The 56,311-nt window shown below is 66.6% G+C and carries 52 protein-coding genes and 1 tRNA gene; 24 read left to right on the top strand and 29 right to left on the bottom strand.

Translation table 11 applies throughout. The features are described 5' to 3' along the window. Window positions 1–37 precede the first annotated feature (37 nt). The 3 genes from AAC050_RS06845 to AAC050_RS06835 all read right to left on the bottom strand — a co-directional run bounded on the left by AAC050_RS06845 (window position 38) and on the right by AAC050_RS06835 (window position 2,419). The gene (locus tag AAC050_RS06845) at window positions 38–883 is read right to left on the bottom strand and encodes a DUF2971 domain-containing protein (RefSeq protein ID WP_339914325.1); all 846 of its coding nucleotides are present in this window, start codon (window positions 881–883) and stop codon (window positions 38–40) included. A 583-nt stretch (window positions 884–1,466) separates the two neighbouring features. After that, window positions 1,467–2,078 (bottom strand): DUF3800 domain-containing protein, encoded by a 612-nt coding sequence (locus AAC050_RS06840; RefSeq protein ID WP_339914324.1) that lies wholly within the window; start codon window positions 2,076–2,078, stop codon window positions 1,467–1,469. Between the two features lie 155 nt (window positions 2,079–2,233). Continuing rightward, entirely contained in the window at window positions 2,234–2,419 is a 186-nt protein-coding gene (locus AAC050_RS06835; protein WP_339914323.1) for a hypothetical protein, read from the bottom strand. Between the two features lie 618 nt (window positions 2,420–3,037). Here AAC050_RS06835 and AAC050_RS06830 point away from each other — a divergent pair. Continuing rightward, window positions 3,038–4,288 carry an NAD(P)/FAD-dependent oxidoreductase gene (locus AAC050_RS06830; RefSeq protein WP_339914322.1) on the top strand — a complete coding sequence of 417 codons (1,251 nt, stop codon included), beginning with the start codon at window positions 3,038–3,040 and terminating at the stop codon, window positions 4,286–4,288. A 63-nt stretch (window positions 4,289–4,351) separates the two neighbouring features. On the opposite strand, the gene AAC050_RS06825 is transcribed toward AAC050_RS06830, so the two are convergent. Then, window positions 4,352–6,064 carry a hypothetical protein gene (locus AAC050_RS06825; protein ID WP_339914321.1) on the bottom strand — a complete coding sequence of 571 codons (1,713 nt, stop codon included), beginning with the start codon at window positions 6,062–6,064 and terminating at the stop codon, window positions 4,352–4,354. 196 nt (window positions 6,065–6,260) lie between these two features. Between AAC050_RS06825 and AAC050_RS06820 the strand changes: the two genes are divergently transcribed. The 5 genes from AAC050_RS06820 (at window position 6,261) to AAC050_RS06800 (ending at window position 9,804) form a co-directional block, all read left to right on the top strand. Beyond that, on the top strand, window positions 6,261–6,965 hold the full coding sequence (locus AAC050_RS06820; RefSeq protein WP_339914320.1) for a response regulator transcription factor: 705 nt from the start codon (window positions 6,261–6,263) through the stop codon (window positions 6,963–6,965). Beyond that, window positions 6,934–8,580: a HAMP domain-containing sensor histidine kinase gene (locus tag AAC050_RS06815; RefSeq protein ID WP_339914318.1), complete on the top strand. Its 1,647-nt coding sequence runs from the start codon at window positions 6,934–6,936 to the stop codon at window positions 8,578–8,580. Before AAC050_RS06820 ends, AAC050_RS06815 begins: the two co-directional genes overlap by 32 nt. Beyond that, window positions 8,580–9,011, top strand: coding sequence for a serine kinase (locus AAC050_RS06810; protein WP_339914317.1), 432 nt, complete (start codon window positions 8,580–8,582; stop codon window positions 9,009–9,011). The genes AAC050_RS06815 and AAC050_RS06810 overlap by 1 nt, the downstream gene beginning before the upstream one ends. 101 nt (window positions 9,012–9,112) lie before the next feature. Continuing rightward, a complete protein-coding gene (locus tag AAC050_RS06805; RefSeq protein WP_339914316.1) occupies window positions 9,113–9,517 on the top strand; it encodes a PTS sugar transporter subunit IIA in 405 nt (134 codons plus the stop codon). After that, window positions 9,514–9,804, top strand: a complete 291-nt coding sequence (locus AAC050_RS06800; RefSeq protein WP_339914315.1) for an HPr family phosphocarrier protein — start codon at window positions 9,514–9,516, stop codon at window positions 9,802–9,804. The genes AAC050_RS06805 and AAC050_RS06800 overlap by 4 nt, the downstream gene beginning before the upstream one ends. Window positions 9,805–9,866: 62 nt before the next feature. Here the strand turns inward: AAC050_RS06800 and AAC050_RS06795 are convergent, their stop codons facing one another. Further along, window positions 9,867–10,337, bottom strand: coding sequence for a peptidase S1 (locus AAC050_RS06795; protein ID WP_339914314.1), 471 nt, complete (start codon window positions 10,335–10,337; stop codon window positions 9,867–9,869). 108 nt (window positions 10,338–10,445) lie between these two features. Next, window positions 10,446–10,521 (bottom strand) — tRNA-Ala (locus AAC050_RS06790). Window positions 10,522–10,657: 136 nt separating this feature from the next. Here AAC050_RS06790 and AAC050_RS06785 point away from each other — a divergent pair. From AAC050_RS06785 to hisS, 5 genes are all read left to right on the top strand, one after another. Next, window positions 10,658–10,963, top strand: a complete 306-nt coding sequence (locus AAC050_RS06785; protein ID WP_339914313.1) for a YggT family protein — start codon at window positions 10,658–10,660, stop codon at window positions 10,961–10,963. 86 nt (window positions 10,964–11,049) lie between these two features. After that, on the top strand, window positions 11,050–11,928 hold the full coding sequence (locus AAC050_RS06780; protein ID WP_339914312.1) for a 3-hydroxybutyryl-CoA dehydrogenase: 879 nt from the start codon (window positions 11,050–11,052) through the stop codon (window positions 11,926–11,928). Next, entirely contained in the window at window positions 11,928–12,500 is a 573-nt protein-coding gene (locus AAC050_RS06775; protein WP_339914311.1) for a phthalate transporter, read from the top strand. The genes AAC050_RS06780 and AAC050_RS06775 overlap by 1 nt, the downstream gene beginning before the upstream one ends. 79 nt (window positions 12,501–12,579) lie before the next feature. Beyond that, window positions 12,580–13,842, top strand: a complete 1,263-nt coding sequence (locus AAC050_RS06770; RefSeq protein WP_339914310.1) for a DUF418 domain-containing protein — start codon at window positions 12,580–12,582, stop codon at window positions 13,840–13,842. A 51-nt stretch (window positions 13,843–13,893) separates the two neighbouring features. After that, complete coding sequence (gene hisS / locus AAC050_RS06765; protein ID WP_339914309.1) at window positions 13,894–15,381, top strand: histidine--tRNA ligase; 1,488 nt, start codon at window positions 13,894–13,896, stop codon at window positions 15,379–15,381. Window positions 15,382–15,692: 311 nt separating this feature from the next. Here hisS and AAC050_RS06760 read toward each other — a convergent pair whose 3' ends face one another. After that, window positions 15,693–17,813 (bottom strand): M13-type metalloendopeptidase, encoded by a 2,121-nt coding sequence (locus AAC050_RS06760; RefSeq protein WP_339914308.1) that lies wholly within the window; start codon window positions 17,811–17,813, stop codon window positions 15,693–15,695. A gap of 172 nt (window positions 17,814–17,985) precedes the next feature. On the opposite strand from AAC050_RS06760, the gene AAC050_RS06755 reads away from it, so the two are divergent. Continuing rightward, entirely contained in the window at window positions 17,986–19,833 is a 1,848-nt protein-coding gene (locus AAC050_RS06755; RefSeq protein ID WP_339914307.1) for a cation:proton antiporter, read from the top strand. A gap of 205 nt (window positions 19,834–20,038) precedes the next feature. After that, window positions 20,039–20,698, top strand: coding sequence for a TetR/AcrR family transcriptional regulator (locus AAC050_RS06750; RefSeq protein WP_339914306.1), 660 nt, complete (start codon window positions 20,039–20,041; stop codon window positions 20,696–20,698). Between the two features lie 16 nt (window positions 20,699–20,714). Here AAC050_RS06750 and AAC050_RS06745 read toward each other — a convergent pair whose 3' ends face one another. Then, entirely contained in the window at window positions 20,715–21,839 is a 1,125-nt protein-coding gene (locus tag AAC050_RS06745) for an aromatic ring-hydroxylating dioxygenase subunit alpha (protein WP_339914305.1), read from the bottom strand. A 118-nt stretch (window positions 21,840–21,957) separates the two neighbouring features. On the opposite strand from AAC050_RS06745, the gene AAC050_RS06740 reads away from it, so the two are divergent. Together AAC050_RS06740 and AAC050_RS06735 are read left to right on the top strand one after the other, a co-directional pair. After that, on the top strand, window positions 21,958–22,887 hold the full coding sequence (locus AAC050_RS06740; protein ID WP_339914304.1) for an alpha/beta hydrolase: 930 nt from the start codon (window positions 21,958–21,960) through the stop codon (window positions 22,885–22,887). A 116-nt stretch (window positions 22,888–23,003) separates the two neighbouring features. Beyond that, window positions 23,004–25,085: a PBP1A family penicillin-binding protein gene (locus AAC050_RS06735; protein ID WP_339914303.1), complete on the top strand. Its 2,082-nt coding sequence runs from the start codon at window positions 23,004–23,006 to the stop codon at window positions 25,083–25,085. Window positions 25,086–25,220: 135 nt separating this feature from the next. On the opposite strand, the gene AAC050_RS06730 is transcribed toward AAC050_RS06735, so the two are convergent. The 3 genes from AAC050_RS06730 to AAC050_RS06720 form a co-directional block, all read right to left on the bottom strand. Then, complete coding sequence (locus AAC050_RS06730; protein WP_339914302.1) at window positions 25,221–25,937, bottom strand: SprT family zinc-dependent metalloprotease; 717 nt, start codon at window positions 25,935–25,937, stop codon at window positions 25,221–25,223. Then, entirely contained in the window at window positions 25,903–27,183 is a 1,281-nt protein-coding gene (phaZ, locus tag AAC050_RS06725; RefSeq protein ID WP_339914301.1) for a polyhydroxyalkanoate depolymerase, read from the bottom strand. The genes AAC050_RS06730 and phaZ overlap by 35 nt, the downstream gene beginning before the upstream one ends. A 184-nt stretch (window positions 27,184–27,367) precedes the next feature. Further along, window positions 27,368–27,994 (bottom strand): SCO family protein, encoded by a 627-nt coding sequence (locus AAC050_RS06720; protein ID WP_339914300.1) that lies wholly within the window; start codon window positions 27,992–27,994, stop codon window positions 27,368–27,370. Window positions 27,995–28,049: 55 nt separating this feature from the next. On the opposite strand from AAC050_RS06720, the gene AAC050_RS06715 reads away from it, so the two are divergent. Beyond that, a complete protein-coding gene (locus AAC050_RS06715) occupies window positions 28,050–29,555 on the top strand; it encodes an ActS/PrrB/RegB family redox-sensitive histidine kinase (RefSeq protein ID WP_339914299.1) in 1,506 nt (501 codons plus the stop codon). A gap of 18 nt (window positions 29,556–29,573) precedes the next feature. Beyond that, window positions 29,574–30,128, top strand: coding sequence for an ActR/PrrA/RegA family redox response regulator transcription factor (locus tag AAC050_RS06710; protein WP_339914298.1), 555 nt, complete (start codon window positions 29,574–29,576; stop codon window positions 30,126–30,128). A gap of 35 nt (window positions 30,129–30,163) precedes the next feature. On the opposite strand, the gene AAC050_RS06705 is transcribed toward AAC050_RS06710, so the two are convergent. Beyond that, the gene (locus AAC050_RS06705; protein WP_339914297.1) at window positions 30,164–30,724 is read right to left on the bottom strand and encodes a GNAT family N-acetyltransferase; all 561 of its coding nucleotides are present in this window, start codon (window positions 30,722–30,724) and stop codon (window positions 30,164–30,166) included. Continuing rightward, window positions 30,721–31,260, bottom strand: coding sequence for an RNA 2',3'-cyclic phosphodiesterase (gene thpR / locus AAC050_RS06700; RefSeq protein WP_339914422.1), 540 nt, complete (start codon window positions 31,258–31,260; stop codon window positions 30,721–30,723). Before thpR ends, AAC050_RS06705 begins: the two co-directional genes overlap by 4 nt. 126 nt (window positions 31,261–31,386) lie before the next feature. Between thpR and AAC050_RS06695 the strand changes: the two genes are divergently transcribed. Next, complete coding sequence (locus AAC050_RS06695) at window positions 31,387–32,136, top strand: Bax inhibitor-1/YccA family protein (protein ID WP_339914296.1); 750 nt, start codon at window positions 31,387–31,389, stop codon at window positions 32,134–32,136. An 83-nt stretch (window positions 32,137–32,219) separates the two neighbouring features. Here the strand turns inward: AAC050_RS06695 and AAC050_RS06690 are convergent, their stop codons facing one another. From AAC050_RS06690 to AAC050_RS06680, 3 genes are all read right to left on the bottom strand, one after another. Then, window positions 32,220–32,564 (bottom strand): DUF2794 domain-containing protein, encoded by a 345-nt coding sequence (locus AAC050_RS06690; protein WP_339914295.1) that lies wholly within the window; start codon window positions 32,562–32,564, stop codon window positions 32,220–32,222. A 332-nt stretch (window positions 32,565–32,896) separates the two neighbouring features. After that, window positions 32,897–34,309 (bottom strand): trypsin-like peptidase domain-containing protein, encoded by a 1,413-nt coding sequence (locus AAC050_RS06685; protein WP_339914294.1) that lies wholly within the window; start codon window positions 34,307–34,309, stop codon window positions 32,897–32,899. A 70-nt stretch (window positions 34,310–34,379) separates the two neighbouring features. After that, window positions 34,380–35,570, bottom strand: coding sequence for an acyl-CoA dehydrogenase (locus tag AAC050_RS06680; protein WP_339914293.1), 1,191 nt, complete (start codon window positions 35,568–35,570; stop codon window positions 34,380–34,382). Window positions 35,571–35,710: 140 nt separating this feature from the next. Here AAC050_RS06680 and AAC050_RS06675 point away from each other — a divergent pair, with 140 nt between their 5' ends. Further along, complete coding sequence (locus tag AAC050_RS06675) at window positions 35,711–35,977, top strand: DUF6356 family protein (protein ID WP_339914292.1); 267 nt, start codon at window positions 35,711–35,713, stop codon at window positions 35,975–35,977. Between the two features lie 43 nt (window positions 35,978–36,020). Continuing rightward, window positions 36,021–37,223 carry a CaiB/BaiF CoA-transferase family protein gene (locus tag AAC050_RS06670; protein WP_339914291.1) on the top strand — a complete coding sequence of 401 codons (1,203 nt, stop codon included), beginning with the start codon at window positions 36,021–36,023 and terminating at the stop codon, window positions 37,221–37,223. 94 nt (window positions 37,224–37,317) lie between these two features. Here the strand turns inward: AAC050_RS06670 and AAC050_RS06665 are convergent, their stop codons facing one another. The 11 genes from AAC050_RS06665 to AAC050_RS06615 all read right to left on the bottom strand — a co-directional run bounded on the left by AAC050_RS06665 (window position 37,318) and on the right by AAC050_RS06615 (window position 49,949). Next, window positions 37,318–37,656: a hypothetical protein gene (locus AAC050_RS06665; protein ID WP_339914290.1), complete on the bottom strand. Its 339-nt coding sequence runs from the start codon at window positions 37,654–37,656 to the stop codon at window positions 37,318–37,320. A 53-nt stretch (window positions 37,657–37,709) separates the two neighbouring features. Further along, a complete protein-coding gene (locus tag AAC050_RS06660; protein WP_339914289.1) occupies window positions 37,710–38,099 on the bottom strand; it encodes a VOC family protein in 390 nt (129 codons plus the stop codon). 3 nt (window positions 38,100–38,102) lie between these two features. Beyond that, window positions 38,103–39,632 (bottom strand): 2-oxoglutarate dehydrogenase complex dihydrolipoyllysine-residue succinyltransferase, encoded by a 1,530-nt coding sequence (gene odhB, locus AAC050_RS06655; RefSeq protein ID WP_339914288.1) that lies wholly within the window; start codon window positions 39,630–39,632, stop codon window positions 38,103–38,105. Window positions 39,633–39,667: 35 nt separating this feature from the next. Next, window positions 39,668–42,670 (bottom strand): 2-oxoglutarate dehydrogenase E1 component, encoded by a 3,003-nt coding sequence (locus tag AAC050_RS06650; RefSeq protein WP_339914287.1) that lies wholly within the window; start codon window positions 42,668–42,670, stop codon window positions 39,668–39,670. Window positions 42,671–42,834: 164 nt separating this feature from the next. After that, window positions 42,835–43,737, bottom strand: coding sequence for a succinate--CoA ligase subunit alpha (sucD, locus tag AAC050_RS06645; protein WP_339914286.1), 903 nt, complete (start codon window positions 43,735–43,737; stop codon window positions 42,835–42,837). Between the two features lie 18 nt (window positions 43,738–43,755). Next, on the bottom strand, window positions 43,756–44,181 hold the full coding sequence (locus AAC050_RS06640) for a PIN domain-containing protein (RefSeq protein WP_339914285.1): 426 nt from the start codon (window positions 44,179–44,181) through the stop codon (window positions 43,756–43,758). After that, on the bottom strand, window positions 44,165–44,425 hold the full coding sequence (locus tag AAC050_RS06635; protein WP_339914284.1) for a DUF6364 family protein: 261 nt from the start codon (window positions 44,423–44,425) through the stop codon (window positions 44,165–44,167). The genes AAC050_RS06640 and AAC050_RS06635 overlap by 17 nt, the downstream gene beginning before the upstream one ends. A gap of 92 nt (window positions 44,426–44,517) precedes the next feature. Beyond that, complete coding sequence (locus tag AAC050_RS06630) at window positions 44,518–45,027, bottom strand: hypothetical protein (protein WP_339914283.1); 510 nt, start codon at window positions 45,025–45,027, stop codon at window positions 44,518–44,520. After that, window positions 45,027–46,217 carry an ADP-forming succinate--CoA ligase subunit beta gene (gene sucC, locus AAC050_RS06625; protein WP_339914282.1) on the bottom strand — a complete coding sequence of 397 codons (1,191 nt, stop codon included), beginning with the start codon at window positions 46,215–46,217 and terminating at the stop codon, window positions 45,027–45,029. The genes AAC050_RS06630 and sucC overlap by 1 nt, the downstream gene beginning before the upstream one ends. A 75-nt stretch (window positions 46,218–46,292) precedes the next feature. Further along, on the bottom strand, window positions 46,293–47,591 hold the full coding sequence (locus AAC050_RS06620; protein ID WP_339914281.1) for an MFS transporter: 1,299 nt from the start codon (window positions 47,589–47,591) through the stop codon (window positions 46,293–46,295). 135 nt (window positions 47,592–47,726) lie between these two features. Then, window positions 47,727–49,949 (bottom strand): TonB-dependent receptor, encoded by a 2,223-nt coding sequence (locus AAC050_RS06615; RefSeq protein ID WP_339914280.1) that lies wholly within the window; start codon window positions 49,947–49,949, stop codon window positions 47,727–47,729. A 176-nt stretch (window positions 49,950–50,125) separates the two neighbouring features. Between AAC050_RS06615 and AAC050_RS06610 the strand changes: the two genes are divergently transcribed. Continuing rightward, window positions 50,126–50,854, top strand: coding sequence for a TetR/AcrR family transcriptional regulator (locus AAC050_RS06610; RefSeq protein WP_339914279.1), 729 nt, complete (start codon window positions 50,126–50,128; stop codon window positions 50,852–50,854). On the opposite strand, the gene AAC050_RS06605 is transcribed toward AAC050_RS06610, so the two are convergent. Next, window positions 50,851–51,420, bottom strand: coding sequence for a DUF2306 domain-containing protein (locus tag AAC050_RS06605; RefSeq protein WP_339914278.1), 570 nt, complete (start codon window positions 51,418–51,420; stop codon window positions 50,851–50,853). The two genes, AAC050_RS06610 and AAC050_RS06605, sit on opposite strands and share 4 nt — an antisense overlap. 186 nt (window positions 51,421–51,606) lie before the next feature. Here AAC050_RS06605 and AAC050_RS06600 point away from each other — a divergent pair, with 186 nt between their 5' ends. Next, the gene (locus AAC050_RS06600) at window positions 51,607–52,365 is read left to right on the top strand and encodes a LytTR family DNA-binding domain-containing protein (protein WP_339914277.1); all 759 of its coding nucleotides are present in this window, start codon (window positions 51,607–51,609) and stop codon (window positions 52,363–52,365) included. A 14-nt stretch (window positions 52,366–52,379) separates the two neighbouring features. On the opposite strand, the gene AAC050_RS06595 is transcribed toward AAC050_RS06600, so the two are convergent. Further along, window positions 52,380–52,790 carry a metallopeptidase family protein gene (locus AAC050_RS06595; RefSeq protein WP_339914276.1) on the bottom strand — a complete coding sequence of 137 codons (411 nt, stop codon included), beginning with the start codon at window positions 52,788–52,790 and terminating at the stop codon, window positions 52,380–52,382. A 120-nt stretch (window positions 52,791–52,910) separates the two neighbouring features. Here AAC050_RS06595 and AAC050_RS06590 point away from each other — a divergent pair, with 120 nt between their 5' ends. After that, the gene (locus AAC050_RS06590; RefSeq protein ID WP_339914275.1) at window positions 52,911–55,226 is read left to right on the top strand and encodes an ATP-binding protein; all 2,316 of its coding nucleotides are present in this window, start codon (window positions 52,911–52,913) and stop codon (window positions 55,224–55,226) included. A gap of 78 nt (window positions 55,227–55,304) precedes the next feature. After that, window positions 55,305–56,150, top strand: a complete 846-nt coding sequence (locus AAC050_RS06585; protein WP_339914274.1) for a haloacid dehalogenase-like hydrolase — start codon at window positions 55,305–55,307, stop codon at window positions 56,148–56,150. The last annotated feature ends 161 nt before the right edge of the window (window positions 56,151–56,311 follow it).

Genomic DNA, 56,311 nt, shown 5'->3' with positions numbered 1-56,311 from the left:
CCCGTAGGCTTCCTGACCGCCGTTATTGGGAGGCACCCTAGTCGATCTCCACCGAGAACGAGTTGGTTGAAAGTCTAGCCCGGCGGATCGGCAGGGCCCTGAGCGGGGAAGCGGCGACCAAGCGTTTGACCCTGTCAATATCCTCTGAGGCCATCCGAGGACCAACGATCACCGAGATTAGGCCGAGCGGATTGAAGCTGGCGCTGCTTTGGCTGTTAGCGTTGTAGACAGATCGAATTTCGTTCTCGTAAGCCCATTCGCGCGCCTTAGAAAAGTAGATCAGTTTGTCACTTTCTGCTTCGGCCACGACCCAGCTGTCGTCGCGATGCGGATTGGAAAGTCTCAGCGCCAGGCTCAACGGATAGGTCGGTCTCTGCTCGGAATATGTGACGAAACCAGTTTTGCCCGATTTATGGCTGAAGGCCCGTCCGACGAAGTGCAGGCAGGCACCTTGGTAGCTGTGTGCATAGTGCGACCATAGCAGGGGCGAATCCGAGCGCTCGCAGAACGACACGACCCGCGAATAGCGCGTGATCCTTGCCAGATACTCCTCCGCCACCTGCCTATGCGGAGCCATGTCGGGAAAATTTTCCTCCACGCCTGCGGGGAGCTTCTGGAGTTTCAGCAAGAGTCCGTTGAATCCAGTGGCCGCGGCAACTGTGTCGGCGCGAAGGTCATCAAAGATAAACGGTGACAGCTCGAACGGATCGTTGAGGGCGTTGGCCGTAGCACCGACCAACTCGTGCTGGTTCAGCGTGCGCTCGAAATAGTCCCATGAAGTCTTGGTATTCAGGCCGACATATTTGAAGGCTGAGTGATGGTCACCCGGCCTCGTCAGGCGGCTTATGGGCACCGCGTCGTGTAGATTGTCAGCAGTCGACAAAGACGAATCCCGGCTTCCTCACGTTCACTCTACTGCTCACTGGAGAGTTGGCAATCCGTGAGATTTGAACAGTCTCGAGCATCCGAGAGCGATCCTCAAAACGCGGCACCTTAAGTCAGCAGCAGTCGCTTAAGCGACCCCTCACGCCATCGCCACATCCCCGCTCGCCCCATATGACCGCGTCCAGAAGGTCACCCGCTCCGGGCAGCCCATGCGCCGACATGTCGTGCTGCGCCCCACAGCACTCCGCACGGGCCGCGTTCGCGGGCGACTCCAAGGAAATTTGCGTCACTCCTTTTGGCCGGTGCGGCAGCTAGCGCCCCTCCACCGCTTCGCGGTCCCCCTCCCCATGGAATGGGGAGGAGACGGGGCGGCGATCATATCGGTGACGCCGCCGAAATGATGGATGTTGCCCCCGTCAGGCGACGCGGATCGCCGGTGAAAAACAGGCCCGATTGTTGAAATTTTCACCGATCGGGGGCATATAGGCGGGGCAAAGTCCTTCCTGTGTCCCGAACTGTCGCCGTATGGCGCGCGTGCCCCGGTTCCGCCGGGGATAGGGGCCGGGAAGGCACCTCTTCTTTCATTGAAAGCGCCAGACGTCGTCCAGACGCGGGCGAAGCATGTCGCGCCAGCGATGGGCGTCGCGGCGGTCGGTTCGAAAGGACCGCGCGATGGCACCGGCGCACATATCGGCAAGCTGGATCAGCGGATCGGTCTTTGAATCCGAGAAGCGACAATCCCGAACCGCGCCGTCGCGAACCTTGCGACGAATGGCCACCGACAGCTTCTGACGGAACGCCCGGTCGCCGGAGCCGTCGATGATGACCCTGGCGTTGGTCAGGCGGCCGTTGTCGTGGCGCAGCATCTGTTTGACGAAGAATTCGTAGAAGCTCTCCTTTTCCGATCGCAGCACGGCAGAGTGAATCCGCGCCTTTTCAACCACGATGGCGCGGACACGGAAGGGGCCTGCGGCGACGGCGCGAAAAAAGCGGTCCCGAACCTCATCCCGGCTCTTGCTGAATTTGAACTCGCCCTTGTGCAGCAGGCGCGCGGCCGACCCCTTGATCAGGTCGCGCGTCAGGGCCGCATCGTCGGCGTCCTGAAAAATGACCATCGCGGCGACGAACACGGGCGAACTGCCGCGTTCGACCCTGAATCCCGCATCGCCACTCTCGTCGATATAGACAAGCATGACGCGATCTTCTCCCCGTTCAGGCGGTCGTGGAAGGGGTCGGTGGCGGATTCACCGCCCTGATCGTTCTATTTATGAGGGAACGGCGGCTGCGACGCGGCCTCACCTGCGTCAGACGCATTTTTGCTGAGCGCTAGCGCTCGCGACGCGGTCGCTCACTGCTTGAGCGCCCACCCCACCCGCCTCAGATCAATCCCCGCCGCCTTTTGCAGGATGGCGTCGGGGGAGAGGCGTTCGATCTCGGCCAGCACGGTGCCGAGGCCGGCGCGGCCGTCGGCGCTGGTCAGGTCGAGGCCGCGCAGGGCCTGGACCAGGCGGGCGGTGGGGTCGGTTTCCGGCATGATAAACTCCTGAACTGAAACGACCGACCCGGGGCCATCCAGAGCATCCGCGGCGCGGCCCGGCAAGCGGAATGTTCCGGCTTTGTTCCGATTTCCCACAGGGACGGCCCCGTTCTCAAAAACCGCTCATCCCCGCGCAAGCGGGGACCCGGTGTTTTGGGCGCTCCGGTCTGGAGGTCGGGGCGCGCCCGGCAATCCCCCGCACCCTGCCTTACGAAAGGACTGGGTCCCGGCTTGCGCCGGGATGAGCGGAAATGGGGGATACGGGCACGGTCCCGGGGTTTTTCCGGTGCGAGGTCAATCGGCAAAACCCGCGCCCTTTTTCACGCCCCCACAGGGTTTGCGGGATTCGACCCACCCCTGGTCCCGGGCCGTGCCAGACTGTGCGCCTCCGGACCCGGCCCAGCCGGACCCGGGGCGGTCGATCCGGACGCTTCGGACTATCCGGACTATCCGGACTATCCGGACTCTTCGGACGGTGTTTTTTGGGAGTTAGCCCGCGGCGAAGCCGCCTGGCCGCGTCGGGTCGAGAAGGCGGAGCCTTCTGACCGCGGCCCAACAGGAATGATCGGCGTCCCCCCGCTCGCGGGATCGGCCCGCCGCTGCTAGACGACGCCGATGACCACCAACACCTATGACACCCTGATCGTCGGGGCCGGGGCGGCCGGGATGATGTGCGCGATCGAGGCGGGGCGACGCGGGCGGCGGGTGCTGGTGGTCGACCATGCGCGGGCGCCGGGCGAGAAGATCCGCATCTCGGGCGGGGGGCGCTGTAATTTCACCAATACGGGGACGGGGCCGGGGAATTTCCTCGGTGAGAACCCGCGCTTCGCCACCTCGGCGCTGAAGCGGTTTTCGCAGCATGATTTCATCAAGCGCGTCGATCAGGCGGGCATCGCCTGGCACGAGAAGACCCAAAATGGACGTTCATTGGGCCAGCTGTTCTGTGATGACTCGGCCAAGCTGATCGTCCGTATGCTGACCGATGCGATGGCCGGGGCCGGGGTGGTGCTGCGCACCGGGACCGGGGTGACCTCGGTGGCGCGGGCCGGAGACGGGTTCGCGGCGGTACTGTCGGACGGCACGGCGGTGACGGCAAGCGCGCTGGTGCTGGCCAGCGGCGGCCGCTCGATCCCCAAGATGGGCGCCACCGGCTGGGCCTATGACACCGCGCGGGCGTTCGGGCTGCGGGTGACGGAGACGCGCCCGGCGCTGGTGCCCCTGACCTTCGAGACCGGCCTGCTGGAGACCCTGCTGCCGCTGGCGGGGGTGGCGGTGGATGTCAGTGTCACCAACCAGCCCTCCAAAGACCCTGACGGGGCCTCAAGTAGCGCGAAGCGCGATAGGCCCACATTCAAGGAAGCCATGCTGTTCACCCATCGCGGGCTGTCGGGACCGGCGATATTGCAGATCAGCTCCTACTGGCGCGAGGGCGAGGCGATCACGCTCAGCATGGCCCCGGGCGTCGACGTGCTGGCGCGGCTGAAGGCGGCGCGCGAGGAGAACGGCGGCAAGGCGGCGGTGCATACGGCGCTGGGGCATATCGTACCGCGGCGGCTGGCCGAGAGCCTGTGCGCCCGCGAGGAGATTTCGGGCAAGCTGGCCGAGGTCGGGGGCAAGGCGCTGATCCGGCTGGACGCGGCGGTCAACGCCTGGACGGTCAAGCCGGTCGGGTCCGAGGGCTATCGCACGGCCGAGGTCACCCTGGGCGGGGTGGCCACCGACCAGCTGGACCAGCAGACCATGGCCGCCAAGACCGTGCCCGGCCTGTATGTGATCGGCGAGGCGGTCGACGTCACCGGCTGGCTGGGCGGCTATAATTTCCAGTGGGCCTGGTCGTCGGGCTGGGCCGCCGGACAGGTCTGCTAGACGGCCCCGTTTCCGGGGCGAAGATCTGAGCTTGGACGCAAGGGCGTCCAGACCGATTTCGCCCTAGGCCGCGAGGCCGGCGGCCTTCATCAGATCGCGCAACGGGGCCAGGGCGGCGGGGTCGGCGGCCAGGGTGGCGCGCGAATCCGGGGCCCGCAGCAGCCGCAGAACCTCGGCCTTGCCGCGTTCGGTGGCCGGGCCGAAGGGCGCGGTCTCGCCGGCGGCGACGTGCAGCAGCAGCGACAATTTCCGCTGCAACGGCACCGGCGCGCGGGCGATCTTGGACAGGACCTTGCTCTCGACCTCGACCGCACTGCCGACGTTGCCGATGATGTCGGACAGGACCTCGGTGTCCCGCTCGGACAGCGCCGCCCCGCGCACTGACCGCTGCAGCCGGCCGAGCACCGCCAGGCGCTGGGCCCCCGAGAGTCCCGGGGCCCGCATCTCGCCCTCAAAGCGTAGCGAGCGGAGGCAGGCCGAGAGCCAGCGCGCGGCCGCGCGCTTGTTGGCCAGGCCGGTGACGTTCTCGCACAGGCGGGTCAGTTGCTCGGCCTCACACAGCGCCGTGGAGCAGCTCTTGACGAAGGCGGCGACGAAATCGGCGGTGACCAGATTCTTGGAGCGTTCACAGAAGGCGGCCTGGACCTCGTCCAGCGTCAGCAGACGATCGGCGGACGCAGTCAGGGCCATGGCCAGGGCGCGCATGATGTCGATCTCGCCCTGGGCGTCATTGGGACGGAGCCGGCGGGGCGACATCAACTCCCGCACCACCAACCGGGCGAGGGCCGCGGACAGATGCGGAAAGGCACCGGCCGCCAGATGTTTGCCCAGGCGGGCCGCAGACCCGTCGACCACAGGAATCTGCAGGGCGATTTTGGCGTCGTGGGCAGCGAGCGCATCCAGTTCACGCGGCGCCACCATACGGACGACCGCCGCGAGGCTGGCCCCCTGGTCCAGTGCCGGACCCAGCACATCGGCCAGATTGGTGCGACGGGCCATCATCTCGCACAGCAGCTGCTCGATGGCACTCATGATGAGGGTTCGCGGCGGCCCCTCGGTCGGGGCGCTGTCGGCGAAGTCCATCAGCCGGTCGAGACGGGCGCGAGCCCCCTTCAGCCCGGACAGGGCCCCGGTAATGACGCCGCCGACGATGAAGTCCCGGTCCGCGACGCCGGTCAGGCGGCGCGCGAACTCGGCCAGGGCATTGGGTTCCAGCTCCGGAAACAAATCGCGCCGTCCGGCACTGATCAACCGCTCGATGGTCTGGTCAGCCAGTCGCTGATAATGGCGCATCAGCTCATGCACCGTCTCCGCGGTGATCTGGCTCTGGGGAACGGCGACCTTCTGGATCGCATGCTGCAGTTCCACGCCGGTGGCGTCGAGCCGCTCGGCCAGTCGCGGGCTGTGCAGCAGCTCGTAGGCCGTCACGCCCTCGCGATTCAGCCAGACCTCAAGCGTTTCGGTGAGAACTTCGCGGGCAATCGGATTGTAGAGATCATGCGGACCGTTGCAGCGGGGGGGCGGCTCTTTCTGCTCGGCCGGCCGCCGGCCCCTCATCTCGGGCACCCCCTTGGTCATCAGGGTGACGCTGCTGTATTCCTGCGTCTCGGGATCAAGCGTTTCCTTGGTCACCCGGACCGCGACCGCGCATTTGTCCTTCAGCAGGTCCTCGGCCGTCTGTATCGCCTGGGTTCTGTCCTCCGTTGCCATCTGGAGTGACCAGGGGTCGGGCGCGTTCTTGCGGAGGTAGACTTCGTAGTGAATTGGACCGGCCATTCGACACTCTGACAGAAACTGGATGATCAGGATGACATCAAGGGTTTAAGGCGAGGTTTGCATCGTCATGGGTGGCGGTCGGGCCGGCGTGGCCGTAAAGTCACCTCGTTTGCATAGAACGGTTACGCTTGTGGCGCGTTACCCGGGTCAGGCCGCGAGCGTCGCGTCCCGCAGGCCGCGTTTTAAGGAGAAGCCCTTGGCGAATATCACCCTGGTCGATGATGACGAGAACATCGTCGCGTCCGTATCGCTGGCGCTGGAAAGCCATGGCCACAAGATCACGGCCTTCCATGACGGGGTCGCCGGGCTGGAGGGGCTGGAAGCCAGTCCGCCGGATCTGGTCATCCTGGACGTCAAAATGCCGCGCATGGACGGGATGGAGGTGCTGCGCCGGTTGCGCCAGACCTCCCAGGTGCCGGTGATCATGTTGACCTCCAAGGACGAGGAGATCGACGAAATCCTCGGATTCAACCTCGGAGCCGACGACTATATCCACAAGCCGTTCAGCCAGAGACTGCTGATCGAGCGGGTCAAGGCGCTGCTGCGTCGCACCGGCGCGGACGGTCAGGAGGCCGAGGTCGCGGCAGAGGGCTCGTCCCGTGCCATCAAGCGCGGCTCCCTGAGCATGGACCCCGCGCGCCACGAATGTACCTGGGAGGGCCGTCCGGTAAAGCTGACGGTCACGGAGTTCCTGCTGCTGCAGGCCCTGGCCCAGCGTCCCGGCTTCGTGAAGAGCCGCGACAACCTGATGGACGCCGCCTACGACGATCAGGTCTATGTCGATGACCGCACCATCGACAGCCACGTCAAGCGGATGCGAAAGAAGTTCCGGGTGGTCGATCCCGAATTCGACGCGATCGAGACCCTGTATGGCGTCGGATACCGCTATCGCGAAAGCTGACCGGTTGCGCCGGTCCGGCGACCCCGCCGGACCGGAGCCGAGTCTGCGTCGTCGCCTGATCCGTTTCGGTGGCTCCCGCCTCGGCGCGCTGATTCTGGCGCTCAACCTGCTGAGTCTGCTGATCCTGTTCGGCGGGGCCCTGGCCCTGAATGAATGGCAGCGGGGACTGGTCGAGGCGCGCCAGGAATCGCTGACGGCCCAAGCCGAGATTCTGGTCAAGGTTCTGGGCGACCTCGGCATCACCAGCGGGGAGTCCGAACCGGCGCTGGATCGCTTTCAGGCCGGTAAATGGCTGCGCGACAATTTCATTCCGGCCGGTCAGCGGGCCCGTATCCATGACGTCGACGGCCTGCTGATCGCCGACAGCTATGAGGTGACCGAGGCCATTCCGGGTGCCCCCCTGCCCCCGGCCCTGCCCGCAGGCACGCCGCCGCCCCGCCCGGACCTTAAGGCCGAATCGCGCAATCTGGCGCGTCTGGAACGCTCCCGTGCGGAGCTGGCCTCCGAGGTTGAGCGGGCCCTGACCCTGGGGCCCCAGGCGGACGTCCGGCTGTCGGAAAGCGGCGACCGGGTGGTGTCGGTTTCGCTTCCGGTGCGTCACGTCGAACAGGTCCTGGGCGTCCTGACCCTGGAGGCCGGGGACGCGGACGAAATTCTGGCGGCCCAGCGGTGGGCCCTGATGCCCTTTGCCCTGGTGGCGCTGGTGGTGTCGCTGTTGTCGTCCCTGTTGCTGCATCTGTTCGTGGCCCGGCCGGTGCTGCGGCTGGCAGCGGCGGCGGATCAGGTCAGACTGCAACGGGCCCGGGCCATCTCCCTGCCCGAGCTTGAGGGACGTCGCGACGAGATCGGCGATCTGGCCCGGTCGCTGGAGACCATGACCGACGCTCTGTCGACGCGGATGGACGCCATCGAGCGATTCGCCGCCGATGTGGCCCATGAGATCAAGAATCCGCTGACCTCGATCCGTTCGGCGCTGGAAACCCTGCCGTTGGTCAGGACCGAGGCCCAACGCGAAAAATTGACGCTCCTGCTGCAACAGGACGTGCGGCGACTGGACCGGTTGGTCACCGACATCTCCAACGCCTCACGGCTGGATGCCGAACTGTCGCGGGACCGGCCGCGGCCGGTCGATATCGCCCGCCTGCTGGGCGAGATCGTCAATGTCTATGAAGCTGGCACCCGGCCGGGCCAGGCCCATGTCCGGTTGCTCACACCGATTCCGGCCTATGCGATCGTCAACGGTCGCGACGGCCCCCTGGGCCAGATATTCCGCAACCTGATCGACAATGCCCGCTCGTTCAGCCCGGCCGGGGGCGAGGTTCGCGTCAGTCTGGTCAGTGAGGCCGAAGGTCCACGCCGCCACCTGATCGTCCGGGTCGAGGACGACGGACCCGGTATCCCGCCCGACAATCTCGAAACGGTGTTCGAGCGATTCTACACCTCGCGCCCCAAGGGGGCGGCCTTCGGGTCCAACTCGGGTCTGGGCCTGTCGATCGTACGCCAGATTGTCGAGGCGCACGGCGGACGGGTCCGGGCCGAAAACCGCATCGCCGCCGACGGTCAAATTCTGGGAGCCCGGTTCGAGATCGTCCTCCCGGAACCGGGGCACCCCTGATGCAGGACCGGTCCCCGGTCCACGGCACCACCGTGGCGCGGTGGTTCCCCGCGACCGGCTGGCGCGGCGTCTTGCTGTGCGGGCCGTCCGGAGTCGGAAAGAGCGATCTGGGTCTGCGGCTGATCGGGGCCGGCTGGCGGCTGGTGGCCGATGACTACAGCCATGTGTTCGCCTCGGACGGGCATCTATACGCCACGGCCCCGGCCACGATCGCCGGCCGGATCGAGGTTCGCGGCCTGGGTATCGTCACGGTGCCGGCGCTTGGCCTGACGCGCGTGGCCCTGACGGTCGACTGTGTCCTGGAACCGCCCGAGCGCTTGCCCGAGACGGAAACCGTGCCGATGTGCGGCCTTGCCCTCCCCCGGTTAAAACTGGTCGCCCGGCATCCCTCCGCGGTTGAAATTGTCGTCGCAGCGACGGCTGCGCTTTAATCCTGTGCGGGATTGGGCTATCTCGCGCGGCTTGCGGTTCGGTCGGGCAGGTTCCGGCGAGACGAACGCGACGCCGGGGGCGGTAAGTTGGTGAAGCCTTCATGATCGGTCTGGTGATCGTCACCCACGGTGGGCTGGCGGCTGAATTTCTCTCAGCCATGGAACATGTGGTCGGGCCGCAGCGCGGCGTCGCGGCCATCTGCATCGGGCCCGAGGACGATATGGAGCGGCGGCGCCGCGACATCGTCGACGCGTGCGGGGCGGTGGACGACGGCGACGGCGTTATCCTGTTGACCGACATGTTCGGCGGCACACCCTCGAACCTGGCCATTTCGGTGATGGCCGAGACCCATGCCGAGGTTATCGCCGGGCTGAACCTGCCGATGTTGATCAAGCTGGCCAGTGTCAGGGGCCGTGAACCGCTGGAAGCCTGCGTCGCCCACGCCCAGGACGCCGGACGCAAATATATCTCCGTCGCCTCCTGGGTGCTCTCGGGAGAGAAATGAGCGTGTCCGACCCGACCCGGGCCCAGGCCACCGTCGACATCTGCAACGCCCGCGGCCTGCACGCCCGGGCCTCGGCCAAATTCGTCAAGCTGGCCTCAACCTTCGAGGCCGAAATCACCGTCACCCGCGACGGCGTCACCGTGAACGCCCTGTCGATCATGGGCCTGCTGATGCTGGGCGCGGGAATCGGTTGCGCCATCGAGATCGCCGCGACCGGTCAGGATGCGACGACCGCCGTCACCGACCTGTCCGAACTGGTGACGCGCCGGTTCGACGAGGATCAATAACCCCAACGAAAACGCCCCGGAGCAAGCTCCGGGGCGTCAGATCGCTTAACCGATCGAATCGCTCAGGGCGTCTCGGTGATCAGCAGGGTCGCCGGGGCCGTGCCGCCGCCGAAGGTGCCGACCCAGATGTCATAGGTGCCGCTCTGCGGACGATTGTAGCGAACCTCGGCATCGCCGTCGCCGAAGCTGTCATCATCGCAGGACCAGCGGCCGTCGGGGCCGTTGATGACCAGGGTCGTGTCCCGCGAGGATACGGTGCGGAACACCAGCGGCAGACTGCCGGCCGAATAGGTGACCTCGAAATCCGGAGCCTGGCTGATATTGCCGACGCAGGCCGCCGGCAGCGGTGTGTCGGTATAGGCGTCGAGGGAGCCACCGGCCGTCAGGGAAACCCGGTACGGATCAGGGGTGAACCCTGCGCGCAGGTTGATTTCCCCGAAATTGGCGGTGAGGCCGGGATCCTGGGCCACGGCGGCCCCGGTCGGTACGAGCAGGGCGGCGGCCAGAGCCAGTCCGCAGGTGATGTTTTTCATCGTCAGTCCCCAATTTTCGCCGTCGCGGCGAGCCCCCGTAACACAGGTTTCCCACTGCGGGAGGGAACGGTCAAGCTGGGGGTGACGATTGAAAACCGGGATGACGCCTGGTGGAGCCGAGGGGAATCGAACCCCTGACCTCGTCATTGCGAACGACGCGCTCTACCAACTGAGCTACGGCCCCGATCCGGGACAGGCGAGCGCGGGACATAGGCGGGGGGCCAGACCGGTGTCAACCGGGAGGTAGTGATGCCGGGAATCATTGGCCTTCTGCGCCCGGCGGGCTAGAAGCGGCCGGTACTTCAAGGGAGACAGGATACATGGGCACCGCCATCGTCTGGCTGGTAGATGCGATCGTGACGCTGATGATCTATCTGATCATCGCCTCGGCGATCCTGAGCTGGCTGTTCGCCTTCGACGTGATCAACCACCGCAACCGGTTCGTGAACCAGCTGGCGAGCTTTCTCGATGCGGTGACCTCACCGCTGCTGGACCCGTTCCGCCGCATCATTCCGCCGCTGGGCGGCATGGACATCAGCCCGATCGTGGTGCTGCTGCTGCTCAATTTCGGCCGTATCCTGTTCATGCAGCTCCTGGCCGGCCCCCTGATCGCCCTGCTCGGCTAGATGACTCCACCGGCCCTTGCACCGGAGCCGCAGGCTCCTAAGCTGACCGGGTCGCCCCCTTCCAGACGCAACAGACCGCTTAATTCATGACCATGATCCGAACAGTCGCCATTGTCGGGGCCGGCCAGATGGGGGCCGGAATTGCCCAGGCCGTCGCCGGCGGCGGCTATGAGGTGCGGCTGTACGACGCCTCGTCCGACCGCCTGCCCCAGGCCGTGGCCACAGTCGCCGCCAGCCTGGCCCGGCTGGTGGAACGCACAGTGATGACCCAGGCCGAGGCCGACGCGGTGCTGGGCCGGATCCACACCGTATCGACGATCGCCGAGGTCGGGGCCGCCGATCTGGTGATCGAGGCCGCGGTCGAGAACGAGGCGGTCAAGAAGGCCATCTTCGTGGCGCTGACGCCGCATCTGCAGCCGCATACGCTGCTGGCCTCCAACACCTCGTCAATCTCGATCACCCGGCTGGCCTCGGCCACGGACCGGCCGGAACGGTTCATCGGCCTGCATTTCATGAAGCCGGCTCCGGTGATGAAGCTGGTCGAGATCATCCGCGGCATCGCCACCTCGGCCGACACCTATGCCGTCGCCGTCGCCTTCGCCGAGAGCCTGGGCAAGACCACCACCAATGCCGAAGACTTCCCGGCCTTCATCGTCAACCGCATCCTGGTGCCGATGATCAACGAAGCGATCTACACCCTGTACGAGGGCGTCGGGAACGTGGCCTCGATCGACACGGCGCTGAAGCTGGGGGCCAACCACCCGATGGGGCCGCTGGAGCTGGCCGACTTCATGGGTCTGGACGTGGTCCTGGCCATCATGAACGTGCTGTATGAGGGTCTGGGCGACAGCAAATACCGGCCCTGCCCGCTGCTGGTGAAATATGTCGAGGCCGGCTGGCTGGGCCGGAAGAGCGGGCGCGGCTTCTATGACTATGCCGGGGACACCCCGGTGCCAACGCGGTGATGCGGTCCTTCGAAACCCCGGCTGACCTGCCCGGTCAGACCCCGGTCTCCTGGCACAAATCGCCCGGCCGGATCGTGGCCGCCGCCGTCCTCGGGGCCGCCTGGCCGCCGCTGATCCTGACCCTGATCCCGTGGCCGCCGCAGAACTGGCAGCCCGGCAGCGACATCGACTGGCGACTGCTGGTGCTGGCCATCGGCGCGGTCGCCGTGCCCAGCGGCCTGTGGTTCCTGGCCCGGGAACGCGAACGCACCGGCCGGCCGGGCTCGCGACTGGGCGTGGTGTGGCGCTTCATGTTCTACGGCGGCCTGCTGGCGGCGGCGCTGCAGGGCCTGCTGGCCCTGAGCATCTCCATCTTCGGCTGGTTCGAGGCCGGGGGGGCAGTTCAGGCGGCCGGGGCCACGGAAACCACCCTGCTGATCTATGGGGTGGCGGGTCTGCCGGTCGCCATTCTGGTGGGCGTCAGCTACGCCCTGTGGGCCGGACTGTGCGTCGCCTTCGTCGCCTTCCGCTCGCGTCCACCGGTGCGCGACCGGCTGGGCGTGATGGGCACCGGGGCCGAACCCGAAGCCTGAACCCGTCACCGGGTTTTGCCGCCTGACTTGCCGCAGTGAACGGATACGGCCACGCTGACCCCCGCCGGGGAGGGCAGACATGAGCACCATCGACACTAAAGCGAAGCCGGACGTCCGGAGGGACTCCGTCCTGGCCCCGGTCGCGCCGGGCGACCGGATCTTCAATCTCGACATGCTGCGCGGCTGGGCCATCCTGGGCATACTGGCGGTCAACGTCATGGCCTTCGCCTGGCCGATCGCGGTGGAGCTTCCGGGCGCGGTCCACCCGTTCGCAATGACCACGGCCAATCTGACGGCCGACTGGGTCACCGGTGTCTTCTTCCAGGACAAGTTCCGCACCCTGTTCACCATGCTGTTCGGGGTGTCGGTCTTCCTCGTCGGCGGCGAGCGCGACCATGCGGCGCGGGGACAGTTGCTGCGTCGCCGGCTGCTGTGGCTGGGGGTGTTCGGCCTGATCCACGGCCTCGCCTTCTGGTTCGGTGACATCCTGCTGCACTATGCCTATTGCGGCCTGCTGATGATGCTGATGCGGTCGTGGCCGGCGCGACGGTTGCTGTGGGTCGGTGGCGGGGTCACCGCCGTCTGGACCGCCCTGACGGTGGGCAGCGCCCTGCTGGGGCCGGCACTGATGACGGTCCTGGGACCGGAATTCGCCGCCAAGACCGCCTCGGGCGCTCCGCAGGTCAGTGCGGGCGACGTGATGGCGATCGTCGAGCGCGTGCGTGGCGGCTATGGGGCGGCCCTGCTGCAGAACCTTAAGTCCTGGGTCATGATCCAGGGCTTCAGCCTGTTCCTGATCCCGGTTTCGGTACCGTTGATGATGATCGGCCTGGGCCTGTTCAAGTCCGGCTATCTGAGCGGGCGCGCGCCGGTCTGGCTGTATGGGCTGATGACGCTGATCGGCGCGGCCAACCTGGCCGTGCTCGGCTATGCCGAAGGGATCGAGCTGACCGGTGGTGCCCTGCCGGTCGAGGGTCTGGCCGCCGCCGCCGCCGGGGCCGCCACGCTGATCACCCTGGGCTATGCCAGCCTGCTGATCCTGATGACCCGGTTCGGTCTCAAGGCCCTGACCGCCGTGCTGGTGCCGGTGGGACAGATGGCCTTCAGCAACTATCTGACCCAGACCCTGATCATGACCAGCCTGTTCTACATGCCGTGGGGGCCGCTGTGGTACGGGACCATGGGGCCCGGGGCCCTGTGGGGCGTGGTCGGGGCCGTGTGGCTGGCCCAGCTGGTCTGGTCGCCGCTGTGGCTGTCGCGCTTCCAGATGGGGCCGCTGGAGTGGCTGTGGCGCTGTCTGAGCTATGGCCGACGCGTGCCGTTGCTGCGACGCCCGGTCTGAAGGGGCGTTGCCGACATTGCTCCGCCGGGACCGATGGCGTAAGCGCGCGCCATGACCGACGACACCCTGATCCCCCGCCCCGAAGCCCGTAACCCGCGCGGATTCGCCGACCGGCGCGGCCGTGATCTGGTGGCCGAGCGTCGCCTCGTGGCCCGGGTGTCCGAGGTCTATGAGCGCTGGGGCTTCGAGCCGCTGGAAACCGGGGCCTTCGAATATGCCGACGCCCTGGGCAAATTCCTGCCTGACGCTGATCGTCCCAACGAAGGGGTCTTCGCGCTGCAGGACGACGACGAACAGTGGATGGCCCTGCGCTACGATCTGACCGCGCCGCTGGCCCGGTTCGCAGCCCAGAGCTGGGAGACCCTGCCCAAGCCGTTCCGCCGTTATGCCTTCGGCCCGGTGTGGCGCAACGAGAAGCCGGGCCCGGGCCGGTTCCGCGAATTCGTCCAGTGTGATGCCGATACGGTCGGTTCCGACCGGCCCGAGGCCGACGCCGAAATCATCGCCATGGCCTGTGAGGGTCTGCGGGCCGCCGGCCTGGCCCCGGATCAGGCGGTGATCCGCGTCTCGAACCGCAAACTGTTCGACGGGCTGTTCGCGGCCGGCGGGATCACCGATGCGGGTCAGAAACTGACCGCCCTGCGCGCCATCGATAAATTCGACCGTCTGGGCTGGGAGGGCGTCGTCGCCCTGCTGGGCGAGGGGCGACTGGACGAGTCGGGCGACTATACCAAGGGCGCGCGCCTGCCAGCCAGGGTGATCGGGGCCATCGAGGGCTTCCTGGCCTCAGCCAACAGCCCGGACCTGTCACGAGCCGAAACGCTGAACGCCGTCGCCCTGTCGGGCAATCTGGGCGAGATCGGCGAGGCCGCCCTGGCTGAACTGGCGGCGATCGACCGGGCGCTGAACGCCATGAAGGTCGACGAGACCGCCGTGCGCTTCGACCCGACCATCGTGCGCGGGCTGGAATATTACACCGGGGCCGTGTTCGAGGCCGAATTGCTGCTGGAAACCGTCGACGACAAGGGTCGGGCCGTGCGCTTCGGCTCGATCGGCGGCGGCGGGCGCTATGACGATCTGGTGGCGCGCTTCACCGGCCAGTCCCTGCCGGCCACCGGCTTTTCGTTCGGGGTCTCGCGTCTGGCCTCGGCCCTGCGCGCCGCCGGTCACGAGGCCGGTGAGGCCGTGCGCGGACCGGTCGTGGTCATCGTCTTTTCCGAGGCCGACATGGGCCATTATCTCGATGCCGTGGCCGAGCTGCGCAACGCCGGAATCGCCGCCGAACTCTATCTCGGCCGGGCCGGAATGAAGGCGCAGATGAAATACGCCGACCGGCGCGGGTCGCCCGCCGCCATCATGCTGGGCGGCGACGAGATCGCGGCCGGCCAGGTGACGATCAAGGACCTTGACGCCGGGCGCGCCCTGGCCGCCGGGGTCGCCGACAATGAAGCGTGGAAGGCCGCCCGTCCGGGCCAGTGCGTCGTAGCACGTACCGAGCTGGTGGCGACGGTACGGGGAATTCTCGCCGAATCCTGCTGAGAACCTCACACAGACGACTGTGTTGCCCTTGATAAGTCAGGAAAATCGGTCATTTCAGTCGCTCCCAGATTGACTCCGGCGACGCTCTGTCGTCAAGCTGACACCCTCAGGCAGCGCAGCGTTTCGACGCCGCCGCCGCCTGAAGACGTTTCGGGGAGGAAACGTCCGCTCGTCAAAGAGCGAGAAGGAGCCCGCTGCGACATCAATCCTCGCAGCGGGCTTTTTCATGCCTGACGACCGCCCCGTCACGAGCGAAAAAAAAGGGGCCGCAGCGGATGCTGCGGCCCCTTTCATTTCGATCCTGAACGGACCTACCAGATGCGAACCCGGTCGGCCGGAGCCAGGTAGTATTTCGAGTCCGACCCGACGCCGAAGGCGTCGTACCAGGCGTCGAGGTTGCGCAGCGGGCCGATGACGCGGAACTCGGCCGGGCTGTGCGGATCGGTGGCGACCTGCTGCTTGAGGGCCTCGTCACGGATCTTCTGCTGCCAGACCTGGGCCCAGCCGTAGAAGAAGCGCTGGTCACCGGTGGTGCCATCCAGCACCGGAGCCGGCTGACCGTTCAGCGACAGGTGGTAGGCCTCGAGGCCGACGGCCACGCCGGCGGCGTCACCGATGTTCTCGCCCATCGTGAGCCCGCCCTGCACATGATAGCCGGGCAGCGGCTCATAGGTGTCGTACTGGGCGCCGAGACGGGTGGTCAGGGCCTCGAAATTGGTCTTGTCCTCCGGCGTCCACCAGTTGCGTAACACGCCGTCACCGTCGGACTTGGAGCCCTGGTCGTCGAAGCCATGGCCGATCTCGTGGCCGATGACGCCACCGATGCCACCATAGTTGACGGCCGGATCAGCGGTCGGATCGAAGAAGGGCGGCTGCAGGATGGCGGCCGGGAAGACGATCTCGTTGTTGGCCGAGTTGTAATAGGCATTCACCGTCTGGGGAGTCATGCCCCACTCATCCTTGTCGACCGGGCCGTTCATGCGGTTCAGCTGGAACTGCCAGTTGAAGGTGCCGGCGCGCTCGGTGTTGCCGAACAGGTCGTCGGGACGGACCTCGAGGGCCGAATAGTCACGCCATTTGTTCGGGTAGCCGATCTTGACCGTGAATTTAGCCAGCTTCTCCTGGGCCGCGGCCCGGGTTTCCGGCCCCATCCAGCTGAGGTGGTCGATGCGGTGGCTGAGCGCGATGCGCAGGTTGGCGACCAGCTCTTCCATCTGGGCCTTGGACGAGGCGGGGAAATAGTCGGCGACATACTGGCGGCCGACGGCCTCGCCCAGAGTGCGTTCGGCGAAGCTGATGCCGCGCTTGTCGCGCGTGCGCTGCTCGGGCTGGCCCGACAGGTCGCGCGAGTTGAACTCCCATGCGGCGTCGGCGAACCGGCGTGACAGGCGAGGGGCGGAATCGTCGGTCGTGTGGAAGGCCTGCCAGGCCTGCAGGGTCTCGACAGGGGCCTCGGCGAAGATGGCGGCGATCTTCGGCAGGGCTGTATCCTGACGCACGATCAGACGATCGATACTTCCCAGGCCGGCAGCGCTGAAATAATCGGCCCAATCGAAGCCGGGCGCGTCCGCGATCAGCGAGGCCGGAGTATATTCATTGTAGGTCTCGTCGCGGTTGCGGTTCTGGATCGGGGTCCAGTGCGCCTCGGCGATGCGGGTCTCCATGGCGACGATGGCGTCGGCGTTGGCGGCCGGATTGTCCCAGCCGATCATCGTCAACATGCGTTCGACATAGGCCCGGTACAGGACCAATTTATCGGCGTAGCGAGCGTCCAGATAATAGTCGCGGTTGGGCAGACCCAGGCCCGACTGTCCGACCGAGGTGACGTAACGGTCGGGGTGTTTCTGGTCGATGGAGATGCCGGTCCCAAACATGGACCCGCCCGGAAGCCCCTGGGTCGCGCCCATATAGGCAGCGATCTTGTCATGGGTGTCGGCAGCACGAATGGCGGCGAGGTAGGGCTGCAGCGGCTGGTCGTCCAGCGCCTGAATGCGATCCTCGTCCATATAGCTGCGGTACAGATCGGCAATCTTCTGTTCGTCGGAGCCGGGGGTCAGGTCCGTGCGGGTCACCAGACCGGCGATCATCGCCTTCATCCGGTTGTCCGACAGTTCGCGCAGCAAATCGAACGAGCCGTAGCGGGTGCGGTCGGACGGAATCTCGAGCGCGTCGAGGGCTGTGCCGTTGGCAAAGCGGAAGAAGCTCTCACCCGGGGCGACCGAGGTGTCGCGTCCGTCGAGACCGAAACCCCAGGCACCGTAGCTGGGGGCCTCGGTGCCCTGGTAGCCGGTCGCTCCTTCGGGGTCGCCGAACAGGGCGAGGACAGTGCAGGCCTCGTCGACGCAGGCGTGGCCGTGGTCGTCGGCAGCCAGGGCGGCGGAGGCGGGCAGGAGCAGGGCGGCGACAGCGGCACCGATGAGCAGTTTTTTCATGGAGGGTCCTACGCTTTTGGTCCGTTACAAACAGGGTGGCGGCGACCCTAAGCCGGTGACACCGGCTGTCGCCTAAAATATTTGTCATGAAACAGCTTCCCCGTCTCGCCATCGGTACGGCTTCCGGGCGACAAGGGGAGGGAGATGGGGTGCTGATGACGAATCGAAGCCGATGACACCGGCGCACGGCGGTGGTGAATTCAAGGATCTGGTGGTCTTCCTGGCCGCAGCGGGCGTCGTCGTGCCCCTGTTCAACCGGTTGAAGATCAGCCCCGTGCTGGGCTTTCTGGCCGCCGGCGTCCTGCTGGGTCCGGACGGACTGGGCCGACTGGCGGTCGATGCGCGCTGGCTGACCTGGCTGACCATCAGCGACCCGACCCAGATCCGGCAACTGGCCGAGCTGGGGGTGTCCTTCCTGCTGTTCATGATCGGCCTGGAATTGTCGTGGGAACGACTGAAGTCCATGCGCCGACTGGTGTTCGGTTTCGGCCTGTCCCAGGTGGCGGCCTGTACGGTCGCCCTGGCCGCCCTGTTCATGATCATGGGTCAGACCCTGGTCTCGGCGGCGGTGCTGGGCATGGGCCTGGCCCTGTCCTCGACCGCCGTGGTCATGCCGGTGATGGCCGAACGCGGCCGCCTGAAGGCCGTGGCCGGACGCGCGACCTTTTCGGTCCTTCTGGCCCAGGACCTGGCCGTCGCCCCGATCCTGATCACCGTCACCGTCCTGGCCGCCCTGGCCCAGAGCGGCGGCGACATGAGTCCTGCCCTGCTGGGGTCGGCCCTGTTCACCCTGATCCCGGCCGCCATCGGCCTGGGGTTGCTGGTGCTGCTGGGACGGCTGGTGCTGCGGCCGATGTTCCGCTCGGTGGCCCGCGCCCGCGGGCGCGGCCAGGGCCAGGAAATGTTCATCGCCACCTGTCTGCTGGTCGTGGTCGGGGCCGGGGTCGCCGCCCAGGCTGCGGGCCTGTCGATGAGTCTGGGGGCCCTGATCGCCGGCCTGCTGCTGGCCGAGACCGAGTTCCGGCGCGAGATCGAGGTCTCGATCGAGCCGTTCAAGGGGCTGCTGCTGGGCGTGTTCTTCGTCGGCGTCGGCATTTCGCTGGACCTGGATGCCGTGGCCGCCGACCCGTTGGGGGTCTTCGCCCTGGCCGCCGGCCTGATCGCGATCAAGGTCGGCATCATCTTCGGCCTGGCCCGGATGTGGGGACTGGGCGCGCGGACGGCGATCGAGACCGCCATGGTGCTGGGTCCGGCCGGTGAGTTCGCCTTCGTCATCCTCGGAGCCGGCATGGTCGAGGGGGTCGCCTCGCCGGCCTTCACCCGCACCCTGATGCTGGCGGCGACGATCAGTATCTTCACCGTGCCGCTGATGGCCATGCTGGGCCAGAAACTGGTCAAGGAGGCCGCCCGGGCCATCCCCGACCTGGTGCCGCCCGAGGCACTCTCGATCCCCAAGGCCGAGGGTCAGGTGCTGATCGTCGGCTTCGGCCGGGTCGGACGACTGGTCGGGGAACTGCTGATCAAGCACGGTCAGCCGTTCATCGCGGTGGACGCCGATGCGTCGATCGTGGCGGCGGGACGACGCGAGGGGTTCGAGGTCTTCTACGGCGATGCCGGTCGCCGCGAGATGCTGGTGCGCTGCGGGCTCGACGAGGTCCGGGCCCTGGTCGTGACCATGGACGCGCCAGGCAAGGTTGACGAGGTCGTGATCGCGGCCAAGGCCCTGCGCCCGGATCTGGTGCTGATCGCCCGCGCCCGCGACGACCGGCATGCGGTGCGTCTGTACAAGCTCGGCGTGACCGACGCCGTACCCGAGACCACCGAAGCCAGTTTGCAGCTGGCCGAAAACACCCTGGTCGATATCGGCGTGCCGATGGGGCTGGTGCTGGCCTCGATCCATGAGCGGCGCGACGAATTTCGAAAACTGTTCCAGGCCGCCATGCCCGAGGGGGTCGAACGCCGCCCGGCACGGGCCCTGCGCGCGGCGACCCGGACCGGGTCACTGCGACCGGGAGGCTGAATACCGGGGCAAAGTGCCGCAGGACGGTAGCGGCTCGTTAATCTCCACACCCCAATTTGGTCATCGTTACGTGATGAAAGCCGCGCCTCCGGCCGTCGCTCTGACGCGACGCTCCTCCTCCCCCGTTCCAGGTTCGGACGGATCCATTTTCCGGTACCGGCCTCTCGCAAAGTCGCGAGCGCCACCCAGTCGAGTAATTGATTTCATGAGTGATACCGCCCTGACCTTCGCCATCCCCGACACCCTGGCCCCCGAGCCCCGCCTCAACCGCCGCCAGGCCGCCAAGGTCCGGACCCGCCAGAAGGTGCTCGACGCGGCCCGCGGTCTGTTCGCCGAGCGCGGCTATGATGCGGCCACGATCCGCGACATCGCCAAGGGTGCCGGAATGTCGACCGGGGCGGTGTTCGCCAATTTCCAGGACAAGGCCGAGCTGTTCGAGGCGGTGCTGGACCAGGACATGATCCGTATGACCGGGGTGATGAAGGCGGTCGACACCAGCGATGCTCCGCTGCGCGCGCGCCTGACCGGAGCCCTGGAAGCCGTCTATCGCGCCAGCCTCGACCATTTGCCGCTGGTGCAGGCGGTGGTGGCCCGCTCGTGGTTCCAGCCGCATGACGCCGAACTGCGCACCCGGGTCGCGGTCAAGGGCCTGGTAATGACGGTCAGCGACATCCTGCAATCGGCCGTGCGTACCGGCGAACTGAAACAGGACGCCGATGTGCGGCTGATCAGTGAACTGGTGTGGGACGCCTTCCTGTCGAACTACCGGCGCGCGGCCTATGACGGCTGGTCGCTGACGCAGCTGTCGGCCCACGTCGGCAAGCAGATCGACCTGATCCTGGCCGGGGTCCTGATCCGGCAATAGGCCGGGCCGGAACCGGTCAGCTCTTCCAGCGCAGAACGGCCGGCTTGACCGGATTGACGAAAGGGCGGCCCCCGGCCCGGCTCTTCGTCCATTCGCGCTTGAGCTGCTGGTACCATTTGGCCTGTTTATCGGCGTCGTCGATCCAGATCAGGGCCGGATCGTAGCGCAGGCCCTGGTTTTGCAGGTTCACCATACCGCCGTCCTGCTGCAGGAAGGCGCGCACGCCCGGACGCAGGAAGGGCCGGGCCAGGGCGAAGACCCAGTGGTCGGACCAGAAGATCTGGGTAATGCGGGTGCGGGTTTCGTCCAGCGGCGTCAGGCAGGTCAGGGCCAGCACCTGTTTCGGACCCACCTGGATATGTTCCCAGCGATAGCCCGGCAGGCGGAAGGTGATCTCGGTCGCCGGCGCTCCGCCGAGAATGCGATAGGCGCGGCTGTTCGACGACGGGGCATGACGCACCATGGCGAAGCCGAGCTCGCGCGGCTCGAAGGCCTTGGCCTTTTCATGCATCGACCGGGTCGAGCGCCACCACCATTGCTGATGCACATAGGGGCCGTGGGCCGGGTCCATCAGCCCGACCACCGCGTGGTCGATATGGGCGTCGAAATCCATCGACTCGACCAGTTTGGCCCCACCGCCGACGACACCGGGGAAGACCGGTGGCTCATGATCGGGCTCGGCCGGGACGCGCGGGTCGGCGGCCATCCAGACGAACACCATGCCCTGGCTCTCACGCACCGGATAGGACCGCACGCGGATGCGGTCGGCCTCATAGGGCTGGCCCTCGACCAGCGAGGGGATGGCGGCGCAGACCCCGTCGGGGCGGAAGCGCCAGCCGTGGTAGCAGCACTGGACCGTCTCGCCCTCGCCCGGGTGCTCAACCAGTTTTCCGGCCGACAGCGGGGCGGCGCGGTGCGGGCAGATGTCGCGCAGCGCATAGACCTGACCGGCGCGGGTGCGGCCGACCAGCACCGGCTCGCCCAGCAGTTCATGGCGCGTCAGCGAGGCCGGGCCGACGTCACGCGACAGGGCGACAAAATACCAGGTATCGAGGACGTAGCCCTGACCGAACGCGGTCGGGGTGACGGGTGCCCCGGAGGGACCTGGGGGCTGGACCGGACCGGCGGCTGGTGTCTTCATGCCCCTGTGTATCAAGCTGCACCGCCGTCGCCGAGAGGAGGATCGGCCAGATTTCAATAAAGAGCTTTACGTTTTAAAGTATATGAAACACTATGGCATCACAGTCAGGGAAACCGTCATGATCCGCACCGTCCTTCTCGCCTCCGTCTACCTCGCAATATCGGGTCCAGCCGCCCTGGCCCAGAGCCATGGGACCGACCACGCTGCGGCGGTCCCGGCCGGACACGGCCACCACCACGCCGATTTCGAGTCCGGCCGGTTTCATGTCCGGGTTGAGGGCGAGGGGCCGGACGTGATCCTGATCCCCGGCCTGAGCTCCTCACCCGAGGTCTGGGACGGCACGGTCGAGGCCCTGGGCGGCCACTACCGGGTGCACCGGATTCATATCCAGGGCTTTGCCGGCGCGCCGGCCATGGACAATGCCGAGGGCCCGGTCTCGGCTCCCGTCGCCGAAGAGCTGGCGCGCTACATCCGCGAACAGGGACTGGAACGGCCCGCCGTGATCGGCCATTCGATGGGCGGAACCATCGCCATGATGCTGGCCGCGCGTCATCCCGAACTGGTCGGCAAGCTGATGATCGTCGACATGGTCCCCTTCATGGGGGCGATGTTCGGAGCGACGGCCACCCCGGAGTCCGTGACCCCGGTCGCCGACCAGATCGAGGCCGGCATGACCAACGGCCCGGACGAGGCCTACCGGACCCAGCTGAAAGCCACCATCGACAGCATGATCCAAACCGAGAGTCGGCGCGCCGGGCCCCTGGAGGACGGGTTCACCTCCGACCGACGGGTCTCGGCCCACGCCTATCGCGAACTCATCGTCACCGACATGGGTCCGGAGCTGTCGCGCATCACCGCCCCGACCGAAGTGATCTACGCCAAATTCAACGTCCCGGGGGTGACCCCGGAGATCACCGACGGCATCTATGCCGCCGCCTTCGCCCGCCTGCCCAGCGTCAAGCTGAAGCGCATCGACGACAGCGCCCATTTCATCATGCTGGACCAGCCCGCCCGGTTCGCCGCTGAAGTGAACGCATTTTTAGAATAGACGCGTCCAGTGTCATGCTTTCGGCGGAATGCGCCTTCACGGTCGATGATCGTGGGGGCGTTTCCGTAACGGGTCGAATGGTCTAGGACCGGACGACGGCTGGCGAGAGGGTACATATGGCGGGTCCAGGGTCTGGGCGATGGTTCGGGCTCGGTCCCGACGCCGGCGGCGGTGCGCAGCGCACGCCGCTACAACGGCTATTGTACTGGAGCATGGTGCTGGCTGTCTGGGGGGCCATCTTCCTGGTGGTGTTCTTCGCCGTATTCGCGCGCGACCTGCCGGACACCTCGACCCTGTACGACATTGATCGTCAGCCCTCGATCACCTACCTGGACCGCAACGGAGCCCTGATCGCGGTGCGCGGCACCCAGCAGGCCCCGCCGGCCGATCTCGACGCCCTGCCCGACTATGTCCCGGCCGCCTTCATCGCCATCGAGGACCGTCGCTTCTATATGCACCCGGGCTTCGACCCGATCGGCATGTCACGGGCCATGGCCGCCAATATGCGCGCCGGCCGGGTGGTGCAGGGCGGCTCGACCTTGACCCAGCAACTGGCCAAGAACCTGTTCCTGACCCCGGACCAGAACCTGAAGCGCAAGGTCCAGGAATTGATGCTGGCCGTCTGGCTGGAGCTGAAATTCAGCAAGAAGGAAATTCTCGCCCTCTATCTGAACCGGGTCTATTTCGGAGCCGGTGCCTATGGCATCGAATCCGCCTCGCAACGCTATTTCGACAAGAGCGCCAAGGATCTGACCGTCGGCGAGGCGGCCCTGTTGGCCGGACTGCTGAAGGCCCCGTCACGCTATTCACCGGTGTCCGAAGGCGAACGCGCCGCCGCCCGCGCCACCGTAGTGCTGGACGAGATGACCGATGCCGGGGTCATCACCCCCGAGCAACGCGCCGCCGCCGTGCTGGAACCGGTCCGGGTTTCGCGGACCCTGGCCAGTCAGCACGCCCAGTATTTCATCGACTGGCTGGACAAACAGATCCGCGGCCTGGTCGGCGAGCCGACCGAGGACATGATCGTCGAGACCACCCTGGACCTGACGCTGCAGACCGCGGCCGAGCGTTCAGTGCGCCGCATTCTCGATCGCGACGCCTCGCGCGGCGTCGAACAGGCCGCCCTCGTGGCCCTGGACGGCGACGGACGGGTGCGGGCCATGATCGGCGGGGCCTCCTATGCCGACAGTCAGTTCAATCGCGCCGTCGACGCCCGTCGCCAGGCCGGGTCGGCATGGAAACCGTTCGTCTATCTGGCTGCGGTCGAGGCCGGCTATATGCCGGAAAGCCGGGTCGTCGACGAGCCGCTCCGCATCGGCAACTGGTCGCCGCGCAACTATTCCGGCAATTTCATCGGTGAAACCAGCCTGGCCAATGCCGTGGCCCAGTCGACCAACACCATCGCCGCCCGCATCGCCGACGAGATCGGTCGCGACAATGTCGCCCGCGCGGCTCACCGCCTGGGTATCAGCACACGGATCGGTCTGGAGCCGGCCATGGCGCTCGGGGCCGTCGAGGTGGCCCCGCTTGAAATGGCCCAGGCCTTCGACGCCTTCGCCAACGGTGGCAAACGGGCCACAGCCTATGGCATCAGCCGCATCCGCACGCCCCAGGGGCGGGTGATCTATCAACGCGGTGCCCGCGAAGGCCGCACGCTGCAGGTCATCAACAATCCGCCACTCTACTATATGAACCAGATGCTGCGCGGCGTGGTCACTTCCGGCACCGGCCGTTCGGCCGCGATTTCCGGGCATGACATCGCCGGCAAGACCGGCACGACCTCGGACTACAGGGATGCCTGGTTTGTCGGCTACACCGGCGGCTTCGTCACAGCCGTCTGGGTCGGCAAGGACGACAACAGTCCCATGCGCGGCGTGACCGGAGGGGCCGCGCCCGCAGCCATCTGGAAGAGCTTCATGTCGGCGGCCCTGCCGCGCCTGAACACCTCCGCCATTCCCAACGGCCCACCCATGCCCGAAGGCTGGCAACCGCCCAACCCGGTTCAGGATCTGATCAGTTCGGTCGGCGACCCGTACGGCGATGCCGCCATTCCCGCCGAAACGCCCCTCGACGCGCCCCAGCCGGTCCCGGCGCGCCCGTCCCCGACCCTGCCCATGGTGCGCCCGACCGCGCCGCAACCGGAACAACGTCCCGAGCCGCTGCCGCCCGAAAAGAAGACCGACCCGCTGTTCTTCTAGGGCGTTTTCACGTCCGGCCGGCCTAGACCATTTTTGTTTCAGGTCGAATCGACCTGAAACCAAAAAATGCTCCAGATTCAAACTGGAGCGAAATCTGAGCCGAGTTGGACTGCGCCCAACTCAACCGATTTCGCTCTAGCGACCGACAGCGTGCAGACTCGCGCCGTGGTCGCGCAGCCAGCGCCGATGCGACGAAGGGTCACCGATCAGATCACGGACCACAGCCCAGTAGGCCGGGCTGTGGTTGGCGTGGACCAGATGGGCCACCTCATGGGCGGCCAGATAGTCCAGCACCGCCGGCGGGGCCATGATCACCCGCCAGGAATAGCGGATGGTGCGGTTGTGCGGGCTGCACGACCCCCAGCGCGAGCGGCCATCAGCGATCGAGACCTGAACCGGCTTCTGGCCCAGGGCCTGAAGATGGATGTCGGTACGGGCGACCAGGGCCCGGCGGGCCTCGCGCTTCAGCAGGTTCCGGACGCGGCGGGAAAAGGCCTCGCCCTCGCCGCCGGAAATGATGATCGGTCCCGTTTCGTCCGTAGACAGGCGCGCCGCCCCGGCCCCGCCCCCGGCCACCAGCCGCACCGGGTGGCCTGACAGGGTGACGGTGCCGCCAGGCTGCAGCGGCGTGCCGACCGGGCGGGCGGTCAGCCGTTCGAGGATCCAGGCGTTGCGGCTGCGGGCAAAGGTTACGGCCTCGGCCAGACGACGCTCGTTCGGGGCCACGGCCACGGCCTCGCCCGCCCGGACATCGATACGGATCGAGATGCGGCGGGCCCGGGAATTGACCGAGAGACGGAGGGTTCCCTCCCCGCCGTCAAGCGGCAGTCTTTGCCCGTTCCGGTACTGCACAGAGCGTCTCGTTGGCGGTGATGAAGTCGCGCACCCGGGGGTAGATCTCGTCCCGGAAACGACGACCGTTGAACACACCATAGTGGCCGACGTCCGGCTGCACATAGAGAATGCGACGGTCCTCGGGAATGTTCGGGGTCAGGCCGTGCGCCGCCTGTGTCTGGCCGACGCCGGAGATGTCGTCCTTCTCGCCCTCGACCGTCATCAGGCCGATGTCGGTGATCTTCGTCAGGTCGACCTTGCGTCCGCGGTGTTCCAGCAGGCCGCGCGGCAACAGATGCTGCTGGAAGACGATGTCGATGGTCTGCAGATAGAATTCCTCGGTCAGGTCCAGAACCGACAGATATTCGTCGTAGAATTCCTCGTGCCGGGTGGTCTCGTCACCATCGCCGTTGACCAGATTTTCGAAATACTGGCGGTGAGCGTCGATGTGGCGTTCCTCGTTCATCGACATGAAGCTGAACAGCTGGACGAAGCCCGGATAGACGCGCCGTCCGAAGCCCGGATAGGGCCATGGCACGGTATGGATCATGTTCGACTTGAACCAGGCAAAGGGCTTGGCCTCGGCCAGCTGGTTGGTTTCGGTCGGCGACAGGCGTGCATCGATCGGCGAGCCCATGAAGGTCATCGAGGCCGGACGGTTGGGATCCTCGTCCTCGGCCATCAGGGCACAGGCAGCCAGCACCGGCGGGCCGGGCTGGCAAACACCGACCACATGGGCGCGCGGGCCGATCACGGCCAGCATGTCGCGCACGTGGTCGATATAGTCGGAGAAGTCGAAGCGACCTTCCAGCATCGGTACCTGACGGGCATTGACCCAGTCAGCGACATAGACGTCGTGATCCTGCAGGAAGGTCTCGACCGTGCCGCGCAGCAGGGTGGCATAGTGACCCGACAACGGGGCCACGATCAGCACGGCCGGTGCCGCCGTCGGCTTTCCGGCCCGTTTCAGATCCCCGATATGACGCGCGAATCGAACCAGCCGCACCCAGGGCGAGGACCAGACCACCTGTTCGGTGGTGCGCACCGAGCGGTCGTTGATCGTGACGGTCTCCAGCCCCCAGGCCGGCTTGCCGTAGCGCCGCGTCAGCCCCTCGAACAGCTCGGCCGAAGCGAAGGCGGTGCGGCCGATGGCCGTGTCCGAGGCGGGATTGAGCGGGGAGTTCCAGAACTGCCGGGCCATCTGGGCCCCGATCCGGAACGGCGATGCTGAATGGTAGGCGAGCTCGTGAAGGGAATAGAGCATGAAATCCTGGGGACGGCTCCGCACTGATGCGGCAGTGCACCATACAACGCATGGCCCTGCAAAAGGATTATCATTTTTCCGGGCACTGCCGCGCTTTGCACGTGCGCTACCGCGCTTCGCGCTGCTTGAGCACTTGGCTCGTGGCGCTACCGCGCTTCGCGCTACTTGAGCGCCTGACCGAGGGTCAGCCCCGGTCCATGGCCCGGCGGATGACGTCGGCCGAACGGTCGGGGCCGAGGTCGCCGCCCAGGGGGCTGCGGAATTTTCCGTCGGGGCCCATCAGATAGACGGTCAGGGAGTGATTCATCGTATAGGTCTCGCCCTCACCGGATTTCTGGAAATAGACCCTGTAGGCGTCGGCGGCGGCCTTCACCTGCGCCGGGGTGCCGGTCAGGCCGATGACTCCTTCAGGGAAGCCGTCACTGGACAGATAGGTCTTGAGCACAGCCGGCGTATCGCGTTCGGGATCGACACTGATGAACAGGATTTGCAGGTCGTCGGCACGGTCGCCCAGCCGGTCCTGGGTCGCCTTCAGCGCCGCAAGGGTGGTGGGGCAGTAATCCGGACACCAGGTGAAGCCAAAAAAGACCAGGCTCCATTTGCCGTCCAGCATCGTCTGATCGACGGCGCGTCCGTCCTGGTCGACCAGGTTGAACGGCCCGCCGACGGACGGTTGGCCGGTAAAGGACACATCCTGCGAGGTCGCGAGTTCACGGTCCCGGTTCGCGACCACGACCACCGTGGTGACAGCCAGAACCGCGGCGATCAGGAGACAGGCTCCAGCGAAGATCAGGACGGAACGACGGGGCATCAAGAGGTCTCGTGAAATCGCCCACAGCCGGGCCTGAGCGGTCTATAGAAGAGCCGTGACCCCGACCCAAGACCCCGCATCGTCGCAGACACCCGGCCGCTTCGTCGCCTGGAGCGACCATGCGCGTCGCAGCCGGGGCCTGTCACTGCGGACGCTGGTGATCCTGCGCTGGATGGCCATCGCCGGCCAGAGCGCGACCATTCTGGTGGCCAGCGCCGGCTTTCATTTCGACCTGCCGCTGTGGGCCTGTCTGGCCGTAATCGGGGCCAGTGTGGTGATGAACCTGCGGGCCACCGCCCGGCTCAGGCGCGCCGACGTTCCGATCAGCGACGGCCAGACAACGGCGACCCATCTGGGGTTCGACATCCTGCAGCTGACTGCCCTGCTGGCCCTGACCGGGGGCCTGACCAATCCCTTCTGCCTGCTGCTGGTCGCCCCGGTGACGGTCTCGGCCGCCTCGCTGCCGGCACGGCAGGCGGTGCTGCTGGGCCTGCTGGTGCTGCTGGCCACGGTGGGACTGTTCTTCTGGGCCCTGCCGCTGCCGTGGCAGGCTGGCACTGAAATGGTCCTGCCGCCACTGTACCGGTTCGGCACCGGCCTGGCCCTGACCACCGGGGTGATCTTCACTGCGGCCTATGCCTGGCGGGTGGCGACAGACGCGGAAAAACTGGAGCTGGCCCTGACCATGACCCAGGACGTGCTGCAGCGCGAACAGCGACTGGCGGCCCTGGGCGGGCTGGCGGCGGCGGCGGCGCACGAGCTGGGCACGCCGCTGGCGACCATTCAGGTGGTGGCCCGGGAACTGTTGCGGGCCTCACCGCCGGACGGAGCCTCGGCCGAGGACGCGGCGCTGATCCTGCAACAGGCCGAACGGTGTCGCGGCATTCTCAAACGCCTGTCGCAGCAACCCGAGGAGGGCGACGCCCTCTATGCCGACGTCGGGCTCGAAGCCCTGCTGGAAGAGGTGGCCGAGCCCCATCGCGGCTTCGATCTGGAGTTCGACGTCCAGGTGCGGACCCGGTCCGGTGAACCGCCGCCGCGTGTCCGGCGCATGCCCGAAGTGATCCACGGCCTGTCGGCCCTGGTCGAGAACGCCGCCGACTTCGCCAATAGCCGGGTGTGGGTGCTGGCCACGGTCGCGGCCGACTGGATCGAGATCGAGGTAACGGACGACGGCCCCGGCTTCGCCAGTGAAATCCTGCCGCGTCTGGGCGAGCCCTATGTCACCAGCCGGCCCCAAGGCAAGGCACGTCAGGCCCTCGCGGCCCAGATCGCCGCCGCCGCCCGCCCGGCCCTGCCCGGCCGCAAGGGTCGCAAGGGCCGCAAGGAGTCGCCGCCGATTCCCGAGATCGCCCCCAGCCAGGGCGGCATGGGTCTGGGCTTCTTCATCGCCAGCACCCTGCTGGAGCGTACCGGCGGCAAGGTCACCGTCGGGCCCGGGAACGGCGAGAAGGGGCAACCGAAAGGGGCCCGCGTCTCGATCCGCTGGGCACGCCCCTCACTGGAAGTTCAGCAATCTGACGGCGGAACCTTGACCGCAGCCCCGCCAGAGCCAAGTTGAAGCGGCAGGAGAAATTTGATGCCCGACCTCGAAGCCCGGATCGCCGCCTTGCCAGACAAGACGCTGTTGCTGCTGGACGACGACCAGGCTCTGCGCACCCGGCTGGGGCGCGCGCTGGAAAGCCGCGGATTCACCGTCACCACGGCCGGGTCGGTGAGCGAGGCGCGCGAGGCGCTGCAGATCGCCGTTCCCGCCTTCGCCGTGCTGGACATGCGGCTCGAGGACGGCAACGGGCTGAAGGTGGTCGAAGCCATCCGTGACCGGCGCGAAGACGCCCGCATCGTCATGCTGACCGGCTACGGAGCCATCGCCACGGCGGTGGCGGCAGTCAAGGCCGGGGCGGTCGATTATCTGCAGAAACCGGCCGACGCCGACGATGTGGTCAAGGCCCTGATGGCCGCCGGAGAGGCCGCCGATCCGCCGGACAATCCGATGAGCGCCGACCGGGTGCGCTGGGAACATATCCAGCGCGTCTATGAGCTGTGCGACCACAATGTCTCGGAGACCGCCCGTCGCCTCGGCATGCACCGACGGACCCTGCAGCGCATCCTGGCCAAACGCGCGCCGCGCTAGGCACACGGGCCGTTTGGGTCCGGGTCAGCGGCCGCTCAGCCGATGAGGCGCCGGCGGTTGTCGCGCCACTCATCCCGGGTCTGGCCCCACAGGTCGATGAGCGCGTCCTGGAACGGAGCCGGCAGCCGTCCGGGGCCCCGGTTACGAGAGCCCAGCCGTTCGGCCAGCTTGATCGAGGGGCCATTGTCGGGGGCGATACAGTGGATCACATCGCTCCAGCCCAGGGTGTCGAAGGCATAATCGACCGCCGCTGTCGCAGCCTCGAGCGCATAGCCCTGACCGGCGGCGTCGCGATGCAGGCTCCAGCCGACCTCGGTGCCGGGCCAGCCGTGCGGTTGCCACGGGCCGATCCGGCCGATCCACTGTCCGCTGGACTTCTCGATCACCGAAAACATCGCCACACCGCTCAGGGTCCAGGCTCCGGCCATGGCCATCATCGAACGCCACACCTGGGACGGGGCCTGGACGCCGCCGATGAAGCGCGCCGTCTCCTCATCCCCCATGAAGTCGCACCAGCGGTCGAAATCCTCCATCGCCGTCGGGCGCAGGATCAGTCGGGCTGTTTCGAGGGTCGGGCCGGGGGCGGTGCGGGTCAAAGCGGGAACTCCTGTTCGAGATTGTAGTGGCTGCCACTGTCCGACAGGACGCTGGACCACAGACCGAAGCGGTCGATGCGGATCGGCGGCGAATGCAGCAGATTGTGTCCTGCCATCCAGGCCGCGACCCGGTCCGGATCGGCGTGCGGCTTCAGATAGGCCAGGGTGACGTGAGGCCGGTAGACGCGTTTCTCCATAACGATCCCGGCCCGCTCCGCCGCCGCGCGACAGCGGCCGGCCAGAACGGCCAGCCGTTCGTTCGGCTCGACCCCGGCCCACAGGGTCTGGCTGCGATGGGTGTCGCCGAAGGTCCCGACCCCGGCCAGGGCAATCTCGAACGGCCCGCCGGTCGCGGCCCGCCCCAGTTCAGCGACCAGATCATCGGCACGGCGTTCGTCGACGGCACCATAGAAGGCCAGGGTCACATGCAGGGCCTCGAACGGCCGCCAGCGCGCGCCCGGCAGGCCGGTCTGCCGCCGCGCCAGGGTCTCGGCGACATCGAATGGAATCGGCAGGGCGGTGAACAGGCGGATCATGCGTCCTTTGGTAGCGATCATCACGCCCCGTCGAAAGACCGGATTCACTTGCGCCACAGGCCTTCGACCCCGATATTCACAGCAACGCCGGGAGATTGTCCCGGCCACGATCGGAGACAGTTCGCGATGAACGATTTCAGAAACGGGTTTTCAAGACCGGTGCCCGCGACGGCCGACATGGCCGTGGATTCCGGCCTGCGCGCCTTCATGCTGGGCGTCTACAACAAGCTGGCCCTCGGCCTGGTGGTGGCCGGGGCCCTGGCCTACGTCACCGGCAATGTGCCCGAGGTCCAGGCCCTGCTGTTCCAGCAGGCCGCTGACGGCCGCATCGGCCTGACCATGCTGGGCATGGTCGTGCAATTCTCGCCGCTGGTGATGCTGTTCGGCTCGATGTTCTTCATGAAGAACCCCACCGCCGGCGGGGTCAACCTGCTGTACTGGGGCGTGGTCGCAACCATCGGCGCGGGCATGGGCGTGCTGTTCCTGATCTATACGGGCACCTCGATCGCCACGACCTTCTTCGTCACGGCAGCGGCGTTCGGCGGGCTCAGCCTGTTCGGCTACACGACCAAGAAGGACATGTCCGGCATGGGCACCTTCCTGATCATGGGCGTGATCGGCCTGGTCATCGCCATGGTGGTCAACATGTTCCTGCAGTCCGGCGTGATGGCCCTGGTCATCTCGGGTCTGGGCGTGCTGATCTTCTCGGGCCTGATCGCCTATGACACCCAGCGACTGAAGATGACCTATTACCAGCTGGGCGGCAACGAGGCGGCGATGGGCGTGGCTACGGGTTTTGGAGCCCTCAGCCTGTTCATCAATTTCGTCAATCTGTTCCAGTTCCTGCTGATGTTCATGGGCGGCAGCCGCAACTAGGGCGACGCCGGGCGACAGACGAAACGGGGCCCCGGTGGAACCGCCGGGGCCCCGTCTATTTGGGTCTGCCTATTCGGGCCTGGCTATTTGACGACGGCGAAGCGCCGGCTGTCGAAGATGCGCAACACCTGGGCCAGTTCGCGGCCACGCCGCAGCACCATCCCCCCCTCGCCGATCACCGCCCACTGGCCCTGTTTCAGGCGCAGGGCCGGGCGTTTCTCGATGCGAATGACCGGGGCGTCGCCCGAACGGCGGAAGGCGGCGAACTCGGCCACCTCGCGATGGCCCGCCATCGCATAGTCCCGCCATTCACCCGCGGCGACCATCCGCCCGTAGACCCGCAGGATCAGATCCAGTTCGCGCCGGTCGAAGAAGACCGGCCCCGCCTGGGGCGGTCCACTGTCATTGCTGGCGGGGTCGAGACTCATCGCGTTTCAGACTAGACCGGCCGCGCGGAAAGGCCAGCCCCCGGTCGCCTTGCGCGCCCGGAGCCGGGGCAGCGACAACACGCCACACCCCGATGCACAACCGACACGAAAAGGCCCCCTTTCGGTCCTGCACATGCCTGTTTGGCCCGCCAAACCATTCGTATCGGCCTGTTGAAGTTCGGAGCGGTTCCGGAACCTGAACAGCCCCCCCAGCCCCCCTGGATTTCTCCATCAAGGGCTTCAGCGGGCCGGTGCTTCCTCCAAGCGAGGCGCCCGTTCGGCCACCCCTCCCCCCCTCGGCCGGACGGGCGTTTTGTTGTCCGGAGCCCGACTCAGTCGCCGAGCACGACAGTCTGGGCGGCACCGGCCCGCGACACCGTCAGCTCGACCGTTTCACCGGCCGCGTTGAGCGCGTCGGACAGGGTGCGGATATCGGCCACCCGGGTCCCGTCGACCGCCGAGACCACATCGCCGGCGATCAGGCGGCGCGCGGCGGCGATCGACCCCCCTTCCACGGCCGTTACCAGAACGCCGGACTGACTGACGCCATCCCCGGCCCGCAGGTCCCGGAAGGCGGCCCCGAACGCCTGGACTTCACCGGTCCCCAGAATCACCCGGGCCTCAACCGGCCGTTCGACGCTGAGCGAGGTCGTGCGCTCGCGCCCGCCGCGCAGATAGGTCACGGTCAGTCCGGCACCGGGGGCGGCGATACCGATCGTCGCCCGGACCGACCCGGCATTGGCCACCGGCCGACTCTGTATGCGGGTGATGATGTCATTGCGCTGAAGGCCCGCCGCTTCCGCCGGTGAGCCGGGGGCGACGTCGTCGACGACGGCTCCCCGCACAATGCTCACCCCCAGGGCATGAGCCCGTTCCGCATTGAGTGACCCGAAAATGGCTCCGGTGCTGCCGCGCTGGACTTCGCCGAACTCACGCAGCTGACCGACCACATGCAGCATGATGCGGCTGGGCACGGCGAAGGCGATGCCGTCATTGCCACCACCACCGCCCGACAGGATCGAGGTGTTGATGCCGATCAACCGCCCCAGACTGTCCAGCAGCGGCCCGCCCGAATTGCCGGAATTCACCGCCGCGTCGGTCTGGATATAGTCCTCGACCGCGTCGCCCAGCCCCGACCGGTTCAGACCCGACACCACCCCCATGGTCAGGGTCTGGTCGAGCCCCAGCGGATAGCCGACGGCAAAGGCCAGGTCGCCGGCGCGCAAGGTATCGGAATCGGCCACGGACACCTGGGTCAGGCCAGTGGTGTCGATCTTCAGCACGGCCAGGTCAGTGGCCTTGTCGACCCCGATCAGAACGGCATCGACCAGCCGGCCGTCGACCATGTCGACAGTGAATTTCCGGCCGTTCTCGACCACATGGTTGTTGGTGACGATGATGCCCGCGGCAGCATCGATGATGACGCCCGAGCCCGTGGCGACCGGCCGGGCTTCGTTTTCGCCCGAGCTCGGCCCCCGGGACGAGCCCAGGGTCGTCACCTGCACCACCGCCGGCAGCGATTGCTCAAGCCCCGAGGCAAAGCTGAACACCCCGCGGCGGGTGTCGAACGGAATATGACGGACGGCCGGTGCCGGCGCGGTCCGGGTCCCGCCCGGATAGGGCGTCTGGGCCGCCACCGGCGCGACCATCGCGACCGCCAGCACCGAGGCCAGGGCCCCGATCCGGATCGCGCCCAGGCTGACCGTGGACAGGTTTTCGTTTCGGAAATTAGCGCGGCGCATCATCGACCCCCCTTGTTCTGGGGCCGACCCTAGCGCGAGAAATCCGCCGTGACGATGGTTGGAGGGGGTGCCCCTAGAAGGCGCTCTGTCCGGTGATGGCCCGACCCAGGATCAAGGCGTGGACGTCATGGGCCCCTTCATAGGTGTTGACCGTCTCCAGATTCATCGCGTGGCGCATCACATGCATCTCGCCGGTGATGCCGGCCCCGCCGTGCATGTCGCGGGCCTCGCGGGCGATGGCCAGGGCCTTGCCGCAATTGTTGCGCTTCATCATCGAGATGGCCTCAGGCACCCAGGCCCCCTGGTCGAGCAGCCGACCGAGCGCCAGCGCCCCCTCGAAGCCGAGGAAGATCTCGGTCTGCATATCGGCCAGCTTCTTTTGCACCAGCTGGCGCGACGACAGCGGCCGGCCGAACAGCATGCGCTCGCCGACATAGTCGCGGGTCGCGTGGAAACAGAACTCGGCCGCGCCCATGGCTCCCCAGGCGATGCCGAAACGGGCCTTGTTGAGGCAGGAGAACGGCCCGCGCAGACCCTTCACACCCGGCAGGATATTGGCCTCGGGCACGAACACGTCATTGAGGCCGATGTCGCCGGTGATCGAGGCGCGTAGGCTCAACTTGTCGCCGATCTTGTCGGTGGTGAAGCCGTCCATGCCGCGTTCGACGATGAAGCCGCGGATCACATCGTCGAGCTTGGCCCAGACGATGGCCAGATCGCTGACCGGGCTGTTGGTGATCCAGTATTTGGCCCCGTTCAGCCGGTAGCCGCCTTCGACGGCGACGGCCTTGGTCTTCATCGACGCGGGGTCGGAACCGCCGTCGGCCTCGGTCAGGCCGAAACAGCCGATCAGCTCACCGGCCGACATCTTCGGCAGGAAGCGCATTTTCTGTTCTTCGGTGCCGAAGGCATAGATCGGATACATGGCCAGCGACGACTGCACGCTCATGGCCGAGCGATAGCCGCTGTCGACCGCCTCGACCTCGCGCGCGATCAGGCCGTAGGCCACATGCGAGGCGTTCGAACCGCCGTACTGTTCCGGCAGCATGGCCCCCAGAAAGCCCATTTCGCCCATCTCGGTCATGATCGCCCGGTCAAAGGTCTCCTCGGCAAAGGCCTTGACCACCCGCGGCAGCAACCGGTCGCGGGCATAGGACCGGGCCGCGTCCTGGATCATCCGCTCGTCGTCGGTCAACCGGCCGGACAGGTCCAGCGGGTCGTCCCAGCGGAAGGTCTTGTGCGGAGCGGTGGTGCCGTCGGCCATGGGTCGTCTTTCCTGAACGGGGCGGAGAGGCGGTACGACCGTCACACAGTGATGACGGACCTCTCCGGGTCTGGCGGCGGTTTAGGCCAAAATGACCGGATCGGGTAGAGGGGCCGCCGGTCACGGGTTAGGATAGGGGTATGATCCGCACGTTGAAGCGTCTGTTCGTCGACCACCCGCGCGAGGTGGGCGAGGGCTATTTCGAACATATGGCCGCCGCCGCCCGGTTCGGCCTTCGCCTGCTGGGGTTGGCCGGAACGGCCTTCCTGCACGCGGTCGTGCCCGGCCTGTGCAAGACCACGGTGTCGAAAGCCGTCTGCGCCATGGCCGACGAGGTCGACGGCCGGGCGAAGGAGGCCCGCGACGGCCGCATGCGCGAGGCCGGGGCCTGGGACCCGGGGCTCTGATCCCGGCCTTCTCCCGCACGGGGAGACGGGATAGGTAGGCTGAATGACCCAGTCCCAAGGCCCCCTTTCCGGCGTTCGCGTGCTCGATCTCAGCCGGGTGCTGGCCGGGCCGTGGGCGACCCAGACCCTGGCCGATCTCGGAGCCGAGGTGATCAAGATCGAACGCCCCGGTGTCGGCGACGACACCCGCGCCTGGGGCCCCCCCTTCACCACCAGGGCCGACGGCACGCCGGGCGACGCCGCCTATTTCCTGTGCGCCAACCGCGGCAAGAAGTCGGTCACCCTCGACATTGCCACGCCCGAAGGGGCCGCCGCCGCGCGTGAGCTGGCCCGGAGCTGCGATGTGGTGGTCGAGAATTTCAAGACCGGCGGGCTGGCGAAATACGGCCTCGACCACGCCGCTCTGGCGGCTCTCAATCCCCGGCTGGTCTATTGCTCGATCACCGGCTTCGGTCAGGACGGGCCCGACGCAGGGCGCGCCGGCTATGACTATATGATCCAGGCCATGGGCGGGCTGATGAGCGTCACCGGCCAGGCGGACGGCACGCCGGGGGCCGAGCCGATGAAGGTCGGGGTGGCCGTCGCCGACCTGTTCACCGGCCTGTACGCCTCCAACGCCATCCTCGCCGCCCTGCTGCACGCCCGGGCGACCGGCGAAGGCCAGCACATCGACATCGCCCTGTTCGACGTCCAGGCGGCGATGCTGGCCAATCAGGCGACCAATTTCTTCGTCTCCGGCAAGGTGCCGACGCGGATGGGCAATGCCCACCCCAATCTGGCCCCCTATCAGCCCTTTCCGTGCACGGACGGCATGGTGGTCATCGCCGTCGGCAACGACGGCCAGTTCCGGTCGCTGGCGGGGGCGCTGGGCGTGGCGGGCCTCGGGACCGATCCCCGCTTCCTGAGCAATGCCCTGCGCATCGAACACCGTGCCGCCCTGTCAGCCGAACTGTCAGCCCTGACCGCGGGCCTGACCATGCAGGCGCTGATGGCGAGGCTGGAAACGGCCGGTGTGCCCTGCGGTCCGGTCAATACGGTGGATCAGGTGTTCGATGAGCCCCAGGCCAGACACCGCGGTCTGGTGGTCGAACAGACCCGCGCCGACCTGGCCGGTCCCGTGCGCACCGTGGCCTCGCCGATCCGGATGTCCGTGACGCCGGTCCGCTATGACCTGCCGCCGCCAGCCCTGGGTCAGGACACGGATGAGGTGCTGGGCGGGCTCAAGCCCTGGAGCGAAATCGGTTGAGTTGGACGCAGTCCAACTCGGCTTAGATTTCGCTCCAGTTTGAATCTGGACCATTTTTTGGATTCAGGTCGATTCGACCTGAAACAAAAATGGTCTAGCGACCGGCCAGAAGCGCCACAAACGCCAGCACGGTCGCCCCGAGCGTGACCTTGGCCGGCAGGGTGCGGTCGGGAACAGTCCCGGACTCCGGTTCCGACGACTCCTCGATCGCCTCGGCACCGTGACGCAGGGCCTCAAGTCGGGCGCTGGCCTCGACGACCTGCCCATCCGGCACCGACAGCCGGATCCAGCCCAGAGCCTGCAGGATCAGCGGATCGGCCTTGGCGTGTTCGGCTCCGCCCAGCGTCGGCGTGAATCCGTCGGCCCGCAGGCGCGACGCGACGATCTCGGCCTCATAGACATCCGCGAAACGGGCGATCTCGATCTGGCGCATCCGATAAACCTAGACGCTTCGCTCGCGGGCGGCCATGCCGGAGTCCGGGATGGTTAGGGCCGCTGCAGTGTCAGCGTCGGGTCGCGATACGCCTTGATCTCGATCAGATAGCCGTCCGGGTCGGCCACGATCGCCTTGGCCTGACCCTTGACGTCATCGACCACGGGTGCCGTGGCGAAGCCGCCCGCGACCGCTCCGGCGCGGGCGACAAGCGCCTCCCAGTCGACCCAGGAAACGGTCGCACCGAAATGCTGGGCCTCCCGGTAAGGGGAGGGCGTTACCGCCGCCGGACGGTGGTAGGCGGTGAGTTGAGTCCCGAACAGCCAGATGTCGATCCACGCCTCGGTGCTGCGTCCCACTCTCGCGCCAAAGGCGCTTTCATAGAATGTGCGCGTGGCCTGCGGGTCGGAGACCGACAGCGACAGGTGGAAGACCGGCTCCAAGCCTTACAGATCCAGCAAAAAGCGCTGCGGATCCTCGAGGTGGTCCTTGATGCGGACGAGGAAGGTCACCGCCTCCTTGCCGTCGACGATGCGGTGATCATAGCTCAGGGCCAGATACATCATCGGCCGGATCACCACCTGACCGTTCACCGCCACCGGGCGCTGGACGATGTTGTGCATGCCCAGAATGCCCGACTGCGGCATGTTGAGGATCGGCGTCGACATCAGCGAGCCGTAGACCCCGCCATTGGTGATGGTGAAGGTGCCGCCCTGCAGCTGGTCCAGGGTCAGGTCGCCGTCACGGGCCGCCTTGCCGAGGTCAGAGATGCCCTTTTCAATACCCGCCAGCGACAGCACGTCGGCGTCACGCAGGACCGGCACCACCAGACCTTTTTCGGTGCCGACGGCGACGCCGATGTCATAGTGGTTCTTGTAGACGATGTCGGTGCCGTCGATCTCGGCGTTGACCGCCGGGATCTCGTGCAGCGCGTTGACCACGGCCTTCACGAAGAAGCTCATGAAGCCCAGCTTGGTGCCGTGGCGCTTCTCGAACGCGTCCTTGTACTGACTGCGCAGCGCCATCACCGCCGACATGTCGACCTCGTTGAAGGTGGTCAGCTGGGCGGCGGAATTCTGTGATTCCTTCAGGCGGCGGGCGATGGTCTGGCGCAGACGCGTCATCTTGACCCGATCCTCGCGCGGACCGGTCTCGCGCGGCGCGGCGGGAGCCGGAGCCGCCGGAGCGGCGGCGGGGGCCGGGGCCGGAGCCGCGGCGGCCTGCAGGGCATCGCCCTTGAGGATGCGGCCATCCTTGCCTGAGCCGGCGATGGCCCCGGGGTCGAGGTTCTCTTCGGCGACGATGCGCTGGACCGACGGCGACAGCGGGATGTCGGCGGCCGGGGCTGAAGCCGGCGCGGATGCGGTCGGGGCCGCGTCGGGAGCGGCGGCGGTGCCGGAGCCTGACACCTTGCCGATGGTCTGGCCCGGCGTGACGCTGGTGCCCTCGGTGGCGAGAATTTCCAGCACGCCGTCGGCCGGGGCGGCAATCTCGAGTGCGACCTTGTCAGTCTCGATCTCGACCAGCAGTTCGTCTTTCTTGACTGCGGCACCGGACGCCTTGAGCCATTTGCCCATCGAGCCCTCGGCGACGCTCTCGCCCATGACCGGAACCTTGATGTCCACCGATGCGGCGGTCGCTGCCGCCGGGGCGGGCGCGGGGGCCGAGACAGAGGCAGGCTTGGCGGTGGCCTGTGCGGGTGCGGCGGCGGCCGGAGCGGGAGCCGCCCTGGTCCCGGCGGCCCCTTCGGTCACTGTGCCCAGCACCGTGCCCGGCAGGACGGTATCACCCGTGGCGGCCTTGATCTCGGCCAGCACGCCGTCAGCGGGCGACACCACTTCCAGCGAGACCTTGTCGGTCTCCAGCTCGACGAGCAGCTCGTCCTTGCGGACGGCGTCGCCGACCTTCCTGCTCCATTTGGCGATGGTCGCCTCGGTGACGGATTCACCGAGCGTCGGGGTCAGGATGTCGGCCATGGGGTATCCAGATTCTCGTCTTTGCCGCTCACCGGTCAGGCGAAGGCGTCGTTCAGGAAGGTCTCGAGTTCTTTCAGGTGCCGGCTCATCAGACCCGCCGCCGTGGAGGCGGAGGCCGGACGACCGACGTAGCGCGCGCGCTTCGACGTGATGTCGAGCTTCTCGAGCGTCAGTTCAAGCCATGGATCGACAAAGGTCCAGCCGCCCATGTTCTTCGGCTCTTCCTGACACCATACCAGCTCGGCATCGGGGAAGCGCACCAGTTCGGTCATCAGCGACTTCAGCGGCCACGGATAGAATTGCTCGAGCCGCATCAGATAGACGTCGTCGACCTTTTCGCCGGCCTTGAACCGGGCCTCGCGCGATTCCAGCAGGTCATAATAAACCTTGCCCGAACACAGCACGACGCGCCGGATGTCCTTGTCGGCCTTCAGGGTGATGCCGGCGACCTCGGGACGGCGCTGGGCATCGTCGTGCAGCACCCGGTGGAACGAACTGCCCTCAGCCATGTCCTCCAGCGTCGAGACCGCCTTCTTGTGACGCAGCAGGCTCTTGGGCGTCATCAGGATCAGCGGCTTGCGGAAATGCCGCTGCATCTGCCGGCGCAGGATATGGAAATAATTGGCCGGGGTCGTGCAGTTGGCGACCTGCATATTGTCCTCGGCGCACTGCTGCAGGAAGCGCTCCAGACGGGCCGAGGAATGCTCCGGCCCCTGACCTTCGTAGCCGTGCGGCAACAGCATGGTCAGGCCGCACATGCGCAGCCATTTGCGCTCGCCCGACGAGATGAACTGGTCGATCACCACCTGGGCCCCGTTGACGAAATCGCCGAACTGGGCCTCCCACATCACCAGGGTATTGGGATCGGTAACCGCATAGCCGTACTCGAAGCCCAGCACCGCCTCTTCCGACAGGGCCGAATCGATGGCCTCGAACTCGGCCTGGACCTCGCGCAGGTGGTTGAGCGGGATGTAGCGCTCCTCGGTGGTCTGGTCGATCACGCCCGAATGCCGCTGGCTGAAGGTCCCACGCACCGAGTCCTGACCGGACAGGCGCACCGGAAACCCTTCGTCCAGCAGGGTGGCGAAGGCCAGGCTCTCGGCCGTCGACCAGTCGATGTTCTGGCCGCTGGTGATGGTTTCGCGACGCGCGTCCATGACCCGCTTCAGGGTCCGGTGGATGTCGATCCGGTCGGGAACCGTGGTCAGCCGGACCCCGAGATCGATCAGGGTCTGGGCCGGGACGTCGGTCTTGCCGCGACGCTCGTCGCCCTCGGGCAGGCCGATGCCCTGCCACTGACCGTCCATCCAGTCGGCCTTGTCGGCCTCGAAGGTCTTGCCGGCCTCGAACTCGGCGTCGAGGAAGGCGTCGAATTTGGCGATTTCAGCCTCGACCCCGGCCTGGTCGATAACCCCCGCCTCGACCAAACGCTGCGAGTAGATTTCGCGCGTCGAGGGCTGGGCCTTGATCTTGGCGTACATCAGCGGCTGGGTGAAGGTCGGGTCGTCGCCCTCATTGTGACCGAAGCGACGGTAGCAGAACATGTCCACCACCACGTCCTTGTTGAATTTCTGGCGGAATTCGGTGGCCACCTTGGCCGCGAACACCACCGCCTCGGGGTCGTCGCCGTTGACGTGGAAGATCGGGGCCTGAACCATCAGGGCCACGTCCGACGGATAGGGCGAGCTGCGGCTGTGACGCGGGCTGGTGGTGAAGCCGATCTGGTTGTTGACCACGAAATGCATGGTGCCGCCGGTGCGGTAGCCCTTCAGCCCCATCAGGGCGAAGCATTCGGCCACCACGCCCTGACCGGCGAAGGCGGCGTCACCGTGGATCAGCACCGGCATGACCTTGGAGCGATCCAGCGACCATTCGGCCTCGGGCTTGTCGGCATTGGCGGCGCGGATGTCGAAGGCCTGTTTGGCGCGGGCCTTGCCCAGCACCACCGGATTGACGATCTCGAGGTGGGACGGGTTGGCGGTCAGGGACAGGTGAACGTGGTTGCCGTCGAACTCGCGATTCGAGCTGGCCCCCATATGATATTTGACGTCGCCCGAGCCTTCTGTGTCGCTGGGCATGCTGGAGCCGCCCTGAAACTCGTGGAAGATGGCCTTGTAGGGCTTGGCCATGACGGCGGCGAGCATGTTCAGGCGGCCACGGTGGGCCATGCCGAACACCATTTCGTCGACGCCCAGGGCCCCGCCGCGCTTGATGATCTGCTCCATGGCCGGAACCATGGCCTCGCCCCCGTCGAGGCCGAAGCGCTTGGTGCCGGGGAAGCGTTTGTGCAGGAAGCGCTCGAAGCCTTCGGCCTCGATCAGCTTGTTCAGGATCGCCAGCTTGCCCTCGCGGGTGAAGGCGTTCTCGGTATATTTGTCCGGCCCCTCAATGCGCTCCTGCAGCCAGGACTTCTCCTCCGGTTCGGCGATATGCATGTACTGGATGCCGATGGTGCCACAGTAGGTGCGCTCGAGGATCTCCATCACCTCACGGATGCTGCCGGTCTGCAGACCCAGCACGCCGTCCAGATAGATCGGCCGGTCCAGATCGGCCTCGGAGAAACCGTAGAATTCCGGAGTCAGTTCGGGATTGTCGACCGGCTGTTCGATACCCAGCGGGTCCAGCCGGGCGTGAAGATGGCCGCGCACCCGGTAGCTGCGAATCAGCATCAGGGCCCGGATCGAATCATGGGCCGCAGCGCGGATTTCGTCGCCGGTGACCGGAGCGGTCGACGCAGCGGCGGCAGCGGCCGGCCTGCCCGAGGGGGCCCTGGGAGTCGGCCAGCGGCCGTCGAACACACCGGTTTCCTCGGTCGCCTCGGACGCAGCGCCGCGGCCCCAGGCCCCGGCCCCGGCCGACGCCTTCACCGTCTCGGCACTGTCACGCAGCTGTTCGAAGAAGGCGCGCCACTCATCGGACACCGACGCGGGATCATTGGCCCACTGCGCATGCAGGTCCTCAATGAAGGCGGCGTTCGACCCGTACAGAAAGCTGGTCTCGGCAAAGACCTGGTTCAGCCGACCGGCATCGTCCGCCATCTTTTCGTCGTCCCTTTCACCCCCACGAACACGTCCGCGTGAAGGCGCGTTCCGTCATATAGGCAGTGTTTCCTTATGGGTCATGACCGAAGCAGGGCAAAAAGGCGAATTTTGCCCCGGAAACCGGAAAAACTCTCCTTCGGCGGGAGAGGAGTCTTCCGGATTTAGCCCTTGAGGACCTCGACCAGGGTGGTGCCCAGGCGCGCCGGCGACGGCGAGACGGTGATCCCGGCCTGTTGCATGGCGGCGATCTTGGATTCCGCATCGCCCTTGCCGCCCGAGACGACGGCCCCGGCGTGGCCCATGGTGCGGCCCTTGGGCGCGGTGACGCCGGCGATGAAGCCGACCATCGGCTTCTTGCGGCCCTTCTTCGCCTCGTCGATCAGGAATTGGGCGGCCTCTTCCTCGGCCCCGCCGCCGATCTCGCCGATCATGACGATGGAATGGGTCTCGGGGTCGGCCAGAAACAGCTCCAGCACGTCGATGAACTCGGTGCCCTTGACCGGGTCGCCGCCGATGCCGACGGCCGTGGTCTGGCCCAGACCCTCGTTGGTGGTCTGGAACACGGCCTCATAGGTCAGGGTGCCGGAGCGCGAGACGATACCGACATTGCCCTTCTTGAAGATCGAGCCGGGCATGATGCCGATCTTGCACTCGTCGGGCGTCATGATGCCGGGGCAGTTGGGGCCCAGCAGGCGCGACTTCGAGTCTTCGAGGCGGCGCTTGACCCGCACCATGTCCAGCACCGGGATGCCCTCGGTGATGCAGGTGATGAAGGGGATTTCGGCGTCGATGGCCTCAATGATGGCGGCGGCCGCGCCGGACGGCGGCACATAGATGACCGAAGCGTCGGCCCCGGTGGCGTCCTTGGCTTCGGCGACCGTGGCGTAGATCGGCAGGGTTTCGCCGTGCGAACCGGTCCAGGTCTGGCCGCCCTTGGTCGGGTGCACGCCGCCCAGCATCTGCGTACCGTGATAGGCCAGCGCCTGTTCGGTATGGAAGCCGCCGGTCTTGCCGGTCAGGCCCTGGACGATGATCCTGGTGTTCTTGTCGACGAGGATGGACATACGGGCTCGCTTTTTGATTCAGGCGGGGAGGAAGGGGTTTTCGACGCGGACCGACCCATAGGTCTGACCGTGGTTGAGGTCTTCGGAATAGAGGACGCGCGCGCCCAGCCGCTCGGCAGCGGCGATGATGGCTCCGTCCCAGTAGGACAGCTGGTAGCGCCGGGCGTGGTCGATGCCGGCCAGCACCACATCGGGCGTCACTGGCTGGCAAGGTTTCATGGCGATCACGCGGACCCATTCACGGGCTTCGTCGGGCATCAGCGGAGGCGCCCCCTTGCGGGTGGCGATGTTGTAGAACTCGGCAAGAACCTGGCCGGACGTGCAGTAATCTTCAGTCAGCGCGATCTCTCTCGCGCGCGCCCACCGATGACCGGCGTGGTCCTGACCGAGCGCCGCATAAAGCAGGATGTTGGTGTCGAGAAAGACCTCAGAACTCGCGATCAAACCGAGGTTCCCCGCTGTAAATTTCTTCCCGGCTTCCAGGACGCCAATCGCCCATACGACCCTTGGATTGGTCGATCAGCTTCAGCAGCGCTTCGCGCGCCTCGTCCTTGGACGTTTCCTGCTGAACCATACTGGTCAGAAAGCTGCGCACCATTTCGTTGACGCTCGTCCGCTTCATGGCCGCCAGCACCCGCACCTTGTCGAGCAGGTCGTCGTCGATGGCGAGGGTCAGGTTGCGGGTCACGGGGCCAATTTACACGGGTTATGTGGAGCACACAATCCGTGTAGTCGGCGTCGATCATTGGCTCAGATTTCGCCCGACCCGGATTTGCGCCGTCAACGGCCCGTCGGATAGTTGATCGAGAGCTCGAGGGTGTTGTCCGGTTCTCGCAGCGCATGGATTCGGCTGCCGTCGGGCAGGTCCCATACCGTCAACTCCAGTTCCGGAGGCATCTGGTAGACATTGGTGTCGTAAACGCCGGGCGGTCCGACGGCCACGCCGTTCGCGAGCAGACTGGACACCTGGTCCTTCCATCCCGCGACAGCAGGACCGACAAGGACGACGCAGATCAGTTCGCCAGCGTTGTCAGCCGTCTTTTTATGCTGATCCAGACGGATCAGCGCATTGCCGCCCCGGTAGAGATCGCGCCATTCCAGCTCCGCAGGCGTCCGCGCCCTGACCGGGACCCAACCCCTGCGCTCGGCCATCGCCGCGAGATCGGCCCGCGCCATCGGGGTCGAGGTCAGGCAGGCGTCCTGAAAGGCCGCGACACCGGGGGCGACGACCGGCGAAGCCGCCGGGGCAGCCAGCAGCCAGGCCGCCAGAAAAACGACCGGGAGAAACATCACCCCACCGCCGCGACGATCTTCTGGGCGGCGTCGTCGAGGTCGTCGGCTGCGGTGATGGCCAGGCCGGACTCGTTGAGGATCTTCTTGCCCTGGGCGACATTGGTGCCCTCCAGGCGCACGACCAGCGGCACCTTCAGGCCCACTTCCTTGACGGCCGCGACCACGCCCTCGGCGATGACGTCACATTTCATGATGCCGCCGAAGATGTTGACCAGGATACCCTTCACGTTCGGGTCGGCGGTGATGATCTTGAAGGCCGCGGTGACCTTGGCCTTGTCGGCACCGCCGCCGACGTCGAGGAAGTTGGCGGGCTCTTTCCCGTACAGCTTGATGATGTCCATCGTCGCCATGGCCAGACCGGCCCCGTTGACCATGCAGCCGATGTCGCCGTCCAGCGCCACATAGGCCAGGTCGTGCCTGGAGGCCTCGATCTCCTTGGCGTCTTCCTCGCTCTCGTCGCGCAGGGCGACGATGTCAGGGTGGCGGAACAGGGCGTTGCCGTCGAAGCTGACCTTGGCGTCCAGCACCCGCAGATGGCCGTCCTTCATCACGATCAGCGGATTGATCTCCAGCATGGCCATGTCGGTGTCGACGAACGCCTTGTACAGGATCGGGAACAGGGTCTTGCCGTCGGCGGCGGCGTCGCCGGTCAGGGCCAGGGCCGTGTTCAGCTTGGCGATATCGGCGTCGGTGACGCCGGTCGCGGGGTCGATGACGATAGTCTGGATCTTGTCGGGCGTGTCATGGGCCACGGCCTCGATGTCCATGCCGCCCTCGGTCGAGACGACGAAGGCGATGCGGCCGAACTGGCGATCAACCAGCAGCGAGCAATACAGTTCGCGGTCGATGTCGGCCCCGTCCTCGATATAGAGGCGGTTGACCTGTTTGCCGGCGTCACCGGTCTGGGCGGTGACCAGGGTGTTGCCCAGCATCTCTTTGGCGTGGGCCACGGCCTCCTCGATCGAGAAGGCCAGGCGCACGCCGCCCTTGGCGTCGGGGCCCAGTTCCTTGAACTTGCCCTTGCCGCGCCCGCCGGCGTGGATCTGCGACTTCACCACATACAGGGGGCCGGGCAATGACCGCGCCGCGGCCTCGACCTGATCGACACTGGTGACGGCCACGCCTGCGGCGACCGGGGCACCGAAGCCCTTCAGGACCTGTTTGGCCTGGTATTCGTGGATATTCATGAAGCGCTCGCCGACACTGGGAGGAGGTATGGGGGCGCTTATAGGGGCTGCGCCTTCGCAGGCGCAACCTTCTCCCTAATCCACCCAGTCCCGCTTGATGGTGCGTGAGGCGAGGAACAGCAGGGTCGCGGCGACGACATAGAAGCCGCCGCCGGAATAGATGGCCCAGCGGATCGACTCATCGCCGAACTGCGGCTTCAGCAGGTCGGAGACGAAGCCGAAATAATAGGTCCCCAGCGCGATGCCGACCAGATTGTTGATCAGCAGAAACAGGGCCGAGGCCGTCGAGCGCATCGAGGCAGGGGCGATATGCTGCACCGCCGTCACGATCGGGCCCAGCCACGCCAGATTCAGCGCCGTCGGGATCAGAAACAGCGGGAAGGCCAGGGCCAGGCTGGGGGCGTTCAGCGACAGATAGAAGAAGGGCAGGGCGATGACGAAGGCGAAGGCCGGCACCAGCGGATAGGCCCGCTTGGACTTGCCGCCGAACTTGTCGGCCAGCAGGCCGCCCATGCCGATACCGATGATGCCCCCGACCAGGGTGATGGCGCTGTAGTAGAGCGAGGTCTCGGTCAGGGTCAGATTGAGGCTGCGCTGGAAGAAAGTCGGCAGCCAGAAGGCCACGCCATAGCCGCACACCGAGGACGAGGCGGCCCCGAAGGCCAGCAGCCAGAAGGTCGGCTTGGGCAGGACGGTCTTCAGCACCTCACGAAAGGCGGGGGCCTTCGGGGCAACGGCGGGACGCGGGACACCGGCAGCCCGGTCCAGTCCACCGCGTTCCGGATCCTTGACCACCAGTTTGAAGATCGGGGCCAGGATCAGGCCGGCGATGCCGACGACGATGAAGGCCGTGCGCCAGTTGATGTTGGCGGCGATCAGACCGCCGAGCAGAATGCCCATGGCCATGCCCAGCGGGATGCCGAACGAGAAGACGGCGATGGCGCGAGCCCGCTGCTTGGGCGGGAAGTAGTCCGAGATCAGCGAATAGGCCGGGGCCACGCCACCCGCCTCGCCGACGCCGACACCCATGCGCATGGCGAACAGACCCCAGAAGGATCCGGCATAGCCGCAGGCGACGGTAAAGCCGCTCCAGACGGTCAGGGCCGTGGTCATGATCCATGACCGGCTGGTGCGGTCGGCCAGCCAGGCGATCGGAATGCCCAGCAGCGAATAGAGGGCGGCGAAGGCGATGCCGCCCATGACCCCGACCTGGGTGTCCGTCAGATTCAGCTCGACCTGGATCGAGTCCTTGAGAATGCCGAGGATCTGCCGGTCGAGGAAGTTGAAGGTGTAGACGATGACCAGCAGGGTCAGCACCAGATAGCGGTAGCGAGACACTTTCGGCGGCGCACTTCCCGCGTCTGACAGACTCATCGTGTTTCCCCTCGAACTGGCCCCGCCCGGGACCCTAGCGGTGCGGCCGTCGGCTGCAAAAGAAAAAGGGCGGCGGCCCCGGAGAACCGCCGCCCCTTAGATCCCGAAAGATCAGGCTTCAGGCGTCATTGCGGATCAGAACTTGACCTGCAGCATGGCCGAAACGGTCCGCGGCGGGCCGTAGTAGCCGATGACCGAGTTGTTGAAGACCGCCGCGCCGGGGAAGTTGTAGCCGCCAATGCGGTAGACCTCGTCGGTCAGGTTCTTGCCGTACACACCGAGCGTCAGCTTGTCGTTCGGCGCAGTCCAGACCACCGACAGATCGACCAGCGAATAGGCCTTCTGGTCGAGGGTCGGGTTGGGGAATTCGAACATGCTGTAGTCGTCGCGATAGCTGATCGACGGGGTGACGGCGATGTCACCGCCGGCCATCTGGCCGCGCCAGGTCAGGCCGAAATAGCCCGTGTATTTCGGCGCATTCTGCAGCACCACCTGGCTGGCGATGTTCTCGTAGGTTCGGGTCGTCAGGTTGTAGCGCTGGAACTCGTTGAACTCGGCGTTCAGGTAACCGAGGGCAAAGTTCGCCGTCAGCGAGTCGACGATCCGCAGCGAGCCCTCGAACTCGGCCCCGGAGATGGTCGAGGACCCGACGTTGTCGACAAAGCTGGCAATACCGGCCCCGGCCGGCACCTGGGTGGTGACCTGCTGGTCCTGATACTTGTTGTAGAAGACCGACGAACTGAACGACAGGCGACGGTCGAACGCGGACCCCTTGAGGCCGAGCTCATAGGCGTCGACGGTCTCGGGGTTGTAGCCGTTGACGGTATCCGGGGTCAGGATAGCATCACCGCGCATGTCGAAGCCGCCTGACTTGAAGCCGGTCGAGAACGAGGCATAGCCGGTGATCCGGTCGCTGAAATCATACGACAGGGCGAAACGCGGCGACAGGTCGGTGAAGTCCCGGGTGTTGGTGTAGTCCGTGCGCAGCAGGGTCGGGGCCCGCGGCGTGCCACCCAGCAGCGGACTGCGGGTCGCCGTGGCATAGTTGGCGCGGAACACGTCGCCGGTCTTGGTGTCCTGAGTATAGCGCAGGCCGATCGACAGGTGCATGCGGTCGGTCAGGTCGGCGTTGACGTCGGAGAACAGCGAGAAGCTCTCGGTCTCGACAAAACCGCCGGTACCGATGACGAAGCCGAAATTGCCGAGGATGGTATCGAACGCGCCCGAGGCCTTGGCGTTCAGATAGTAGGCACCGACCACGCCCTGAATGCGGTCATCCTCAAACTGGAGCTGGAACTCCTGGGTGAACTGATGATCGCCGTAGATGGCCGGAATATCCAGCGTCGGGGCCGGGGTATTGTCGAAATCGATGACCGTGTCGGTTTCGCCGCTGCGATAGGCGCTGATCGATTTGAAGGTCAGAACGTCGCTGATATGGAATTCGCCGGTCAGGGACACGCCCTCGGTGATCACCGAGTTCTTGTCGCCGATCCCTGCATAGGTGTCATAGACATTGGTAGGAACGCCGGCACCGACGCCGGTACCCGCCACTTCACGGTGGCCGTGACGCGGGTTGGAATTATCTTCGGTCCGGTCATAGGCCAGACGGAAGAAGCTGTTGTCGGTCGGCTGGAACTCGACACTCAGGCGCCCGGCCAGGACATCCTTGTTATAGGCCTCGGCCCCGGTGTTCAGATTGGAGCCGAAACCATCACGGTTATAGCTGGCAATGGCACCGCCGACGCGCAGGGTGTCACCCAGCGGCAGGCTGCCGGTAGCCAGCAGATCCATCTGGTTATAGCTGCCGTAGGTGCCGCGCAGGGTCAGTTCCGGCTCGTCGGACAGGTGCGCGGTCACATATTTGATCGCACCGCCGACGGTGTTCCGGCCGTAGAGCGAGCCCTGGGGTCCACGCAGGACCTCGATGCGCTGGATGTCAAAGATATCCAGCACTGCGCCCTGGGGCCGGGCCACATAGACGTCGTCGATATAAAGGCCGACGCCGGGCTCGAAGCCCCACAGCGGGTCCTGCTGGCCGACGCCGCGGATGAAGGAGATCAGGGTCGAGTTGGAGCCGCGCGCGACCTGAACCGTGGCATTCGGGGTCTGCTGCTGCAGGGCGGTGATGTCGGAGGCACCGGTTTCCTCAAGGCGCTCGGCGCCGAGGGCCGTAACGGAGATCGGCACATCCTTCAGCTGCTCGTCGCGACGACGGGCCGTGACCACAACGTCATCAAGCGATGTCGTGACCTGCGGAGTTGCGCTCGCCGGAACCCCGGAAGTCTGGGCCATGGCCGCGGTGGACAGTGCGCTCAAGGCGGCTCCCGCCAGCAAGGCGGTCTTTACGTATCTGTTCATTTGAAACCCCAATTTGTGTTTTCCAGCCCGTCGACGCTTTTATTCAGCGTTCAATGATTTTCATGACAACTAACCGGTTTCACCGTTCTGTCAAACGATGGCGGCGGTCCGTCACGCCAAACCCCGCCGCTGTGGCGCCGTTGCACATGAGGGGGGAGCAGGCCTAGCTTCGGCCCATGACCAAGCCGGATCCCGTCGAAGCCTCCACCCGTCCCGCCCCGGCCCGACGCGGCCGCCCGTCCAAGGCCCGGGCTGCGGGAACCGGAGACACGCGCGCCGCAATACTCGACGCAGCCGAAGACCTGTTTTCGAAACACGGATTCTATGGCGTGACCATCCGCGAAGTGGCCCGCGAGGCCGGCGTCGATACCGCCCTGGTCCATTACTATTTCGGGGCCAAGCGAGCGCTGTTCGACTCTGTTTTCCTGCGCCGGGCCGAGGTCCTGAACACCGATCGCGTCGAGGCCATCAACCGCTATGCGCGCGAGGCCGGTACCGCCATGACGCTGGAAGGTCTGCTCGAAGCCTTCCTGAGACCGCCGTTCCAGTGGTCACTGAAAGGCGGACCGGGCTGGAAACACTATTGCGCCCTGGTCGCCCAGACCAATGCCAATCCGACCTTCGGCGGCGAGACCATGGCGCGCTATTTCGACCCCGCCATCCGCCGGCTGCTGGAGCTGATCAAGGTCGTCCTGCCCGATGCCCGCGACGTCGACATCTACTGGGGCTGGCACAATCTGTCCGGAGCCCTGACCCTGACCCTGGGCGAAACCGGCCGTCTGGACCGGCTGTCGGACGGCCTGTGCCGCTCCGGCGACCTCGACAGCGCCTGTGACTATATGGTGCGCTTCGCCGCCGCCGGCTTCCGCGCCGTCTGCGCCCCGCCGCCAGACGGTGCCGGTTAACCGAACACTACCCGCCACATCAACCGCCCCGGCAGGAAGGTCAGACCCCCGGTGATCAGCAATCCGCCGACAAACAGACCGGTCATGGCCCGCCGATGAACAGCGACCCGGTGCCGTCGGGCGGCGTACACGCCCATTGGCAAGGCAATCACAACCCAGCCGCTGATCAGATGGATCCACGACAGGGTCCCGGGGTTGATCGTCCGGATGAAGAACGAACTGACGGCTGTGGTCATCATCGCCGCCACCCAGGTCCAGCCCAGCGTCCGGTGCAGGGTGTTGCCCTTGACCCCGGCCAGCAGCACGATCCCGATCATCAGAGCCGTCAGGGCCGCGGCGATATGCAGCCGGACGGTGACCGGCTGGGCCCTCAGCAGGCTGATGTTCGGCCCATGCGGCTCGAAGGACAGACCCGCCAGGCCTTGCGGGTTGCTGACAAGATACCAGGCCAGGATCGCCGCCACGATGCCAGCTCCCACCAGGGCCCCACCCCCGGGCCGGCGCAGGGGGCGGCGCGTCAATCGCGTCAATGATGACAGGGACGGGCGTTCGGGGTCGGTCAGCATGGACGGAGTCTTTCAATCAAGGGTGACCTTGTTTCGCCCCGGGGCCCGGTTCAGTTCCAGCCCGGTTTCGCCGGAAGCCACCGCCGTGTCGCCAGTGACCACCCCTGGCCGTCGGCGAAGCGCCAGCGACCGTTTCCGCCGGGCGCGATTCATGGTCTCAAGGCGCGTCAGGCAAGAAGAGTGACTATGGCCGATTCAGCACCCGCCCCATCCCCGGCCGCCTTCCTGAGGGGTCTCGGGATTGCCGTCATCGCGGGCGGCTTCCTGGCCCTGTCCGGGGCCTTCGACAGCGGCGGCAACCCCCTGATCGTGCGCCTGGTCTACTGGATCCCGCTGATGGTGATTGGCGGGTTGTGGGGACATCTGTGCGCCACCGTCCTCGGCCGTCGGTACGCTTTCGAACGGCAGCCGTGGCTGGCCTCCGGCCTGCTGACCGCCGCAATTGCCGGCCCCCTGACCGTGCTGGTCTGGGCCCTGACCGCCACGCTCTTCGACCCGGGCCCGCCCCGGCTCGAGACCCTGCCCCGGTTCCTGCTGCCGGTGACCGTCGTCACGGCGGCGATGACCGCGCTCAACATATTCCTTGGTCGGACACCGGTTGCGACCCATGCCGCCGCTCCGGGCGCGCCGCCGGCCCGTTTCCCTGACCGACTGCCGCCCCGGCTCAGAGGCGCGACCCTGTTCGCCGTACAGGCCGAAGACCATTATCTGCGCATCCATACCGACCGGGGTACCGACCTGATCCTGATGCGCCTGTCCGATGCCCTGACGGAGCTGGAGGGACTGGAGGGCGCCCGGACTCATCGCAGCTGGTGGGTCGCCCGCGACGCGGTACGCGATGTGGTCCGTGGCGACGGCCGCGCCATCCTGACTCTGGATGGCGGCCTCACCGTCCCGGTCAGTCGCCGACATGCCCGGGCCCTGCGCGAGGCCGGCTGGTATTGAGTAAAAAGGCCCGATCAGTCGGCGTCGCCCTCGATGTGATGGATTTCGTCGTCGTCGAGTCCGAAATGGTGGCCGATCTCGTGCACCAGCACATGGCTGATGATCTCATACAGGCCGACGTTGCCGCGCTCGCACCACTCATCGAGGATCGGCCGGCGGTACAGGAAAATGCGCGACGGCTCGGGCGCGGGACCGAGCCCCTCCTGACGACCGATGTCGACACCATGATACAGGCCGGTCAGATCGAACGGGTCGTCGATGTCCAGCGCCGCCAGCGTCTCTTCGTCGGCGAAATCATCGATGCGAAGCACCACCTCTCCGGTCAGCGAGCGAAACGGCTCGGGCAGGGCCTCGAGGGCGGCACGGGCCAGCCGGGCGAAGTCGTCGAGCGTCGGCGCGGTCTGGTCTGTCGAGGTCGGGGTCATGGATCTCATATCGCCCCGGAAGACCCCAACGGCAATCTCGTTCGATGGGCGTGGCTTTTTCGCGGCTTGCGCTATGGTACCGTCAGCGAGTCAGCGCGAACGGGCGAATGAACTTGAAAAATGGCTGAGGCCGATATCGCCTTCGTGGCGACCGCCGGAGCGGCGGGTCTGGCGCTGGCGGTCAGCGCCTGGGCCTGGCGGCTGCGCGCCCGACTGTCATCGCGTGACCAGACCAGCACGACAGAACTGGCCGTCGCCCGCGCGGCCCTGGCCGCATGCGACGGCACGCTGAGCGCCTTCGAGGACACCCGCCTCTCCGTCGATGCGCAGGGCGTGACCGGGACGATCGGCGACGGCGGGGCCTGGGCCACGCTGGCCGCGGACCTGCCGGGAGCACGTAACGGCGCGACCGATGCGGTGCTCGATGCCGTGCGCGCGGCCGGTGGCAGGCAGCTGGACGCCCTCATCGCCCGGGGCGAACCCTTTGAACTGGTGCTGGAGCTGCCGTCCGGAACCTGGCAGGTCGACGGTCGTCCGGCAGCCGGAACGGCCTGGTTGCGACTGTCGCGGATAACCGGCGTGGTCAATGTCGCCGAAAGCGGCCTGGGCCTTTTGGCCGACTCCTCTCCGGCCCCGACCTGGATCGTCGACCCGGCCGGAAATCTGGCCTGGGCCAACCGCGCCTGGCTGTCGGAAATGAAGGCCGACAGTCTCGAGGACGCCTGCACCCGTTCACTGAGTTTCGACCGCGGAGCCGACATCATCGTCGCCGAGGCCCGGCGCATGAGTGCCCGCCAGGAGGGGTTCCGCTGGACCACCGGCGACGGCCGGCGCCGCGCCTGGCGTATCATCGCCGAACCGGCCCCCGGCGGTGGCGGGGCGGTGGTAGCCTTCGCCGTCGAGGTGACCGAGGCTGAGGAAACCCGCGACACCTTGCGCCGCCATGTCGAGGCCCATGACGAGACCCTGAACCACCTCGCCGATGCGGTCGCCATCTTCGGCCCGTCCAAGCGGCTGGCCTTCCACAACACCGCCTTCCAGATCCTGTTCAACCTCGATCCGGCCTGGCTGGATGAGCGCCCGACCCATGCCGAGCTGCTGGACCGGCTGCGCCAGCGCCGCCTGCTGCCCGAGGTCGTCGATTATGCCGGCTGGAAAACGCGCGAGCTGGAGTTCTACGGGGCCGCCGAGGCCGCGCCGGACGACAGCTGGTCGCTGCCGGACGGCCGCACCCTGCGGGTCGTGCGCCAGCCGCACCCGCTGGGTGGCATTCTGCTGCTGTTTTCCGACATCACCGACGAACTGAAACTGCGCAGTCGCTACAATGCCCAGATCCAGGTCCAGACGGCGACACTCGACAAGCTCAAGGACGCCGTGGCCGTGTTCGGTTCCGACGGTCGCATCCGCCTGCACAACGAGGCCTTCGAGGCCTTCTGGAGCCTGAGCGACGACCAGCTGACCGAGGCCGGTGATTTCGACGCCGTCGCCGAACTGTGCAAGACGGCCCTGCCCGATCCCGGCCTGTGGCTGGGCCTGAAGGCGCGCGTCGCCGATCCCGACCCCGAGAGCCGTGTGGCCATTTCCGGCGAGGGACGGACCAGCGACGGACGCATCGCCGCCTGGCAGACCCGCCCCCTGCCCGACGGGGCCACCCTGGTCGCCTTCTCCGACGTCACGGCCCAGCGCGAACTGGAGCAGGCCCTGGCCGCCAAGGCCGCCGCGCTCGAGGAAAGCCAGGCGCTGAAACGTGAATTCGTCGGCAGTGTCTCCTATGAATTGCGCACCCCCCTGACCACCATCGTCGGCTATTCGGAACTGCTCGAAACCCTTGGCGATCTGCCCGAGCGCAGTCGCCAGCACGCCGGGGCCATTCGCGTTGCCGCCAGCCAGCTGACCCGGTCGATCGACGATGTGCTGGACATGGCCCAGATCGACGCCGGAGAGATGGAGTTGACCCTCGGCGACGTCCGCATCGCCGACCTGTTCGATGCCGCCGCCGACAAGGTGCGCCCGCGTATCGAGGGCCGTGGAGCCCGGCTGGAGATCAACTGCCCGGACGGGCTGCGTCCGATCCGGGCCGATGCCCGCCGTATGGCCCAGGCCGTCGATCACCTGATGGAAAACGCCGCGCGCAGTGTTTCCGAAGGCGGCGCGGTCACCCTGTCGGCCGAGGCCGCCCCGAGCGAAATCCGGATCCGGGTCGAGGACACCGGCCGCGGCATTCCCTATCATCTGCAGGCGCATGTGTTCGATCGTTTCGTCCGGCGCGATCGTGGCGGGCCCGGTGTCGGGCTGGCCCTGGTCAAGGCCCTGGTCGAACTGCACGGTGGCTGGGCCGAGGTCGAAAGTGAGCCGGGCAAGGGGGCCGCCTTCATCCTGCACGTGCCGCTCAGCGCCGTGCGGGAAGCCGCCCCGCCCGAACTGAAGCTGGGCTAGTCCGTCCCGTCGGCCGGATTCCCGGTTTCATATTCATCCCGGTGTCGCTAGATGGCGCGAACCCCCAGGAACCTTGCGATGGCCCGCTCCCCCCTGAAGACCGCCCTGATCTATGATTTCGACGGCACCCTCGCCCGCGGCAATATGCAGGAAGTCAGCTTCATTCCCTCGATCGGCATGACGCCGACCCAGTTCTGGAACGACACGGTCCGGCCCCAGACCATCGCCGCCGACGGCGACGGCATCCTGATGTATATGCAGATGATGCTGCAGGTGGCCCGCGAGCAGGGTCAGCCGGTGACCCGCAAGGCCCTGCGCGACCATGGTCAGGACGTGGCCCTGTTCGAAGGGCTGCGCGACCTGAGCTGGTTCGATCGTATGAACACCTTCGGGGCCCAGTACGGACTGGAGGTCGAGCACTACATCATCTCGGCCGGCCTGACCGAGATGATCGAGGGCTGCCCCATCGCCCCGGCCTTCGAGCACGTGTTCGCGTCCAAATACGCCTATGATGCCGACGATGTGGCGGTCTGGCCGGCGGTCGGGGTCAACTACACGACCAAGACCCAGTATCTGTTCCGCATCAACAAGGGCGTCCACAACCACTGGGACGACGAGCGCATCAACCGCTTCACTCCCGACGACGAACGCCCGGTGCCGTTCGAGCGGATGATCTTCCTCGGCGACGGCGACACCGATGTGCCGACGATGAAGATGATGCACACCAAGGGCGGCTTCTCGATCGCCGTCTATGACCCCGACAGCACGCCGCGCGACCGCGACAAGGTCCACCGGCTGATCAGCGAGGACCGGGTCAATTTCGTCGCCGCCGCCGACTACCGCGAAGGCTCGGCCGTCGACCTGATCGTCAAGGGTCTGATCGGGCGTATCGCCGTCAACGCCCGGCGCATGCCCGCCGACTAGACCATTTTTGTTTCAGGTCGACTCGACCTGAATCCAAAAAATGGTCCGGATTCAAACTGGAGCGAAATCTGAGCCGGGTTGGACTGCGTCCAACTCAACCGATTTCGCTCTAGATGTGGAGCCTCAACAGGTTGTCCTCGGCGAGGGCGAGTCTGCTGATG

Source organism: uncultured Brevundimonas sp., assembly GCF_963974615.1.
Lineage (GTDB): Bacteria > Pseudomonadota > Alphaproteobacteria > Caulobacterales > Caulobacteraceae > Brevundimonas.
Note: the sequence above shows the minus strand (reverse complement) of the source record. Positions and strands in the feature narration are given on the sequence as shown.

What these genes read in the sequence shown, in the direction of transcription:
- AAC050_RS06840 (WP_339914324.1), bottom strand. Translation starts at nt 2,078, where the DNA reads ATGCTTGTCTATATCGACGAGAGTGGCGATGCGGGATTCAGGGTCGAA.
- AAC050_RS06835 (WP_339914323.1), bottom strand. Translation starts at nt 2,419, where the DNA reads ATGCCGGAAACCGACCCCACCGCCCGCCTGGTCCAGGCCCTGCGCGGC.
- AAC050_RS06830 (WP_339914322.1), top strand. Translation starts at nt 3,038, where the DNA reads ATGACCACCAACACCTATGACACCCTGATCGTCGGGGCCGGGGCGGCC.
- AAC050_RS06825 (WP_339914321.1), bottom strand. Translation starts at nt 6,064, where the DNA reads ATGGCCGGTCCAATTCACTACGAAGTCTACCTCCGCAAGAACGCGCCC.
- AAC050_RS06815 (WP_339914318.1), top strand. Translation starts at nt 6,934, where the DNA reads ATGGCGTCGGATACCGCTATCGCGAAAGCTGACCGGTTGCGCCGGTCC.
- AAC050_RS06810 (WP_339914317.1), top strand. Translation starts at nt 8,580, where the DNA reads ATGCAGGACCGGTCCCCGGTCCACGGCACCACCGTGGCGCGGTGGTTC.
- AAC050_RS06805 (WP_339914316.1), top strand. Translation starts at nt 9,113, where the DNA reads ATGATCGGTCTGGTGATCGTCACCCACGGTGGGCTGGCGGCTGAATTT.
- AAC050_RS06800 (WP_339914315.1), top strand. Translation starts at nt 9,514, where the DNA reads ATGAGCGTGTCCGACCCGACCCGGGCCCAGGCCACCGTCGACATCTGC.
- AAC050_RS06795 (WP_339914314.1), bottom strand. Translation starts at nt 10,337, where the DNA reads ATGAAAAACATCACCTGCGGACTGGCTCTGGCCGCCGCCCTGCTCGTA.
- AAC050_RS06785 (WP_339914313.1), top strand. Translation starts at nt 10,658, where the DNA reads ATGGGCACCGCCATCGTCTGGCTGGTAGATGCGATCGTGACGCTGATG.
- AAC050_RS06780 (WP_339914312.1), top strand. Translation starts at nt 11,050, where the DNA reads ATGACCATGATCCGAACAGTCGCCATTGTCGGGGCCGGCCAGATGGGG.
- AAC050_RS06775 (WP_339914311.1), top strand. Translation starts at nt 11,928, where the DNA reads ATGCGGTCCTTCGAAACCCCGGCTGACCTGCCCGGTCAGACCCCGGTC.
- AAC050_RS06770 (WP_339914310.1), top strand. Translation starts at nt 12,580, where the DNA reads ATGAGCACCATCGACACTAAAGCGAAGCCGGACGTCCGGAGGGACTCC.
- hisS (WP_339914309.1), top strand. Translation starts at nt 13,894, where the DNA reads ATGACCGACGACACCCTGATCCCCCGCCCCGAAGCCCGTAACCCGCGC.
- AAC050_RS06760 (WP_339914308.1), bottom strand. Translation starts at nt 17,813, where the DNA reads ATGAAAAAACTGCTCATCGGTGCCGCTGTCGCCGCCCTGCTCCTGCCC.
- AAC050_RS06755 (WP_339914307.1), top strand. Translation starts at nt 17,986, where the DNA reads ATGACACCGGCGCACGGCGGTGGTGAATTCAAGGATCTGGTGGTCTTC.
- AAC050_RS06750 (WP_339914306.1), top strand. Translation starts at nt 20,039, where the DNA reads ATGAGTGATACCGCCCTGACCTTCGCCATCCCCGACACCCTGGCCCCC.
- AAC050_RS06745 (WP_339914305.1), bottom strand. Translation starts at nt 21,839, where the DNA reads ATGAAGACACCAGCCGCCGGTCCGGTCCAGCCCCCAGGTCCCTCCGGG.
- AAC050_RS06740 (WP_339914304.1), top strand. Translation starts at nt 21,958, where the DNA reads ATGATCCGCACCGTCCTTCTCGCCTCCGTCTACCTCGCAATATCGGGT.
- AAC050_RS06735 (WP_339914303.1), top strand. Translation starts at nt 23,004, where the DNA reads ATGGCGGGTCCAGGGTCTGGGCGATGGTTCGGGCTCGGTCCCGACGCC.
- phaZ (WP_339914301.1), bottom strand. Translation starts at nt 27,183, where the DNA reads ATGCTCTATTCCCTTCACGAGCTCGCCTACCATTCAGCATCGCCGTTC.
- AAC050_RS06720 (WP_339914300.1), bottom strand. Translation starts at nt 27,994, where the DNA reads ATGCCCCGTCGTTCCGTCCTGATCTTCGCTGGAGCCTGTCTCCTGATC.
- AAC050_RS06710 (WP_339914298.1), top strand. Translation starts at nt 29,574, where the DNA reads ATGCCCGACCTCGAAGCCCGGATCGCCGCCTTGCCAGACAAGACGCTG.
- thpR (WP_339914422.1), bottom strand. Translation starts at nt 31,260, where the DNA reads ATGATCCGCCTGTTCACCGCCCTGCCGATTCCATTCGATGTCGCCGAG.
- AAC050_RS06695 (WP_339914296.1), top strand. Translation starts at nt 31,387, where the DNA reads ATGAACGATTTCAGAAACGGGTTTTCAAGACCGGTGCCCGCGACGGCC.
- AAC050_RS06690 (WP_339914295.1), bottom strand. Translation starts at nt 32,564, where the DNA reads ATGAGTCTCGACCCCGCCAGCAATGACAGTGGACCGCCCCAGGCGGGG.
- AAC050_RS06685 (WP_339914294.1), bottom strand. Translation starts at nt 34,309, where the DNA reads ATGATGCGCCGCGCTAATTTCCGAAACGAAAACCTGTCCACGGTCAGC.
- AAC050_RS06680 (WP_339914293.1), bottom strand. Translation starts at nt 35,570, where the DNA reads ATGGCCGACGGCACCACCGCTCCGCACAAGACCTTCCGCTGGGACGAC.
- AAC050_RS06675 (WP_339914292.1), top strand. Translation starts at nt 35,711, where the DNA reads ATGATCCGCACGTTGAAGCGTCTGTTCGTCGACCACCCGCGCGAGGTG.
- AAC050_RS06670 (WP_339914291.1), top strand. Translation starts at nt 36,021, where the DNA reads ATGACCCAGTCCCAAGGCCCCCTTTCCGGCGTTCGCGTGCTCGATCTC.
- AAC050_RS06665 (WP_339914290.1), bottom strand. Translation starts at nt 37,656, where the DNA reads ATGCGCCAGATCGAGATCGCCCGTTTCGCGGATGTCTATGAGGCCGAG.
- odhB (WP_339914288.1), bottom strand. Translation starts at nt 39,632, where the DNA reads ATGGCCGACATCCTGACCCCGACGCTCGGTGAATCCGTCACCGAGGCG.
- AAC050_RS06650 (WP_339914287.1), bottom strand. Translation starts at nt 42,670, where the DNA reads ATGGCGGACGATGCCGGTCGGCTGAACCAGGTCTTTGCCGAGACCAGC.
- sucD (WP_339914286.1), bottom strand. Translation starts at nt 43,737, where the DNA reads ATGTCCATCCTCGTCGACAAGAACACCAGGATCATCGTCCAGGGCCTG.
- AAC050_RS06630 (WP_339914283.1), bottom strand. Translation starts at nt 45,027, where the DNA reads ATGTTTCTCCCGGTCGTTTTTCTGGCGGCCTGGCTGCTGGCTGCCCCG.
- sucC (WP_339914282.1), bottom strand. Translation starts at nt 46,217, where the DNA reads ATGAATATCCACGAATACCAGGCCAAACAGGTCCTGAAGGGCTTCGGT.
- AAC050_RS06620 (WP_339914281.1), bottom strand. Translation starts at nt 47,591, where the DNA reads ATGAGTCTGTCAGACGCGGGAAGTGCGCCGCCGAAAGTGTCTCGCTAC.
- AAC050_RS06615 (WP_339914280.1), bottom strand. Translation starts at nt 49,949, where the DNA reads ATGAACAGATACGTAAAGACCGCCTTGCTGGCGGGAGCCGCCTTGAGC.
- AAC050_RS06610 (WP_339914279.1), top strand. Translation starts at nt 50,126, where the DNA reads ATGACCAAGCCGGATCCCGTCGAAGCCTCCACCCGTCCCGCCCCGGCC.
- AAC050_RS06605 (WP_339914278.1), bottom strand. Translation starts at nt 51,420, where the DNA reads ATGCTGACCGACCCCGAACGCCCGTCCCTGTCATCATTGACGCGATTG.
- AAC050_RS06600 (WP_339914277.1), top strand. Translation starts at nt 51,607, where the DNA reads ATGGCCGATTCAGCACCCGCCCCATCCCCGGCCGCCTTCCTGAGGGGT.
- AAC050_RS06595 (WP_339914276.1), bottom strand. Translation starts at nt 52,790, where the DNA reads ATGACCCCGACCTCGACAGACCAGACCGCGCCGACGCTCGACGACTTC.
- AAC050_RS06590 (WP_339914275.1), top strand. Translation starts at nt 52,911, where the DNA reads ATGGCTGAGGCCGATATCGCCTTCGTGGCGACCGCCGGAGCGGCGGGT.
- AAC050_RS06585 (WP_339914274.1), top strand. Translation starts at nt 55,305, where the DNA reads ATGGCCCGCTCCCCCCTGAAGACCGCCCTGATCTATGATTTCGACGGC.